Origin of the sequence: Winogradskyella psychrotolerans (genome assembly GCF_018860545.1) — a bacterium.
Taxonomy (GTDB): domain Bacteria; phylum Bacteroidota; class Bacteroidia; order Flavobacteriales; family Flavobacteriaceae; genus Winogradskyella; species Winogradskyella psychrotolerans_A.
The window spans coordinates 1-57,671 of record NZ_JAHKPN010000014.1 but is presented as its reverse complement, the minus strand read 5'-3'; the positions used below and the strand labels follow the sequence as shown (position 1 = coordinate 57,671).

Below are 57,671 nucleotides of genomic sequence, written 5' to 3'. Positions count from 1 at the left end.
TTTTTTTTAGTTATTGTTGGCATTTCTCCAAAATAGTCTTTTTGAGAAATAAGCGTACCTTTAGGTTTTTCAATATCAATGTCAAAATCTGGTTTTAAATTTACATTTTTCACATAGTATGTTAATAATCCTTCATTTAATTCCATAATTAAACCAGGGAGACCTCCATAATTATTAGGGCCTAAACTTATCGGTATTTCAGGACAAAACCAAGCTACAACATCTTTCTCTATTATCCCTTTAGTATAGTGTTTATCTTTAATTTTTGTTGTAGCTTTAAGACATAAAAAAACGTCTATTTTTTTAGTTTCTTTGGTGATTTCCCATACGACATCTGAAGTATTTGAATAAACTAAATATGTTTTATCAGAACTCTCTACTTTAATTTTTTTTTCCGTTTTATCATTTCTGTAATGGATTTTAAAAGAACTCATTACTGCATCATAGCCTCTCTCATTAGATAAGCCGAGGTTAGTTTCTTTATCAACATAAAAAAGAGATTTTTCTCCATTAAAATCAAGATTTATATTAACACTATCACGAACTTTATTAAGTCGTGTCATAATATCAACCATTTTTTTATCTTGTCGAAATTTTTCACTCTTCAAATCAGAAAGATCTGTTTTTAATCTATAGATTATTCGACCTTTAGTTTGAGATACTAATATTAATGATTGACTAACAAAAAATAATAGTATAAAATATTTTTTTACCATTTTCTAAAAGCAATCATTATAACTAGCACTCCAACCAGTGCAAAGTGCATAAGCTGTATTACCGAGACATCCTGCGACTTCAACACTTAATCCAATATCAAGAGCATAATCCATCCAGTTAAAAGAGATATCTGTACAAGAAGCATAAATTTCCTCTTCTAATTCTAAGATCTTTGTAATTTTAATAGTAGTATCACTATTCTCTATAATTTTTTCAATTTTCTCTGGTTTAATTTTAGTTTCTACTTCTGTATTAGCAAAAGTAAAAGTTCCCATTAGCATTAAAGCTAGTATAAAACAAACATTCTTCATAATTTAAGATTTTAAATCCATCACATTTTTTAAGATAGGTTGGTTAATAAATAATGTCTCCCTAATTATTAGGGAATAGAAGTCTTTGAAATTTAGAAGTCATTTGTTTTCTCATTAAGGGAATGAGAAGTAGAAGTCATTTTTGTTAGAAGTCATTTTTTTTGCTATTAATTTTAATTCTCAGGGATAAAAAATAAAAAAGCTTGCACAAGCTATAATGTTAACATTTTTGTTGTCCACATTCTTAAGAGCGACTTCTTACATTACTCTATAAAAATGCTTTCAACATTGTAAATCTAAAAAAAAAAAAATTGAAACCACCTAATTAAAAACGCTTTAAATGTTAAAGATATGTTAACTGCGGAAAAACCGTAATTGCAATTACAAGATAGTTAAGATTTTAACAGTTTTGTGTTTGGGATTTAACACTAAGTTTTTGTATATGAATGGGTTATTGTTGTGTGTAAAATGACATCAGTCCTTAAAAATTAGGGATTCAAATACGTGTTTTTTGCTAAAATTAGGTTCTAATTTCCGTTGTTTTCTGAAATAGCTAACGTTAAATCTTGCTGCTCTTTTTTTGGGATGGTTAGGATGTTGGTATAAGGTAATGGGTTTTGTATAGTGTCTGTAACTTTGCCAGACACTAATAGTTGTTGAGCATATGACATAGAAGAAAATCCCACTATACTTAGCAGGATTTTTAATATAAATATTTTTTCTTTCATTAATTTTTAAAATAACCTTCAGCTTTCTTATTCATTATAACTAATATACTATCTGCATCCTTCTCAGAGATTATTTTCTCTTTTTTAGGGGATTTTATACTAATATTCTTTTCCTGAAATTCAATTTTATCTGCATAAAGGATACTATTTGTTTCCTTAACTTCAAGTATAAGACCAGGTAATCCACGATACATTTTGGGACCATAAGGTAAAGGAATTGATATTGCATACCAAGCTTCAACTTTATCTCCTTTGTATTTACCATATTCTACTGTCCCTATAGCTTTTAGACAGACATAATTACCGATTTTTTTTTCTCGTTAATTAATATCCAATCAATATTTTTAGCAATTTCTACTTTTAAGTTTTTGTCTAAAACATTATAGTCATGAATCAGTTTTCCATTGGAAAAAAAATATTTCCCTTCTCCATCAATAATTAGATTTATAAGGTTTAAATCTAATTTATTTATAGAAGTATCTAGTAATTCATTTCTTTCATAAACAGAGAGACTATCTTTGCTATTTATTGCTAAATTAAAACTAAGTAATTCAGATTTATCAATCGAGTTTCTAAAAGACTTTTTAAAGTTTGAAGGCCCTTGTACAGTGTCGAGATTAATTGAAATAACTGGTTTGTAATTAACCTTTATGTTTATATTGGCTTGACTAATTGACAAATATGGTATCAATATAATTAATAAAAAGTATAGTCTCATTTTATGTTTTTAATTAAATTAGATGTAATTACGGCTGTTGATCTTCACATTGTCTTGTGTAGTCAAGTATTAAACCCATTTTTTCAATTGATGTCATTTCAAACATACTGCCTATCCATTGAGTATAATAGTGGGCTTGTTCAAAACAAGAAGAGGCTTAAAGTTCATAATTTTTATTATCCATTTTGGAAGCATTCATACTTCCCATGAACAAAACCACAGCCATAAGGCTAAGTACTTTTTTCTTCATAATTTAAGATTTTAAACCCATCACATTTTTTAAGATAGTTTACCTTTAAAACTTAAGGAAGAGAAGCTTTCATGAATTTAAAGCATTTGTTTTAATCCTCATTGAATATACCCATAAAGCGTTTTTTATATTCTTTATATGTTATTTTTATTCCCTCAGTTGATTTTTTTATCCTTTTCAGATAATTTTATGTTAGTTGCTTTAAAGCTACTTCGTTTAGTATTTAATTATCAAAAAAACCAGATGCCTTTTCCTTAGCAATTTCCAAAAATTCTTCGTGTGTTAAAACTGGTGATTCTTTATGTTTTTCAATAATGACGTTTTCTTTATTTAAATTTATTTTCTCTGCAATTAATGTCATTTTTGAGAAGTGTAACTCAATAATCAATCCAGGTAAACCATAATACTGCATCGGTCCATAACTAATAGGAATATTAGGGCAAAACCATGCAGTCGCAATAATTTTTTCCTTTTTGTCAATAGTGGTTGTAGCATTTGCCTTAATACAAAGCAAATCATCTATTTGCTTTGTTTCTTTCGTAATTACCCAATTTGGTGCATCATATTTAATTAGATACTTTTTCCCTAATGAAGAGTTGGATATTATAATACCTAACGAATCCTTATTATGATAAAATAAATTTTCTCCACCAGCAAAGAAATATGTTATATTAATTGACGTCATTCCATCGACTCTTAGTTTTTCATTTACACTATAAGAAGATTCTTTATTATTAAAATTTAGGGTAGTATATACGTCGGAAGCATTATTCAATAGGTCGTTTGCTCCTTTTACTCCTTCTGATTCTTTGTCTGTGCTTTTTTTACTGTTTTCAATCAAAGTTTTATCATGAGAAGCTTTATAAATAACAGTTCCAGACAAGTTACTTTGACCTTGGGCAATAATACCCAAGGCTAAAGTTATAATTAATGTTAGTTTATATTTAATCATTTAAACATTCTGTATATGCAATCATATATAAATCTAAATAACTCATATTAGGACCTACCATATCTGTGTTTGCATTAGCTCCATTATTAGCAGCTAATGTTAATACAGCTGTTCTCCAATAACTAGCACAATCGGATGCTCTTCCAAATTCTTCAAACTCTACCTTTGGTGTAGCACTAACGATAGTGCTCATAAACATTACAACAGCCATTAGGCTAAAAATTCTTTTCTTCATAATTTTTGATTTTAAACCCATCACATTGTTTAAGATAGGTTGGTTAATAACTATTGTCTCCCTAAAATTTAGGGAATAGAAGTCTTTAAAATTTAGAAGTCATTTGTTTTCTCATTAAGGGAATGAGAAGTAGAAGTCATTTTTGTTAGAAGTCTTTTTTTGTACTATTAATTTTAATTCTCAGGGATAAAAAATAAAAAAGCTTGCACAAGCTATAATGTTAACAATTTTGTTGTCCACATTCTTAAGAGCGACTTCTTACATTATTCTATAAAAATGCTTTCAACTCTGTAAATCTAAAAAAAAAAAAATGAAACCACCTAATTAAAAACGCTTTAAATGTTAAAGATATGTTAACTGCGGAAAAACCGTAATTGCAATTACAAGATAGTTAAGATTTTAACAGTTTTGTGTTTGGGTATTAACACTAAGTTGTTGTATGTGAAAGAGTTAATGTTGTGTATAAAATGACATCAGTCCTTAAAAATTAGGGATTTCAAATGCTCATTCACAACATAATCTATAAATCTTGAAATCATAACATCACTACTTTTAATTGTGTGGGTCAAACCATCTAAAGGACTACAACCTCTAGAATAATTGAAATCATTTTGGTAATTATTTTCAAAAAGTTTCAAATTCGAGTATAAACTTGTGTTTACCACTTCAGAATTGATTTCAAAATCATCGTTAACCTCTAGCATGGTAAAGTTAGAATCGTCTCGTTGAAAATCAAAGGCAAATGGCTTTTCAATTTTTGTGAATTTAAATTCAGTTAAAGTCTCATTTAAAAATACAGAAGAATTATATTTTTTACTACTAGAGTCGGATGTTTGAGCAAGACAAAATGAACCCAATGCAAGCACAAAAACTAAAGTAATACGCAGTTTCATTTTAAATGATTTTTCTATTCCTTTAAAAATAACAAAAATTTATTGATATTTGTAGCACATGATATGAGCGCAAGATAAAATTTTGTAGCTCAGCGTATGATTTTAGCGCGAACAGCATGTGACCATAAAAAGCAATAGTTTTAAATACATGACACCATTCTGGGCCAACATAAAACTGCATCTTCATTTCCTTATTAAAAGGAATCCAGAATAAATATGCCTTATTCCTGCGAAGGCAGGAGTCTCTACAAATTTTGTATCTTTAAAGTTGTAAATAAAGTGTCACCTTGAGCGCAGTCGAAAGGTCTTTGTAATATTTAAAACCATTCAAAAACATGCCATTCTATCATAAATTAGGGAAAATTCCACCGAAACGCCACACGCAGTTTAAAAAATCAAATGGCGATTTTTATTACGAGCAATTGTTCGGCACAATTGGTTTCGATGGTATGTCTACTAATAGTTACCATGAGCAACGGCCAACGCAAGTCAAGGAGATTAAAAGACAATACAGTGTTGCGCCAAAAGTGGCAAAGGAAAACAATATGCAATCCTATCGGTTTAGGGGCTTTCAAGTGCCACCAGAAAACGATTATTTAGAGAGTCGTAAAATCGTACTCACTAATAGCGATTGTAACATTATATTAGCAGCCCCAAAACAGTCTACGGAGGATTATTTTTATAAAAATACCGATGCAGATGAGTTGATTTTCATCCACAAAGGCACCGGAAAACTAAGAACACATCTCGGAAATTTAGATTTCAAATACGGCGATTATTTGTTAGTGCCAAGAGGTGTGATTTATAAACTCGATTTTGATACTGAGGACAATAGATTATTCATTGTAGAATCTAGACGACCAATTTACACGCCTAAGCGTTACCGTAATTATTTTGGACAATTATTAGAACATTCACCATTCTGTGAGCGCGATTTAAGACAGCCACAAGAATTGGAAACTTATAATGAGTCGGGTGATTTTCTAATTAAAATAAAAAAGAACGACGACATTTTTGATATGGTTTACGCCTCACACCCTTTTGATGTGGTAGGTTATGATGGCTATAATTATCCATATGCCTTTTCAATTCACGATTTTGAACCGATTACGGGGCGTGTACATCAACCACCTCCAGTACATCAAACCTTTGAAACCGATGCATTTGTAGTGTGTAGTTTTGTTCCACGTTTGTACGATTATCATCCAATCGCTGTTCCTGCGCCATATAATCACAGTAACATTGATAGTGATGAGGTGTTGTATTATGTGGATGGCGATTTTATGAGTCGGAATGATATTGCAGCGGGTCATATCTCGTTGCATCCAGCAGGTATTCCGCATGGTCCACATCCTGGAACCATGGAAAAAAGTATAGGTAAAGTGAAGACAGAAGAATTAGCGGTGATGGTAGATACCTTTAAACCTTTAAAAGTAACTGAAGACGCTTTAAAAATTGCTGACGAAGATTATTTTAAATCTTGGTTATAAAAGCCCATCCTAGCCTTCCCATAGGGAAGGAATAGATAACGTAAAAAAAATTGTAAAAATTAAATATAAACTCATTCGCCCAACAGTAAGAGTTCTTTCCCTTTGGGAAAGTTAGAAGTGGCTTTTAATTATGAATAAATTACCTGCAGATCCATTATCATTAATTTTAGGAATATTAGCACTAGTTATTGGTGTCGCTGGCTGTTGCTGCTATGGGGTTACAGCAATTGTGCCTTTAATCTTGGCAATTATAGGGCTGATTTCGGCGAATAAAAGTTTGCGTGAGTATGGAGAAAATCCAGAAGCGTATAATCCACAAACCAGAAGCAATGTGAATACGGCTAAGGTTATAAATATTATAGCTATTGTGATTAATGGTCTTGTGTTTTTAGTAGCGCTTGGAGCATTGGCCTTTTACGGCACATTAATGTCATCAGCTATTTTAGAGGGTTTAGAGAATGGAAATTTTGAAAATGATGATTATTACTACGAATCTGAGTATGAATATGAAACAACCATAGAGCCAGAAAGTTCAGAGACTTGGGAAGATGATACCTATATAATCGAAGAAGAAGTTGATTCTATAAATTTAGATTCAATACAATAGAGACACAATTAATTATATAATACAATTACAACTAACACAAATCGAATCAAAATTAGAAGAATTTCAAAAGATGGCTATCGGTTTTCAAAATAAACTAAGCATCTATTTTCTTTTTTCTAAGGTCTCGATTCTAAATAATTATTATGGCAAAAGAAGTAGAAAATGTAAACTACGGTTTAGAAAAAATATTTGAAGGAGCGCAAGATTTTTTGCCGCTTTTAGGTACAGATTATGTGGAGTTTTATGTTGGGAATGCCAAACAAGCGGCGCACTTTTATAAAACAGCATTTGGTTTTCAATCGTACGCCTATAAAGGCTTAGAAACAGGTTCTAAAGACTCTGTAAGTTATGTCTTGAAACAAGATAAAATACGTTTAGTGCTTACCACGCCTTTAAACAGTAAATCTGAAATCAATAAACACATTGTAAAGCATGGCGATGGTGTAAAAGTCGTAGCGTTATGGGTAGACGATGCACGTAAATCTTACGAAGAAACTACTAAGCGTGGTGCCAAATCTTATATGGATCCTGTTGTTCAAACAGATGAATTTGGAGAAGTGGTAAGCGCAGGAATTTATACCTATGGTGAAACTGTACACATGTTTGTGGAGCGTAAAAACTACTCAGGAACCTTTATGCCTGGTTTTGTGGAGTGGAAAAGTGATTACAATCCAGAGCCGACAGGATTAAAATATATAGACCACATGGTTGGTAATGTAGGTTGGGGAGAAATGAATACATGGGTAAAATGGTACGAAGATGTGATGGGTTTTGTGAATTTCTTATCCTTTGATGATAAGCAAATCCACACCGAATATTCAGCTTTAATGAGTAAAGTAATGAGTAATGGAAATGGACGAATCAAATTTCCAATTAACGAACCTGCTGAAGCCGCTAAAAGATCGCAAATTGAAGAATATTTAGATTTTTACGAAGGAGCAGGTGTGCAGCATATTGCTGTGGCAACAGACGATATTATAAAAACCGTATCACAATTAAAATCGAGAGGAGTGGAGTTCTTATCAACGCCTCCAGAAGAATATTACAGAGCAGTGCCCGGAAGATTAGAAGAACATAGTCACGCGCTTAGAGAAGATATTGAAACCTTAAAAGGTTTAGGTATTATGATCGATGCTGATGAAGAAGGCTATTTACTTCAAATTTTCACAAAACCAGTAGAAGACCGACCAACCTTGTTTTTTGAAATTATTCAACGTATGGGAGCACGAGGTTTTGGAGCTGGGAACTTTAAAGCTTTGTTTGAATCTATTGAACGCGAACAAGAGAAGCGAGGAACCTTGTAAAAATTAATAGCGCGTTTAGATCCTTAATTCTAAACGTGCTAATTACTCTTCTGCGACATAAATAATCGATCTCTTGAGGTGCATAATGCACTTGAATCGCTTGTATTTAAAATGTGAGCATAACTAAATTATGTTGTTTTTAGATTGTAAATAAAAGATTTTATAGATTTGGAATAGTAATTGTATTTAAGATAATGATAACGTAAAAGATGCGTTACATTATTTATATTTACAAACTATAGATTAGAGCTGATTAAGGCAAAAAATAAATTGCTCAATGCTCTAGTTTATAATGAACACATGTGATAGTAAATATCAATACATCAAAACACATGAAATATTTATTTACAATTATAGTATTCTTCGCAGGATTTCAAACCATTAATGTTGAAAAGGAATCCGCTTTTCAAGAAGGAGAGTGGTTTAAATTTGAGATGAGTTATAGTGGCTTTTTAAAAGCAGGAAATGCAACACTTTCTGTTGATGAAAAAAAACTTGATGGCAAACCAGTGTACCATGTGGTTGGAAAAGGTTGGACAACTGGAGCTATAAAGTGGTTTTTTAAAGTTAAAGACCGTTACGAAAGCTATTTCGATAAAGAAACAGGAGCGCCTTATAAATTTATTAGAAAAATTGATGAAGGTGGTCACACAAAAGACATAGAAATTAACTTTGATCATAGTAATAAGGTTGCTGAGGTTAATAATAAAAAACATAAAGAAACCAAAAACATAACCACAGAACAAGATGTTCAAGATATGGTTTCGATGTATTATTATTTAAGAAATAGCATCGATGCCGCATCTTTAAAAGAAGGTGATGAGATAAAAACCAATATGTTTTTTGATGAAGAAAACTATGGTTTTAAACTCAAGTATTTAGGGAAAGAAACCATAGAAGTAGATGTTAATGGTTCTGATGTAAAAGTAAAAACACTTAAGTTTAGACCTTACGTTATGGCTGGTCGTGTGTTTAAAGAAGAAGAAAGTCTAACACTTTGGGTGAGTGCCGATAAAAATAAAATTCCTTTAAAAATTAAAGCAGATTTAGCTGTAGGCTCTCTACGTGCAGATCTTATTGAGTTTAAAGGTTTAAAACACTCTTTTAAAATAGAATTTGATTAATATAATAGATGCACGATTTACATAAATTCGATGATGTTGTAAAAGAACTTCAAAAGAAGTATACAGCAATAGATCAAGACACAGATGATCACTTATATGGTTTACTTTATAGTAAACCAATTACCTATTGGGATTATATACAAACAGACGCTTTGTTGAATTTGCAAATTCAGCGTACTACACTTCCAGATGAAATGGTGTTTATTGCTTATCATCAAATTAATGAACTACTTTTTAAAATGATTCTTTGGGAAATTTCTCAAGTCGCAGAAAAAGAGGATTTAGACGCTACATTTTTTGAAAGTAAACTGATGCGAATAAGTCGTTATTTTGATATGCTATCCACTTCTTTTAATATTATGAGAGAAGGTATGGATGTAGAACAGTATATGAAATTCAGATATACCTTGACACCAGCAAGTGGTTTTCAAAGTGCGCAATATCGATTAATTGAATTTGCTTCTACCGAGTTAATTAATTTAATAGATTATAGATTCAGAAAAGATATTGACAGAAACACTCCGTTTACACATGCTTTTGAACATTTATATTGGCAGGCGGCAGGAAAAGACCATAAAACAGGAAAAAAATCCACGCTTTTAGTTAATTTTGAAAAACGTTATAAAGACGAGTTTTTAAGATTTATGGAAACGTATAACACCAAAAATCTTTGGACGCGTTTTAAAGAACTTCCAGAAAAAGATCAAAAAAACGAAGAGCTTGTTGCAGCCATGCGTCATTACGATTATACCGTTAACGTGAGTTGGGTAATGGCACATTACAATGCTGCTAAACACTATATTGATAGCGGCATTGGAGATGGTGAAGCCACAGGAGGAAGTGACTGGAAAAAATATATGCATCCAAAATATCAAAAACGGATTTTCTTTCCAGAATTATGGAGTGCAGAAGAATTAGAGAATTGGGGAAATAATTTATAATTAGCTTAAAATTAATGCGGTTAAAACAATTAATAACATTTGCTGTTATTGCAGTAAGTATATATTCTTGTAAAGAGGATAAAACAACAGAAATTGACTTTGAAAACGAAGAAGTTAATAATGTTGTAGAAGAAAAAAAATTAGAATTTGGTTTTGACATCAATGATTATATTGTGCAACGCGATACTATTAAATCTGGAGATAGTTTTGGTGAGATCATGCAACGGAATAATATAGGATATCCAAATATTTTTAAAATTGCTGAAGTCACTAAAGATACATTTGATATTAGAAAATTGCACCCAGGCAGACCTTATACATTATTATACTCAAAAGCATCAGCACAAGATAGTTTGCCAAGTCCAGAGACCTTTATTTATCAGCCAAACCAAGAAGAATATGTGGTCATTGGTTTAAAAGATTCTATCCATGCTTATACAAGTCGGAAGCCTATAACTTACGTAGAAAAAACAGCTACAGGAGTAATAGAAAGTAGCATTTCAAAAACGCTTGAAGAGAAAGGTTTAAGCCAACGCTTAGCTTATAAAATGGCCGATGAAATTTATGCATGGACTATTGATTTTAGACGTCTACAAAAAGGAGACCGATTCAAAGTTATTTACACAGATAAATACATAGACGATACCATTTATGCGGGAATTCAAGATGTAAAGGCGGCTTATTTTGAGCATAATGGAGATTCGTTATATGCGTTTCAGTATGAGACGGATTCTATTAAAGGGATCGTGGATTATTTTAATGAAGACGCTAAAAATTTGCGACGTGCTTTTTTAAAAGCTCCGGTTCAGTTTAGTCGAATATCGTCCCGTTATAATCTTAAACGTCGTATTGCTGTTTATGGTTATAAAGTACGTGCGCACAGAGGGACTGATTTTGCAGCTCCTATTGGGACACCTATTATGGCCACTGCAAGTGGAACGGTGATAGAATCTACTAGACGAGGAGGAAATGGTAAATATGTGAAAATAAGGCATAATGATACCTATACGACACAATATCTTCATATGAGTAAACGCTTAGTTCAAAAAGGCGACTTTGTAAAACAAGGAGATATTATTGGTAAAGTCGGAATGACAGGGAACACAGGAGGTCCACATGTGTGTTATCGTTTTTGGAAAAACGGAGTGCAAGTTGATCCTTTTAAACAGAAATTACCTGAAGCTAAACCAATTTCAGACAGTTTAAAAGTAGAATTCTTAGATCATATTAAACCTATTAAGCAACGCTTGGATAATATCTTTTTCTTAGAAGCAGATCCAATTCATGAAGAAAATACAATAACTGAAGATTTAAATACAGATATACAGTAATGGCATTAAAAGCAACCAACCCAACGACAACTAACGCTTGGAAAAAATTACAAGCACATTTTGAGACAATTAAAGCTCAACATTTAAAAACGTTATTTAAGTCTGACACCGAAAGAGCAAATGACCTCACTGTGAAGTGGGATGATTTCTATGTCGATTTTTCGAAAAATAGAATCACAACAGAAACAGTTAATTTATTAGTTGAATTAGCCAATGAGCTCGATTTAAAAGATGCTATTTCAAAATATTTTAAAGGTGATATTATTAATGCTACTGAAGGAAGAGCGGTTTTACATACAGCGTTAAGAGCACCTAAAGACGCCACGGTTTATGTTGATGGGGAAAATGTGATTCCTGAAATCCACGAGGTTAAGAAAAAAATTGAAAATTTTACAAACGCAGTTGTGAATGGAGATCACAAAGGGTTTTCCGGTAAAGCGATTACAGATATCGTAAATATTGGAATTGGAGGTTCCGATCTTGGACCTGCAATGGTGGTAGATTCACTTCAGTATTATAAAAACCAATTAGCAACACATTTTGTAAGTAATGTAGATGGTGATCACTATCAAGAAATCATTAAAAACTTAAATCCAGAAACAACGTTATTCGTAATCGTTTCTAAAACATTTACAACGCAGGAAACATTGTCTAATGCCAATTCAATAAGAGCATGGTTCTTAGAGTCACAACCAACAGAAGCGGTTTCTAAGCACTTTGTCGCAGTTTCTACTAATATTGAAAGTGTCAAAGCTTTCGGTATTGATGAAGAGAATATCTTCCCCATGAAGGATTGGGTAGGTGGGCGTTTCTCGCTGTGGAGTGCTGTGGGCTTATCCATAAGTTTGGCTTTAGGTTACAAGCATTTTGAAAGCCTGTTAGAAGGTGCTCACAAAATGGATGAACACTTCAAGACCGCTGATTTTAATGAAAATATACCCGTAATTTCAGCATTGTTAACTGTTTGGTACAATAATTTCTTTGAATCAGAGAGTGAAGCTATCATTCCATATACACAATATTTAAACCAATTTGCAACCTATCTTCAGCAAGGTATCATGGAAAGTAATGGTAAAAGTGTAGATAGAAATGGTAACAAGGTGAATTATCAAACTGGAACATTGATTTGGGGAGAACCAGGTACTAATTCGCAACATGCCTTTTTTCAATTAATTCATCAAGGTACAAAGCTTATTCCTACAGATTTTATTGGTTATGTAAATTCATTATATGGTAATAAGGACCATCATGATAAATTGATGTCTAATTACTTCGCGCAAACAGAAGCGCTTATGAATGGTAAAACTGAAGAAGAGGTTTTAGCTGAATTTGAAGGTAAAACGATGTCTAAAGAAGCGATTTCTGCATTAGCACCTTTCAAGATATTTGAAGGTAATAAACCAACGACTTCTTTATTAATTACAAAGCTAACTCCAGAGAGTTTAGGAAAATTAATAGCCATGTATGAGCACAAAATCTTTGTTCAAGGCATTATTTGGAACATTTACAGCTACGATCAGTTTGGTGTTGAGTTGGGAAAACAACTCGCAAAATCTATATTAGATGAGCTCAATAATACTAGTAAAGACGGTAAACATGATGCTTCTACGCAAAATTTGCTAGCTTTCTATATGAATAATTGTTAATAATTGTTAAAAAGTTTTCATAAAATTGATTATTATTCTATGAAATTTGTTGATTCTATAATTTATCTTCACAATGCTCAATTGTTAACGTTAAGTTAATGTTTTAGCTGTCGTATTGCGTAATTTTGCGCTGATAAAAAACCAATTAACTGAAATTTTATATGAAAAAATTTAGTCTTTTTTTATGTTTTGTTGTTTTAACTAGTTTTACAACAATTGCATATGCCCAAAGCACTATTACGGGTAAAATTATTGATAGTGACATGAACTCTGCGCTTCCTGGTGCTAATATTATAGAGAAGGGAACGACCAATGGAACAACTACAGATTTCGAAGGTACTTTTTCTTTAACTTCTAAGTCTAGCTCTGGTGAAGTTGTTATTTCTTATGTAGGGTATGTTTCTCAAACTATTGCATTTAATGGTGATACTGATTTAGGTACAATCACATTAATGTCTAGTAATGTTGGCTTAGATGAAATTTTACTTGTGGCATCTGTTGCTGTAGATAGAAAGACACCAGTAGCGGTGTCTACAATTAAGGCAGAAGAGATTGCGATAAAGTTAGGAACTCAAGAATTTCCTGAAATTTTAAAAACAACACCAGGAGTCTATGTAACAAGACAAGGTGGTGGTTACGGTGATAGTAGAATTAACCTTAGAGGGTTTAGTTCTGAAAATGTCGCGGTAATGATTAACGGTGTTCCGGTAAACGATATGGAAAACGGAGCTGTGTATTGGAGTAACTGGGCAGGTTTAGGTGATGTAACATCAACCATGCAAGTTCAAAGAGGTTTAGGTGCTTCTAAAGTAGCGGTTAATTCAGTAGGTGGTACAATTAATATCATTACAAAAACTACTGATGCAGAAGAAGGTGGTCAATTTGGTGCTACTTTAGGTAATGATGGTTATTTAAAATATGGAATGACTTACTCAACAGGATTGAATGATAAAGGTTTTGCAGCAACAGTTAGTGCATCAAAACTTTCAGGTGATGGTTATGTTGATGGTACAGAGTTTTCTGGATATAACTACTTCTTAAGTTTATCTCAACAAATAAATGACGCACACAGATTGTCATTTACAGCTTTTGGAGCACAACAACAACACGGACAACGTTATAATCGCTCTACAATAGCAGAGTTAAAAGATACCGATTCTGGACCTCAAAAAGCAAATAAAGATTGGGGTTATAAAAATGGTGAAGTTTACCACCAGTCTTATAACTTTTATCACAAACCACAAATATCTATAAACCACCTTTGGAATATTAATGATAATTCTTCTTTATCAACAGCTGCTTATGCATCATTTGGTACTGGTGGTGGACGTAGAGATGAAGGTTCTAAAATTGGTTCTGATGATTATAGATTAGGGTCTACAGGCTTAACACCAATTGATTTTGATAAAGTGGTAGAAGAGAATCGTGCTAATGGAGTGAATGGTTCTACTGATATTCTTTCAGCATCTATTAATAATCATGAATGGTACGGAATATTATCTAGTTATAAAAACAGAATTAATGATAAACTAACCATATCTGCTGGTTTTGATGGTCGTTATTATATTGGATCACATTGGTATGAAGTAACAGATTTATTAGGAGGTCAATTCTTCTTAGATAATGAAACGGATACTTACGCCTTTGGTAAACCATTACAAGTGGGTGATAAGTACAATAAAGATTACGATGGTGTAGTTACAAGATATGGACTTTTTGGACAAGCAGAATATCAAATCAATGAATCTGTAAACGTATTTGTTGCGGCAGACGTTTCAAATAGTAATTACAAGCAGAAAGAATACATGAATAATACCATTGTAGGTAGCAGAGAGTCTGAAGCTGTAAACTTTACAGGATACGGTGTTAAAGGTGGTGGTAACTATAACTTAGATATGAACAATAATGTGTTCGTAAATGTTGGTTATTTTTCTAAAGCACCATTTTTAGATGATGTATTTTTAGATGAAGATGGTATCATTCCTAATGAAGACGCTGTTAATGAAAAAGTATTTAGTGCAGAACTTGGATATGGTTTCCGTGGTGAAAAATTAAGTGCTAATGTTAACTTATATTACACGCAATGGTTAGATAAGTCATTAGGTGGTTCTATAGGAACTGGTGAAGATTTATTTTTCTATAACTTACAAGGAATTGATGCATTACACCAAGGTGTTGAAATTGACTTTAGATATAAAGCAACTGAAAAAGTAACTTTAACAGGTATGGTATCTATAGGAGATTGGCAGTGGAAAAGTAATGTGTCTGCAGATATTAGAGATCAGGCAGGTGATGTTGTAGATGTGGTTGAGGTTTATGCAGAAGATTTAAAAGTAGGTGATGTGGCTCAAACAACATTTGCTCTTGGAGTTGATTATAAATTGGCTTCTAAATCTAATATCTATATCGATTATAACTTTGCAGGTGATAACTACTCATCTTATGATGTTACAAATAGAGGTAGTTTAGATTTACCAGATGTATGGAAACTTCCTGATTTTGGTTTATTTGACGTTGGTGTAAGACATTCTTTTGAAATGGGATCTTTTAATGCCACATTAATAGGTAAAGTGAATAATGCATTTAATACAGAGTACGTTTCAGATGCTAACGATTTAGATGGTACAGCAGAAACAGCTCAAGTTTATTTTGGTCCTGGAAGAACATACAGTGTAGGATTAAATGTTAATTTTTAAAAAAAATTGAATATGAAAAGAATATTTTATTGTTTAGCAATTTTGGGTATCACCTTTGTAGGTTGTAACCCAATGGATGATATTTATGACGGATTAGATTCGTCAGCAGATCCAATTGTAGGTTCTGAAACTTACACATTAGTTAGTGATGATTATGATGCGTTAGAATTAGCTTATGGTAATTTTAATTCAGAAGATGAGGCTAAAACGTTGTTGCCAGGATTTTTAGCAGATAAATATCCGTTTTGGGGAGAAGGTTCTGCTGTATTAGTAGGTTATGACCTATATGTAGGTTCTGCTGAAGGTGTAAGTGATTACACAGGTGCTGATGTTTATTCATTAGAAATTTTAGATTATCCTCAAGGTGCTCTAAATGCAATTGGTTTTTATCCAAATGAAGACCCTGAAGATTTTATACCGAGTATACTTGAAGCAGAATACACTGAGCCAACTGAAGGTCAAGTGGTATTAGCATCTTATAAGAGATATACAGAAGAACCAGTAGAAGGTATTTCTAATATTTATGAAGCAGATTTTGTTTCTGCAGCAACTCTTTTAGATTATACAGCTGTTAGCGTAACTGGTGACCAAGTTTGGGAAGCGTCTAGCTATGGTGCTAAAATGAATGGTTCTGACTATCCTGATTATTATGAAAATGAGGATTGGTTAATCTCTTCAGAAATTGATTTATCAGCTTATGAAAATCCATTATTTCAAGTAACTCAAATTTTAAACTATGCTAATGAATCTGATTATTATAACATCTTAGTATCTACAGATTACACTGGTGATGTTACTACAGCAACTTGGGATACTATTGAAGTGAGTCCTGTGCCTGCTGGTGATAGCTGGTCTTCTGTGACTTCTGATGATTATAATTTTTCTGCTTATGAAGGTGAAACAATTCATATTGCTTTTAAATACGAATCAGATACAACGATTGGAGCGACTTGGGAAATAGAGTTAGCTGTAATTAAAGTTGCAGGTGTTGAAGGAGATACTGTAAATGAAGAAGTTTATTACACGTATACAGATGGAGAATGGGAATTATCTGAAGGTGTATATATCTTAAGTGAAGAGGATTTTGAATCTATGGGCTTAAGCAACTTTGGAAGTTCTATTCCTGCAGATAATTATTTACCTGCATTTTTAAATATTAAATACCCATATGCTCAAGAAGATGATGCGTTAACAGTTATCTATAAATATGTGTCTAGTTCTTCTGGAGCACAATTAAGAGGTGATTTATATACATTTGAAGCTGGTGAATGGACTGCTCATGAATCTACTATCTCTACAACTTTACAGTTTGGATTTGTTGATGGCATTTGGGTTCCAGATAATACTATTAGATATACTTTAGCTGCTGCTGATTATACAGCAATAGTAACTGCTTTAGAAGGTACATATCCTAATGCAACGGCTAGTATGGCTAACTATGGTAACATGGATAGAAGAGCTGGTAATGCTGCAGAATGGACAGATGCAATGGTTCTAGAAGCAATCAATGTGGTCTTAGATATTAATGATCCTTCTGCTGCTGAAGAGCAAAAATATGTAATTACATTAGAGGTTTATAATGGTAGTAATACTACAGAAGATTTCGCAGTAATTAAAACAGGAGGAGTTTGGGTTTACCAAGAATAAGGGTAAAGTAAAACTTTCAATTCATAAAAATGCCTATCGATCTGTATCGATAGGCATTTTTTTATTCTCAAACATAAAGTATATTACTCTTTCCAACGAACGGTTTCCATAATATGCTTAATATCCTTTTTTAAGTATTCTGAAGCAGGATAAATAGAATCGTAATTAGGTTTGGCGTAGAAATATAATGAACCACTTAAAAAGTGATTTGTATTATCTGTAACGTAAAATTGGGATTGTGATGCCGCATTACCTCCTATTTCATACAACATACCGTAAACGTTATGCTCTTTAATTTCAAAAGGTCTTTGTGAAATTTCATCGGCTTTAATGGTGTGCTTTTGAGCTAGGTTTTGAGCATCTCTAAGTAAGCTATCAATATTACCATTTTTAACCTCTTTATAGGTTAAGTAAATCGTCGCTTTCAAAGCTCCGTATTTAATGTCTACACCATTAAGACTCCCAGAATTTTTTACGGTTTTAATGGGATCTGCCAATTTGTTTTTTTCAAAAGAAAAGGGCAAGGGAAGAACCGCTTTTTCATAAACAGCATTTGGATATTCAAGTCTTAAATAACCCTTTGGTTTAGGTAAAGAGTCATCTCCGCATCCTAACATTAGTACACTTAATAGGGGTAAAACGAGTCGTTTCATGGGTTTTTTGTTCTATATTTTGGCATACTCTTACTTGTTATAAGTAAGGCAGTCACATTTTATATTTGGCTGTCTAATACCGTAAGCTTTATCTGCTTAATTCGTTTGCGCTCTAAAGCTTCTACAGTAAAAACGTAATTTTCAAAATTTATTTTACTTCCTATTCTCGGAAATCCACCAGAAATCTCTAAAACAAATCCAGCAAGTGTTTCGGCATCTCCTTTCTGTGCTTCAAAAAGTTCAGCATCTGCTTCGATACCAACTATTTTGTAAACATCTTTTAATGGAGTTTTACCTTCAAAACTATAATTATTATTGTTTAGTTTTGTGTAAATTAAATCATCGTCATCATATTCATCACTGATGTCTCCAACAATTTCCTCAATGATGTCCTCAAGAGATACCAATCCAGAGGTGCCTCCGTATTCATCAACAACAACAGCAAGATGTACTTTTTTGGTTTGAAATTCTACCATTAAATCATCTAGTTTCTTGTTTTCTGGCACAAAGAAAGGCTCACGTAAAATAGTGGTCCAGTCGAATGTTTTCTTATTTAAATGTGGTAATAAGTCTTTTACATAAAGGACTCCTATTATAGTATCGATACTTTCTTCGTAAACTGGAATTCTAGAATAACCGTTATCTATTATTTCAGCAATTATGGTTTCGTAAGGAGTTTTTATATTTAGAGTAAATATGTCCATACGTGGACGCATAACTTGTTTGGTGTCTGTGTTTCCAAAAGACACGATGCCTTTTAATAATTTTTGCTCTTCTTGTGTGGTATCCTCATCATTAGTAAGTTCTAAGGCTTGCGATAACTGATCTACACTTAGATTAGAGCGTTGTTTCCCAAATTTATTATGAATTTTTATAGTTACAGAACGCATTGGTAAACTTAAAGGAGAGAAAATGACATCCAATACTTTTAGTGGTTTAGCCATAAATGAAGAAAACTTCACACTATTTCTACTCGCATATATCTTTGGAATAATCTCACCAAAAAGTAAAATTAAAAATGTTGCAACAATGACCTTAACAAAGAAAGCGAGTTCGATTTCAAAAAAATAAAAGTTGATGGAATAATTAATATCATCAAATACCGTATCGCTTATTGATGCAAACAACAAAACAATAGCAATATTTATAAAATTGTTCGCTACTAATATGGTTGCTAACAACTTTTTGGGCCGTTCTAAAAGTGAAGCAATAATCTCCATTGCTGGTGATTTGTTCTCTAAGCCTTCATTTAAATTAGATTTGGTAAGAGAAAACAATGCGACTTCGGCTCCAGAAATTAACGCAGAACATAACAGTAAAACGACAAGTAAGATAATACTTGTTATAAAGGACGTATCTATAATTAGTAAAGAGGAAATTAAAACCGTGGGTTCTGGGTCCAAGATAAAGTTAAATTAAAAGGTTAAAATGGTAAGTCATCATCACCTTCAGGTTCTACTGTACTAGGAGCAGAGGGTTTTGATTGAGGTTTTCCAGCGGCTACGCTAGCTTGTCTTGGCTGTTGTTGGTCTGTTTTGGGCGTTAAAAACGTAAATTCATCACATTGAATTTCTGTAGAATAACGTTCCATACCTTTATCATCTGTCCATTTTCTAGTTTTTATACGTCCTTCAATATATACCTTATCGCCTTTAGTGAGGTATTTTTCACAAATCTCGGCAGCTTTATTTCTAACAACGATGTTGTGCCATTCGGTATTGGATACACGTTCATTAGTTTGCTTACTGATGTAAGTTTCACTAGTTGCTATAGGAAAACGACCAACACAATTTTTATCATCAAAATAGTGCATTTTTACTTCGTCTCCTAAGTTTCCAATGAGCATTACTTTATTTAAGGTTCCAGACATAATAATTAAGTTTTAATAAGTTGCAAAGTTACTCAATTGCATAATCACTACTTTAAAAGTAGTAAAAAAATGTGATTTCTTTAAGGTTCTAAAAACTGAAATTGTCTATAAACTCACTTATTAGCACAGGAGATGGATATTTTGTGAGTGATTTTATTGAAATTGCTTCTTCTGGAAGGGCTTCCACATCAATAATCCAGAATTTTGTGTGCAGATGTTGATGGGATAATTTGTGTACAATATCTGCTTCATTATACAAGGAGTAATCGAGGTGTTCAAATTTTAGTGAGAAATCTTCAAAATTTAAAAGATGAAACTCTTCAGACGTCAAACTTTTTTTAGACTCTAATAATGGGAATTGATAAAGGTGCTGCCATATTCCTTTTTTGGTGCGTTTTTCAAAAAGTGTTTTTTTATGTTGATCCATAAAGACCAAAAAGTTGAAGTATTTAACCGTCACCTTCGTTTTTTTTAATTTTACAGGAAGCACCTCCACTGTTTGATCTTTGAGAGCGACGCAACTTGTTTGTAACGGACATACAGAACAATCAGGATTTTTGGGTTTGCATTGTATCGCGCCAAACTCCATTATAGCTTGATTATACGTCGCGGGTTGATTGCGGTCTATTAAGGTTGAGGCTAATAATTTGAATTCTTTTATACCTAAAGTTGAGTTTATAGGAGTGTCAATTCCAAAATAGCGCGATAGTACACGGTACACATTACCATCTACCACCGCAGCAACTTCGTTAAACGCAATAGAAGCGATGGCACTAGCTGTATAATCACCAACACCTTTTAGTTTTAATAAGTCCTTATAATTATCAGGAAATACACCATTAAACTCCTTAACAATATGTTTAGCTGTTGCATGAAGATTTCGTGCTCTAGAATAATAACCTAAGCCTTGCCATAATTTTAAAATTGACGTTTCAGAAGCCTCAGCGAGGTCAAAAATTGTTGGGTATTGAGTAACAAATGCGTCATAATAAGGTAAACCTTGCTTAACTTGGGTTTGTTGTAAAATAATTTCTGATAGCCAAATGTAATACGGATTACGTGTTTTTCGCCATGGTAATACCCTCTTGTTGATTGAGTACCAGTTAATTAGTTTGGTGTTGAAATTCATTCATATTTTTTAATGAAAAGCAAAATTAAATGTTTATTGTGTTAAATTTTAATTAATTACGTTTGAACTATTGAAATTAAATTACCTATATTTGCATCCCTTAGAATTTATAGTAACCCTAAAACTAGTAACAAAATGACAAAAGCTGATTTAGTAGCGAAAATATCTGATAAATTAGGTATAGAAAAAGGAGATGTACAAGCAACAGTTGAAACCTTTATGGAAGAAGTGAAAACATCTTTAGAGAGCGGAGATAACGTGTATTTAAGAGGTTTCGGAAGTTTCATTATTAAAACAAGAGCTGAAAAAACAGGTCGTAATATTTCAAAGAATACTACAATAAAAATTCCTGCACACAACATTCCAGCATTTAAACCTGCTAAAGTATTTTTAGAAGGAGTTAAATCTAATGTTGAGGTAAACTAAGAAAGCATTTAAACAAAATATTAATTTAAAAAGCATTATTTATTATGCCAAGTGGTAAAAAAAGAAAAAGACACAAGGTAGCGACGCACAAGCGTAAAAAACGTAGACGCGCTAATCGTCACAAGAAAAAATAAATTGAAAAAAGTAGTTATAAAACTACTTTTTTCAGTTTTAACGAAACGTTCTTTGATATAGAATTTATAGCATTTAATAGAGTGCTGATAGATTTGTTGGATTCCCGATTTTAATCGGGAGACCTGTGTCAAATAATTTAGTAAAATCCATCTATCTCAATGAAGAGTTAGATATAAATTAACATTATGAACAAGGAATTAATCGTAAGATCGAGTTCAGATATTGTTGATTTTGCCTTATTAAAAGATGGAAAACTTATTGAATTACATAAAGACGAAGAGGATAATAACTTTGCGGTAGGCGATATTTTTATTGCCAAAATCCGTAAAGTCATGCCTGGTTTAAACGCTGCGTTTGTTAACGTTGGCTATGAGAAAGATGGTTTTTTACACTATCATGATCTAGGACCGCAATTGCCTTCGCTTTTAAAATTCATTAAACGTGTAAGCACAGGGAAATTAAGGGATTACACCCTTAAAGACTTTCCTATGGAAAAAGATTTAGATAAAAATGGTAGCATTGCCAATGCTATTAAATCTAATCAATCCATATTAGTACAAGTTGTAAAAGAACCAATCTCTACAAAGGGACCACGCATTAGTTCAGAATTGTCTATTGCAGGTAGATACATTGTCTTGGTACCATTTTCTAATCGTATATCAATTTCTCAAAAAATTGAATCACAAGAAGAGAAAGACCGACTAAAAAGACTCGTAAAAAGTATCACACCTAAAGGGTTTGGGGTTATTATTCGTACGGTCGCAGAAGGCAAAAAAGTTGCTGAGCTCGACACAGATTTACAAAATTTGCTGGATAGATGGACAGCAATGTGTAAAAAAATGTACAAAGCACATCACCCAACTAAAGTATTGGGAGAAATGAACAAGGCATCCTCAATTTTGAGAGATATTTTTAATGATTCATTCTCTGGTATCGTGGTAGATGATGAAGAAATGTATGTACAAGTAAAAGATTACGTGCAGCAAATTGCACCGAAAAAAGAATCTATAGTAAAGTACTACAAAAATGGTGTTCCAATTTTTGAAAAATTTGGCATCGAACGTCAAATAAAGACATCATTTGGTAGAACTGTTTCTATGGCGAAAGGAGCTTACTTGGTAATAGAACATACTGAAGCACTACATGTAGTAGATGTGAACAGTGGTAATCGATCTAATAAAGAAAAAAACCAAGAAGACACAGCCTTAGAAGTTAACATGATCTCTGCCCAAGAGATTGCTAGACAATTGCGTTTACGTGATATGGGAGGCATTATCGTTATCGATTTTATTGATATGGGTAAAGCAGAGAATAGAAAAAAGCTTTATAATTATCTTAGAGATGAGATGAAAGATGATAAAGCAAAGCACAAAATATTGCCGCCGAGTAAGTTTGGATTAGTGCAAATAACCAGACAGCGCGTTAGGCCAGAACGCAATATTAAAACGAAAGAAGAAAATCCTAACTTAATAGGAGGAGATGAAATTGAAGCGCCAATTAAAGTGGTAGAACGTATTAATCAAGATCTTCAACGTATTTTCAAAAAAGACCATAAAAAGGTGATTCTTAATACACACCCTTTTATTGCAGCCTTTTTAACCAAAGGGTTTCCATCAGTACGTTCAAAGTGGTTTATTGAACACAAAAAATGGGTAAAAGTTTTACCTAGAGATGCTTACACATATCTTGAATACCATTTTTACGATAAAAATGGCGACAAAATTAAATAATATCTATTAAAAAAGCCCAATTGAAATTTTCAATTGGGCTTTTTGTTTTAAATAGATTTATAATTAGTTGTATCGTCTTTTAAGGTTCCAAACTATTGAACTCGCATGGCTAAATTGTTTTGTTTTTGTTCCAACTTTGCTTTCTGCCGTTAGTTGATTTTTTAATTTCATAAATTATTAATTTTCTCATTTTTTTCGAGGTGCAAATTTACGACGCTTATACGGTTCAGAATACAATAGATTTGATGATATTGTATGTTATATTAACCTTGTTTTGGTTTTTTTAACAAAATGAAGATTAAAATAAAATAGTTATAAAAAAGCCCAACTAAAAATTTTAGTTGGGCTTTCCATTTTTCTTATTTGAGATTAATCTCTAGACATAAAAATTCTTAGGATGTACCAGAACAATAACATTAAGGACGCAAACAATCCTAAAGCGGCCGGAATATAATCTTCAACTCCATAAGTCTTTACTAAATTAGAGGTTTGGTATAGAATAGCCCCTCCTGCTAATAAACACATACCTACTGAGAACCATAGACCTAAATTGAAACCAAAAATTGCTCCTGCTATAATTAGACCTATCGCTATAAAGAATCCTATAGTTAATCCTGTTTTTAAGAATGAAAAATCCGTTTTTGTCATTAATACAGTGGCAGATAAGCCCGTGAATAAGGCTAAAGTAACAATGGATGCCTGATAAAGGACCTCAGAACCTGAAGGTCCCATAATTTCCGTTACGATGTAAAGCATCGGTACAAAAATTAAGGCTTCAAAAAATATGTAAATACCATAGGCTAAATACTGCTTGTTTTTATCGGTCGTTTTTAGGGCCATGCCTTCTGCATAATTTGTAGCTAACATAAATCCTCCTAATAGCAATAACCATTTATAACCTTGCGTCATAGAAAGCATAAAGTTGACTACGGTTTCACTTTGTAATAGAAGATATTCAAATAAAATAAAGACTAACACACCTCCGGCAACGTGTGAGTATGTTTTTTTGTAAAAAGCAGTGCGTTCAACCTCCGACATATGGCCTATTAATAGCTTTTCTGAGGAGTGATTTGTGAATTGATTATCCATAGTGAGATTTAGTTTATGAAGTGTTAAAATAACTATTTTAGAGATGCAGAACAAAAAAAGCCCTGAATTTCAGAGCTTTTAATGTTGTATTTTAATTATTAATCTCTACCGCCAAACACTTGTAGTGCCCAATATAACAGAGACGCTAATGCTCCAATAGCCGCAACTAAATAAGTTCTGGCAGCCCATTTCAATGCATCTTCAGAACCTTTATATTCATCAGGTGTGAGCATGTTTTTATTCTTTAACCAAGCTAAAGCTCTGTTACTCGCATCATACTCTACAGGTAGAGTAATAAAGCTAAATAAGGTAGCAAAGCCCATAAAGACTAAACCAGCAACAGCAACCCAGTAGCCTAAACCAACTCCTGCGGCAGCTCCTAATATAAGACCACCAATGACTAGCCATTGCGACATGCCAGAGGTCATACTTACAATTGGTACTAATGCAGATCGCATCCCTAAAGCACTATAGGCTTGTGCATGTTGTACGGCATGTCCACATTCGTGAGCAGCAACTGCAGCTGAAGCTGCGTTACGCTGATTGTAAACGGATTCACTTAAGTTTACCGTTTTATTTTTTGGGTTGTAATGATCTGTTAATTGACCTGGTGTAGAAATTACCTCTACATCATATATGCCATTATCAGCTAACATTTTTTCTGCAATTTCTCTTCCAGATAAACCATTGCGCAATTGTACTTTAGAGTACTTAGCAAACTTGCGTTTAAGTTGATTACTCACTAACCAGCTTACTAAAGCAATAGCACCAATTAGTACGTAATATCCCATCATTCCACTCATAATTTGAAATTTTTAATTCATGTAAATTTAATCAATGAATAGCAAATAGTAAGCCAAATTTGAGTTAAGAAATTTTGTCATGATTTTAAGTGAGAACAGATTAATTACATCGCATCAACAGACCAATTAAAGGCTTCTGCGATTTCTTCATACACAATTTTACCCTTAACAATGTTTAATCCTTTTGCTAGAGTTTTATCTTTTTCACATGCTTTTTCCCATCCTTGATTGGCTAAACGAAGTACATAAGGCAAGGTCACATTAGTTAAGGCGAGCGTTGATGTGTATGGCACAGCTCCTGGCATATTAGCCACACAATAATGCACAACATCATCTATAATAAAGGTTGGATCTTCATGTGTTGTGGCTTTTGTGGTTTCCATACAACCTCCTTGGTCTACGGCCACATCTACCAATACGGTTCCCGGACGCATATCTTTTAGCATGTCTTTGGTAATTAGTTTTGGTGCTTTTGCGCCTTTTAATAAAACACCACCCACAATTAGGTCATGGTCTTTTATTCGTTTTCTAATATTGTACTCGCTAGAAAATTCGGTAACTACATGGCTAGGCATCACATCGTTTACATAACGCAATTGCTTCATGTTAATATCCATAACAGTAACGTGAGCACCTAAACCAGCCGCCATTTTTGCCGCTTGGATGCCAACAACTCCCGCACCCAAAACCAAAACGCGCCCTGGAGGTACACCAGGAACTCCTCCCAATAATACTCCACGACCTTTAATAGGTTTTTCTAAATATTTTGCACCTTGCTGAATTGCCATTCTTCCAGCAACTTCAGACATGGGGGTTAATAATGGTAATGACCCATCTTTATCTTCAACGGTTTCATAGGCAATACAAACCGCTTGACTATTTAACATGGCCTTTGTTAATGGTTCACTAGATGCAAAGTGAAAATAGGTAAACACTACATGATGCGATTGTATTAATGGATATTCTTCGGCAATAGGTTCCTTTACTTTTACAATCATATCACTTGAGGTATAAACATCTGTGATTGTTTCTAAAACAATGGCTCCAGCATTTATATAATCTAAATCTGTAAAACCACTACCGAAACCAGCATCTTTCTGGACATATACGGTATGTTTGTTTTTTGTCAGTTCAAAAACACCTGCGGGTGTCATACCAACTCGGTTTTCATTGTTTTTGATTTCTTTTGGGACTCCAATTTTCATTTTTTATGGATTTAAGGTTGAAAAGCTTTTCGAAAATTACTATTAATAAATCTGATGTTCCAAATTTGAATGTGTATTTGAAACTATTTTTACGGAATTAATATATTTATGTTAATTTTTTAAAATTTCCTAAAATAAGTGCTGATTTTCAGATCAATATGATATTCGATGAATGTTTAATAGCTACGGTAACTTGAATCAGCTTACAAAATAATGTGTCGATTACGAATACAATTGAAGTTGCTATTGATTTTTTGAAGTGAATAGTTAATGAACCTCTTCCGTAACTTTAGTAACTTTTCCGTTTTTAAAATGAAGTATTAAATAAGCATCTTCACCTCCAGAAAAAGTAGGTCTGTTGCCTAAATAATAACTAAAAAAAACGTTTTGTTCTGGATCGTAATCTGCTGGTTGTCCTAGTAATAATTTAATGTCTTCACCTGTTTTACCAATACAAATCTCGCTGTCAATAAGGATTTCGGATAATTTATAACGTTTACCAGGTGCTATTTTCCATAAATCCGCATCAAAACTAAAATTATATTGATGCGTAATAATAGTGGCTAAAACAAACGCTGAAAAAAATATTAAACCAACTTGATTAATCACATTATTGCGAAAATCAAAAAAATCCTTAAGACCCTTTCGCTTTTTTTTGTGTTTTGATTCTTCCGTTGATGGTTTATCTAAATACATAGTATTACTCTTTTGTGAGTTCGGAGTAATTTAAAAAATAGGAGTCTTCACAAGGTGACATAGCATGCGGATACTTAGGAATAAGTACCACTCCTTCCGATGTTAAATTCCATGTTTTATTTTGCCAATAGCCATTATCAACAAAAGTTTCACACTCTTCGTCTTGGACATCGTTTTCTAAATGTTGGTATTTATCCTTCAATTTCTGAAAAAAATCAACCTTTGGGTATAAGCTTTCAATATCCTTAACAACGTCTAATGTTTCAAGATTAAAATTATAAGCAACATTACCATGCGAAGGATGTGCACCACCACAATAAACGCTGTAATTTTTTAAGTAGCTAATAAATTTATCATTGACGAGATTGATGTCGTATGAAATTTCAAACCAAGTATTACAATCTAAATTGTCTATGGCATCTTCAAGGTGAATGGCGTCTAAAATAGGATTGAATTTAGCACGTTGAGCTTTAGTAAAACCATTCCCTAATCTAAATAAGGGCAATTTTGAATATTTTTCATGAAACCATACTAACTGCTTGTCTTTATATTGAGCGATGCTATCTTTAATAAAGGTCAGTTTAGGATTTCTAAAGTCTTCTAAAGGCTCTTGTTGTGTTTCGGTTAAAACTACTTTGTATGTTTTGTCTTTTAATTTGAAATTACCTGAGAGTTGATTGCCTTTTTTTGTTAATTGAAAAACTTCGTCGGCATCAATAACCTTTTCAGGTCTAAAAAAATAGCCATTAATTAACGTGATTTTATCTTTTTTAAAATCACCAGATATTGGAATACTAATGAGTTTAGAATCATAAAAATAATAGCCATCTAATTCGCCGGAAGTTGAATCTTTTTCATGTGGATAACTAGTGACTTCTAAATGAATAGGATAATTACCAATAGTACCAACATAACTTTGAGACCAACCTATAATTGGTAACAAAGTTATGATGATATATCTTAGAAGTTTACCCAACAATATTTACAATCTTACCAGGCACCACAATGATTTTCTTAGGTGTTCTGCCATCTAATTGCGCAATAGTTTTTTCATGAGCCATAACGGTTTTTTCAATATCGTCTTTGCACATGTTCATTGGCAATTCTAAAGTAAAACGCATTTTACCATTAAAAGAAATGGGATAGTTTTTACTACTTTCTACTAAGTGACTTTCGTCAAAAACAGGGAAAGGTGCCGCAGAAATAGAATCGTTATTTCCTAATTGACTCCATAATTCTTCAGCAATATGTGGCGCATAAGGCGAAATTAAAACCAATAACGGTTCTAAAACAGCTTTACTTGTACACTTCTGAGCGGTTAACTGATTCACTGCAATCATAAAGGTAGAAACCGACGTATTAAACGAGAAGTTTTCAATGTCTTCTTGTACTTTCTTTATGGTTTTGTGTAAGGTTTTTAAGTTGTCTTTGGTCGCTTCAGCAGCATTGACTTTTAAACCATGTTCACCAACATATAATTTCCATAGTTTTTTAAGGAAATTATGTACTCCCGTAATTCCAGCCGTATTCCAAGGTTTGTATTGTTCTAATGGTCCTAAGAACATTTCGTACAATCTTAGACTGTCTGCTCCGTAATCTTCTACAATGTCATCTGGATTGACCACATTGTATTTGGATTTGGACATTTTTTCAACGTCTCTTCCTACTTTGTAAATACCATCTTCAAGAATAAATTCCGCGTCTTTAAAATCTTCACCAAATTCTCCATCCGTTTTTAAACCTTCAATATCTAATTCGTCAGTTGCATTTATATATTGGACTTTAACGTGAATTGGAAGTACATTTTTACCTTCAATAAGACCATGTGAATAATATTTATTTGAGTTGTTTTCATCTCTATAAACAAAAGCACTCGTCCCCAAAATCATTCCTTGGTTAATCAGCTTTTTAAAAGGCTCTTCAACATTTACAAAACCGCGATCTTTTAATAATTTCACCCAGAAACGCGAGTAGAGTAGGTGACCTGTAGCATGTTCACTTCCACCAATGTATAAATCTACATTTTCCCAATACTTCAAGGCCTCTTCACTTGCAAAAACACCATCTCTATTGGTTGCATCTTCCATATAACGGAAGAAATACCAAGAACTTCCTGCCCAACCAGGCATGGTATTCAGTTCTAAAGGAAACACAGTTTTATGGTCTATCAACTGATTACTGACCACTGAACACTGGTTCACATCCCAAGCCCAAACATCGGCACGTCCTAAAGGCGGTTCACCTTCTTCGGTTGGTAAATATTTTTCAACTTCCGGTAATCTAATAGGTAAATGAGCTTTGTCTATCATTTGCGGCATTCCATTCACATAATAAACTGGGAATGGTTCGCCCCAATACCGTTGTCTTGAGAATACAGCATCACGTAATCTGTAATTGGTTTTTCCTTCACCTTGTCCTAATTGCTCTAATTGATAGATCGCTAATTTAGAGGCTTTTTTGTAAGCTAATCCATTAAGAAAATCACTATTGGCAATTTTTACATTGTCTTTAGAGGCATATGCTTCTTCAGAAATGTCAACACCTTCAAATATATTTGGAATTGCAATATCAAAATGTTTTGCAAAATCGTAATCACGTTGGTCACCACAAGGCACTGCCATAACTGCACCTGTTCCGTAGCTTGCTAAAACGTAATCGCCAATCCAGATTGGAATCGGTTCTTTAGAAAAGGGATGCTCTGCATAAGCACCTGTAAACACACCAGAAATGGTTTTTACATCTGCCATTCTATCGCGTTCGCTTCGTTTTGCTGATTTTTCAATGTAAGCTTCAACTTCAGCTTTTTGTGCTTCGGTTGTAATTTGTGATACTAATTCGTGTTCTGGTGCAAGGGTCATAAATGATACACCAAAAATAGTATCTGGTCTTGTAGTGAAAACGTCGATGACGTCATCGTGTCCATTCACATTAAAAGATACCGAAGCTCCAACGGATTTACCAATCCAATTTTTCTGAATGTCTTTTAAAGCGTCAGTCCAATCAACCGTATCTAAACCTTGTAATAAACGCTCAGCATACGCAGAAATACGCATAGACCATTGAGTCATTTTTTTACGTACTACTGGATGACCACCTCGTTCCGAAACACCATTAACTATTTCGTCATTGGCTAAAACGGTTCCTAATTCCGGACACCAATTAACCTCAGTTTCTGCTAAATAGGTTAATCTGTATTTTAATAAAATTTCTTGTTGTTGTTCTGAAGTGAAATTATGCCACTCTTCAGCTGTGAAAGGTTCAATGTTTTCATCACAAGCGGCATTAACGGTAGCGTTTCCTTCTGAAACAAATTTTTCAACCAACGTGTCAATATGTTCGGCTTTGTTAGAATCGTTATTGTACCATGATTCAAATAATTGTATGAAAATCCATTGCGTCCATTTGTAATACTCAGGATTTGAGGTACGTACTTCACGACTCCAATCGAAAGAAAAACCAATTTGATCTAATTGACGACGATACGTTGTAATATTGGTTTCAGTCGTAACTGCAGGATGCTGACCTGTTTGTATGGCATACTGTTCTGCAGGCAATCCAAAACTATCATAACCTTGAGGGTGTAACACGTTAAACCCTTTGTGACGTTTATAACGCGCATAGATATCACTTGCAATATAACCTAAAGGATGGCCAACATGTAAACCTGCTCCAGAAGGATAAGGGAACATATCTAATACGTAGTATTTTGGTTTATCGCTTTGGTTTGAGGCTTTAAATGTTTGGTTTTTTGCCCAGTAGTCTTGCCACTTTTTTTCTATGCTGTTAAAATCGTATGTCATTGTCTTGTTTACCTTGTAATAATGGCGCAAATTTAATAATAACCATCTAAACTGCCTATTTTAAAATGAATAGGAATTATAAAAGAAAAAGCACCTTGTTTTAGACAAGATGCTTTCAATAGGTTAAGTTGTGAGAGATTAAAACTTATAGCCCAAAGAGACTTGAAAAACACTGTTTTTTATATCTGGATTTTCTGCAACCGTTGAGATTCCAAAATTATAACGTGCTTGCACAAATAGGTTTGAACCCAAATTATAACCTAGCCCAACATTCGCACCAATATCAACACTAGAGGCATCTGTGTCTTCATCTGGTAAATCACTATCTATATACTCGCCTTTATCATTAACCAGAAACGAAAATTGTGGACCTACTTCTAAGCTAAATTTATCAGCCACATAGTATTTTGCCATAATTGGAATGGTCAAGTAATCGACTTTTATCTTAACCACATCTTGAGCTTCTGAGCCTTGTGTTGAGTATAAAAGCTCGGGTTGAAGTGAGAAGCTTTCACTTAATGGAATTTCGGAAATGAATCCCACATGAAAACCGATAATGCTGTTTCGATCAGCATCTCCTCCTGTGAAATTAGAGATATTGAGTCCGGCTTTGGCTCCAAATTCAATATCTTGAGCATAATTTTTTTGTGTTAACCCGAATGTAGCTAGTAAGGCTAGAATGCATAGTTTTTTCATAATAATTGATTTTAAGGTTTAATTGATTGTTCAAGCGTTGACAAGAACTATGCCAATACAAAATTGAAAAGCTATCAAATCTAGTAAATAAGTATTTGAAGTTGTTGCTGAAACAGCCTAGAATTTACATGCATTTACTTACTTCAAGTCATCATTTACAACACTATTAAAAGTTCGTCGTTGTAATAGTTAACATAAGCAAATTCTTTATTATTTTTACAGCATAAATCCACATTCATTTATGGCATCATCTTTTGACAAATATCAAAAACGCAAATTGATATCCTCTTACGTTTCTGTAGTGATAAGTATCGCTTTGGTTTTATTTCTTTTAGGTTGTTTGGGACTTTTAGTCATTAATTCAAAAAAGGTTGCTGATCACTTTAAAGAACAAGTGGTAATGACCATTTATTTGAATGATACGGCAAAAGAAGTCGAAGTCAATCAGCTAAAAAAGAGTTTAGCCATGGCAGAATATACCAAAGAAGCCCTCTATGTTTCTAAAGAAGAAGCTGCCGCATTTATGAAAGCTGAAACAGGCGAAGATTTTATGGATTTTGTGGGTTATAATCCTTTAAAAAATTCGATTGACGTACACTTAAAAGCAGATTTTGTAACCACAGAACAACTAACTGAAATTACAGATGCGCTTTCTAATAAAGCATTTATTGAAGAAATAAGATACGATAATGATTTGGTAGAACTCATGAATGACAACGTTAAAAAAATCACGTTTTGGGTACTAATTATTAGTGGGTTGTTTACGTTAATTGCTGTTTTATTAATTAATAGTTCTATACGATTAGCCGTGTATTCTAAGCGTTTTATTATAAAAACCATGCAAATGGTTGGTGCTACCAAAACCTTTATTCGCAGGCCATTTGTTTGGAAAAGTGTGCAGCTTGGTATTATAGGTGCGCTTGTTGCCTTAGGCGGCATGGCAATTGTTTTATACTATTTAGACCTCACGTTTCCGGAATTAGAATTACTAAGAAACACCGTTTTAATTGCAGGCTTATTTGTTGGCATTTTCCTATTGGGGATTGTAATTACTTGGATTAGTACGTTCATCGCTACACAACGTTTCTTAAACTTGAAGACGGATCAGCTCTATTATTAACGTATGAAAGTTTCGGTTTACATTCTAGCGTTATGTCTAATTGGCCTTTTTTGTTCATGTGATACTCTTAAAACGACAGATCCCAATAGTATTTCAGTTGAAATTTTAGGTGAAGCACAGCCAGATAGTATTAAAGTTGTAAGCTATAATAATTCTGAAGGCATTAGTTCAAAACATGGAAATCCTTATACTTTTAACTTTAGCAAGGCTATTAATGATGCCTTTATAATTAATGTTTTTAAAGACGAAAAAACATATTCAAAAAAGGTATTTCTTAATGGTGGACGTTTAAAGATTCAAGCAGAATTGTTGTCTGAATCATTAAAGATTGATACCGTAATAGGATCTGAAATCTATACTAAGTCCATTCGTTTTTTTTCTGATTTAGATAGTTTAAATAGCCATGAGATTAATGATTTTGATGTCAATGCATTTTTATTGAATGGTGTAGAGGAGAATCTTAATCATCCGTTTTCTTTTGAAATAAGCAATCACTATATAGATAAAAACAAAAACTATAAATCTAGATTGATTGATTTAAAATCTATTTTAGATAAACAATCAGATACTTTAAAAGCACACACGCTAAGTGTTCATAGAGTTTTAAAAGACTTAGTTAAAACCGAGAGTTTGGATCTTTCAGCTTTTGAGTTTTATAATAGAGAAGGAGCACTTGCAAAAATAGATAGATCTCATAGAGGAGATTATCTTTTAGATTTTTGGTTTGTGCAATGTCCACCTTGCGTTCGCGATCATAAAAAGATGGTTAACTATTTAGAAGAGTTTAAAAAAAACAATGTTGAGTTAATCGGGATTTCGATTGATACACAGGCTGATAAATGGTTAAGCTATTTACAGAAGCATAATTATGATTGGCAAAACTATAGAGAATTAGGCACGGATAACGACCTTGTTGAAGTTATGAATGTATGGGAATTTCCAACTTATATACTGCTTAATAACAAAGGGGAAATTATTACTAAGTTTTATTCTTTTGAAGACATACAAAACTACTATAGTAAGCTTTAAAATTCTCAATACTATTTTTATAGCGTTTGACGTTATATTTTAAACCTTCAGTCATGAGAATATCTATCAAAAAGTTTGTCATACCCATAATAGTCTTAACACCTTTATTTTTCTACAAATCTTTTGTGATTCATAATCCCAAACCCTCAGAATGTAAAATAATAAGCTCCAGGATTATAGAACTTAGAGAAGGGCTAACTTTTGATATTCAGTTTAAAGGAGACGATGGAAAGTCCTTTTATATCAACAGAGGAATAGAGTCTGGTTTAAATTTAGATACTCTTAACGCAAAAGTTTTAAATAAAACCGTTACTTTGCATTTACCAAAAATGATTTACGGGCCATCAAAACATATAGCTCAACTAGCTGTTGAAGACCAAATAATCTATTCAGAATTTAACGACTAATGGGAGAACAAAAACGAAAAGAAGACTCAAAATCCGAATTTATCTTCGGAAAGAAAAACTATAAATTCTTGTTTATAGGTTTAGCATTCATTGTTGTTGGATTTATCTTAATGTCTGGAGGTGGTAGTGACGACCCTAATGTTTTTGACGAATCTATCTACAGTTGGAGACGTATTCGTTTAGCACCAACACTAGTCTTAATTGGTTTTGGTATTCAGGTTTACGCTATTCTTTTAAATCCTAATAAAGACTCTAAAAAATAATTCATATTTTATTTACATTTACAGCGTATCATTTCTCTTAATTGATACTTTTGTCTCATGGAAATTATAGATGCAATTATTTTAGGAATTATTCAAGGTCTTACCGAGTTTTTACCTGTATCCTCTAGTGGTCACTTAGAAATCGGAAAAGCCATTCTTGGAGATAATTCTGTACCTAAAGAAAGTTTGTTATTTACCGTCGTGCTTCACTTTGCTACAGCATTAAGTACCATGGTAATTTTTAGAAAAGATATTTTTAATATCATAAAAGGTATTTTAAAACTTGAATGGAATGAAGATCTTCAGTTCATTTCAAAAATTGCTTTATCCATGATACCTGCTGTTATTGTAGGTGTATTTTTTGAAGAAGAATTAGAACAACTTTTTAATGGAAATATTCTTCTAGTCGGTTGTATGCTTATTGTTACGGCCGTATTACTCTTCTTAGCAGATAAAGCGAAAGACACACAGAAAAAAGTATCGTTTTCTAATGCCTTTGTCATTGGTATTTCTCAGGCTATTGCGATGTTGCCTGGTATTTCACGTTCTGGAGCAACAATTTCTACGTCTGTATTATTAGGTAACGACAAAACAAAAGCGGCACGTTTTTCATTTTTAATGGTAGTGCCTTTAATTTTTGGTAAAATAGCTAAAGACCTTTTAGGTGGTGAACTTACTTACGATAGCTCTAATATAACAGCCTTAAGCGTCGGTTTTATAGCGGCATTTGTTGCTGGGTTATTTGCATGTACTTGGATGATTGCTTTAGTGAAAAAGAGTAAATTATCATATTTCGCAATCTATTGTGTGGTTGTTGGTGTTATTGCTATAATTTGGTCCCTAGTATAAATGAAAACTAAAGAAGATTATTTAAACGGACAAGTCTTACTCATAGATAAACCGCTTACGTGGACGTCATTTCAGGCGGTTAATAAACTACGTTGGGAAATTCGAAATGCTTTTGGTATTAAAAAGATAAAAGTGGGGCATGCTGGGACTTTAGATCCATTAGCAACAGGACTATTGGTGATTTGTACTGGTAAAATGACCAAACAGATCAACATCTTTCAAGGTCAGGAAAAGGAATACACTGGGACGTTTGTTATAGGAGGAACAACCCCTTCTTTTGATTTAGAAACGGAAGTCAATGAAACCTTTCCAATAGCTCATATTACAGAAGACTTAATTCAGAATACAATACCTCAATTTATTGGTCAAATAGAGCAATTTCCACCGGTGTTTTCCGCGATTAAAAAGGATGGAAAACGCTTATACGAATTTGCGAGAGCAGGTGAGGAGGTTGAAATAAAATCGAGACAGGTAGAAATTACAGAATTTGAGATTACTGAAATCATGAGTTCACCTGCGCTTAACTCAAGTTTTTTAGAGTTAAAATTTAGAGTGGTGTGTAGCAAAGGAACTTACATTAGGTCTTTGGCAAACGATTTCGGGAAAGCCTTAAAATCAGGTGGGCATTTGTCAGAATTACGCCGTACGGGTATTGGCGATTTTAGAGTAGATGATGCCTTAACTCCTGAAGAGTTTATAGCCAATTTACCTTCCAAAGCGTGATTTAACACCGGTTTAAGATAAGTTCTTAAACTATTTCTTCATTATATTCGTATCTATTAATAGACTAAAACTATTTTATACTGAATTTTGTTGATCAACATAAAGCCGCAATAATTACATTTCTTTTAGCAGGAATTGTAGTGTTTGCTATGTTTAGTTTAGAGCTAAAACTTCAAGATGACTTGGTGACTGAAAGTTATTATCTCATGGAACCAGAACCTGAAATCACAAAAGAAGACCTTCAGGACATAGAAGATATCAACGGAAAATCTACCAACAAAGCATTTAACGAAGACCAAGAATACAAAGAAATGATGCGCAACTTTAAAACTGTTGACGCTAATGATTTTGAACGTACTACAAAAGCCATGGCAGAAGCTAAAGCTAGTGAAGTACAAGAGGAAACAAGTATTACCAAAACCTATGCAGGTAGTAATGCGTACGCTTTAAATTCCGATGAAACAGAATCTTATAAAAAACTTCAGGGGGAGTTAAAACAGCGTCTTAACAATAAAAAACAAGCAGACGAACATGCCAAAGCAAAAAGTACGTTAACCTACTCTTTAAAAGGGAGAACCTTAACGCATTATAAAACACCACGGTATTTATGCGAAAGTGGGGGAAAAATAGTCGTGAGTATTAGAGTGAATGACGCAGGTGATGTTATTGATGCTTATATTAATCGTTCTTCTAACTCAGATAATCAGTGCTTAATAAACCATGCCATTTCTTATGCTGAAACCGTTCAGTTTGATACCTCAGATAAGAAAGAGCAATTAGGTACGATTACGTTTTTGTTCAAAGGAAAATAAAAGAGGGGCTGCTACTATGCTCAGCCACCGAAATTCATGATTTATTTTAATAAGTTAACTAAATCTTCAATGGTAGATTGGCCTTTATCTTTATTATACCAACGTTGTAAATCCTCTTTAAATTCGGGGGTTAACATACCATGTTCAGCTTTGTAATCTTGCACCATTTTTGTTGCCACTGTTGGTCGTGGTCCAAAGGTGTCTAAAACAGTATTAGTCTCAGAATTTAGCATGATTAACTTTGGAATTGATTTTCCTCCATTAGTTAAAAATTGATCCATTAATGCTTCATTTTCATCTCTGAGGACGATTTTATAATCAATAGCATCATTAAGCTCAGCTACTTTATTAATAATAGGCATAATATGAGCAGCATCTCCACACCAACTTTCAGAAATTACCAACCATGTAACTTTTTTATCACTATTTTCAATCTTGGTTTTCATAGCATCAGAAACTTTAGCCGTTTTATCCCAACGTCTCATACGTCTGTCGTTTAGTAGTGTGTACTCAACTAAAGCATCTGTTTTATCGTTTCCGGTAGTTGATTTCTCTTCAACTAATTTTATAACTAATTCTCTATATTCAGCATAAGTCATACTGTTTTTTAGACTTTCTGAAATTATATCTTGTAAGGTAAGTGTGTCTGTATTCATGATAACAAAAATAATATTCCGTTGCCATTTATTATGCAACAGTTGTTACATTAGTAGTATTAAATAAAAATCCTTACAAATGACTAAAAACAGATGCGGTTGGTGCGTTGGTGATCCCTTATATGAAGAGTATCACGATGAAGAATGGGGAGTTCCTGTGTATGATGATGATACGCTTTTTGAGTTTTTAATTCTTGAAACATTTCAAGCCGGATTAAGTTGGATTACCGTTTTAAAAAAGCGAGAAAATTTTAGAAAAGCTTTTGATAATTTCGATTATAAGAAAATAGCATCTTACAATACTTCTAAAGTTGAAGCCTTATTACAAGACACAGGGATTATAAGAAATAAGTTGAAGGTAAAGGCAACGATTACGAATGCACAGGCTTTTATGAAAATTCAGGACGACTTTGGGTCGTTTTCTAAGTATATATGGGGTTTTGTAGATGGAAAACCGATAAGAAACGAGGTTGCATATTATAAAGAAGCTCCTGCAAATACGCCTTTAAGTGACGCAATAATCAAAGATTTAAAAACGCGAGGTTTTAAATTTGTAGGTTCAACTGTAATTTACGCGCACATGCAAGCTACTGGAATGGTGAATGATCATGAAGTATCATGCTTTAGATACCATGAGGTTTAAGGTACTTTATAAATTCAGCTCTTGGAATATCTTTAGCGCCTAAACTTTCGAGGTGATTGGTGTAAATCTGGCAGTCAATGAGTTTATAATTCGAGTTTTGAACAAAGGTTATAAACCCAACTTTGCTAGCATTACTGACTTTCGCAAACATACTTTCGCCGCAGAATACTTTGTGGTTTATAGCAATACCATATAGACCACCAACTAAAATATCGTCTTGCCATACTTCAACAGACTTTGCGTATCCTAATTGGTGGAGTTTTGTGTAAGCCTTTATCATATCTTCTGTGATCCATGTACCATCTTGACCAATGCGTTTTGTCGCAGCACAATTTTCTAATACCTCTTTAAAAGCTTTATTTTCGGTAACCTCAAAGCGGCCTTTTTTTAAGACTTGTTTCATGCTTTTAGAAACTTTTAAGTCTTCTGGTAATAAAACAAATCGTGGGTCTGGTGACCACCAAAGTATAGGTTCTCCATCTTGAAACCAAGGGAATATACCTTCAGAATAAGCATGTAGTAAACGTTCTGGTGATAAGTCGCCACCAAAAGCTAGAAGTCCATCTGCGGACGCTTCAGACACATCTGGAAATTCAATCTTCTGAGTTAAAAAGTGCATTGTTTTAAAAAATATTCAAACTAAAATAGCATAATTTACGCTGATTATAGTTCGCAATATATTGACTTTTATAAATAAGTTGTTAAAAAAAATACGTTGTTCAGTGTTGGTTTAACGTGTCTTTTTAACTATTAACTAAAAAAAAGACCTGCTTTAAACATAAAACAAGTCTTTTTAGTATAAATTTAAAACTTACGATTTAGAAAGGTAAATCGTCGTTATCATCTTCTTTTAAATCACTTACTGGTTCAAAAGCTTCAGTTGGTGGTACAGGTGGCATATCTCCACTTGCAGATTGTGCTTGTACACCTTCAATTCTCCAGCCTTGAATAGAGTTAAAATATTTAGTTTCACCTTGTGGATTAACCCATTCTCTTCCTCTTAAGTTGATATTAATCTTTACTTGCTGACCTTCTTTGTAGCTGTTTAATAAATCACATTTATCTTGAACAAATTCCACCATAATATGTTGTGGATACTGCTCTTCTGTCGTCACTACAACTTCTCTTTTTCTAAACCCGTTACTACCAAAAGTTTGAGTCTCACCTACCATTTTAATACGTCCTTGTACTTCCATTTTTGCTTAATCTATAATTTTTATAATACTAAATTTTATTCTGACTACGAAAGTAATAACTTCCAAGCACTTTCTACGTCTCCATAGCTCAAATAATTTTGAGCTAACTTGTGTTTTTCTCTGTGAGATGCCGTTTTTATGTCCGGATACCGCTCACTGATGTCTTCAATAAACTTATTAACATCGTTTGTATTTGGCAATGCTTCTACATTCGCTAACATGCCAATATTGTTTCCTGTTAAAATCATACTGTTTTTTACATGATCTGGTAAGTTATCTACACCAATTCCCATAGAGGCTAATGGTTTAGGAATTTCAAAAAATCCTTTTTTTGCTCTACTGTAATAACTGCCACCAGCTCTAGCAACTAAATCTAAGGCTTCTTGATTTATAGTTTGGTCTGCGTTTAACACTTCTTCTGAAATATGAAGTTTCACAACTTCACAAATCACTAAATTACCGGCTCCACCTTCAGAGCCTAAAGCTACAATATCGTTTACCTTACATTCGAGTTGAATTGGAGATTCAGCGACTCTAAAGGGCTTCACTTTATCTGATGTTAACATTGATAATCCTGCTTTTTCAAACTCGTTAGTACCTTCGGGGTATTCTGTACTCGATAGAGACATTTGCTGTACTATATCGTAATTCACCACATTAATAACCACTTCTTTTGTGGCTTCTACATTGTGCAATGTATGTTTTGTGGTGTTATCTCGCACACGTCTTGCCGGAGAAAAAATTAAAATCGGAGGATTAGCGCTAAACACATTGAAAAAGCTAAACGGAGATAAATTTGGCTTCCCATCTACATCAATGGTACTAGCAAAAGCAATCGGTCTTGGTGCAACAGCACTTAATAGATAGCCGTGTAAAACACTAGTTTTTAGATCTTGAGGGGAGAATGATGCCATGTGGTTCAATGATTTTTACCAAATATAATTATATTGAGTTGGTGTTGAAAGCATTTTGAAGATAACTAAGAACAATAATATTAACAATTTTGCATTATATTTAAAAATGATTTAAATCTAACTAATGACTTTTAGCTTAAATAGAAATGTAATCCGATGGATTATTATTGCGTCATCTTTTATAATTATATCTCTCATCCTTTGGAATACCTATACTTTTTTTCAAGATTTTAAAGCCGAAGAGCGTTCTAAAATGAAAACGTGGTCTGTTGCGTTGACTGACATTGGAACTATAAAGAGCAATGACGAGGTGAATGAAGTGACGAGTCACGTCATTACTGAAACCATAATTAGTACACCTGTTTTGGTAATTGATAATAATGGGGAGCTTAATACCTCTCGAAATATTGACGAATCCTTATTACTCGATTCTCTTGTAGTAAAAAACCTAGTTTCTAAATTTAAAAGTGAAAATTCCCCAATAGAGGTAAATATGGGGACTCGGTCAAAACAATTTATTTATTATGGAAATTCACCATTGTTAAATAGAATGAAGTACTATCCTTTGGCCTTGTTACTTATTATTTTACTATTTGCAGCTGTGGTTTATTTCTTTTATAGAAGTTCAAAAATTGCTGAACAGAATAAGCTTTGGACAGGTATGGCGAAGGAAACCGCACATCAAATTGGGACTCCGTTATCATCACTTGTAGGTTGGACCGAAATTTTAAAAACTGAAAATGTAAATCCAGATTACATTTTAGAGATTGAAAAAGATGTAGACAGACTTCAAACGATTACGGAACGTTTTAGTAAAATAGGATCGGCACCTACGCTTAAAAAAATGGATATTGTTGCCGTTACTAAATCATCTTATGAGTATTTAAAATCAAGATCTTCTAAATTAATAAATTTTGAAATTGTACTTCCGGAACAAGCAATTCTTGTTAATTTGAATGAACAACTTTTTAGTTGGACTATTGAAAACTTAGTAAAAAATGCCATTGATGCTATGAAAGGTAAAGGGGATTTAAAACTAGAATTAACACAACTTGAAAGTAAAGTATTCATTAATATCTCTGATACTGGAAAAGGGATTCCGAAGTCTTTATTTACAAAAATTTTTGAACCTGGTTATACGACTAAAAAACGAGGTTGGGGACTTGGGCTGTCTTTAGCGAAACGAATTGTAGAAGATTATCACAATGGTAAAATTAAAGTCTTAACGTCTGAAATTGATAGTGGTACAACGCTACAGATTATGTTGAAACAAGTATAATTTGTTCAAATAGAGGTTTGTAAGTTCTGAAAAACTAAAAAAATTAGTTTAAATTTGGCGGATGAATTCGTCGCGATTTTTTACTTTAAAGGAAGCCAGGATAGGTAATAACTGTCCAGAATGCTATTCTAACGATAGTTTAGAACTTACATTTAAGCAAAAGCTAATTGAAACTAAGCTTTACAAGGCTATAACTGACGAAACCTTATGCGAACTGCTATGTTTAAACTGTGAAGAACAAATTTTTCCAATCCGTTGGACTGATGATATTGAGCGTGTCGTAGATTATCACAAAAGAGGCCTTAAAACTAAACCGAAGTCAACTAAATTAAAGCCTATAGCTTTTGGTTTAGTCATTTTTGGTGTTATGATATTGATTGCAATCGTCTTGTTTGCATTAGGAATACTATAAATACGACCCAATTTTTTCGGCTAAAGCTTTAAACTCTTCAGGAGTTACCTTTTGTTTGTTTGTAAAGCGAGCATCCTCCATAGTATGCAACGGAATTAAATGCACATGGACATGTGGCACTTCTAATCCAATTACAGACATTCCAATACGTTCACAGGGTACCGCTTTTTCTAATGCAATGGCAACACGACGTGAAAATTTCATTAAGCCTAAATACGTAGCTTCGTCGAGGTCAAAAATTTTATTCACCTCTTTCTTGGGAATACAAAGTGTATGGCCTTTAGAGTTTGGGTTAATGTCTAAAAACGCAAAGAAATCTTCAGTTTCTGCGACCTTATACGATGGTATTTCACCCGAAACTATTTTTGTGAAAAGTGTAGCCATAATTTAGTAAATATTGAGTTCTATAAATATAAAAAGATTCCCACGAAATAGGAATCTTTTTATTAATAATCTATGGAAATCCTGCTTAGATGAAATAAGGTTAGTAGAAGTAGCAGGACCGTATTATCTCGAAATTTCTAAAATATCAAATTTCATAACACCACTTGGCACTTGGATTTCGGCAACATCTCCAACAGACTTACCTAATAAACCTTTGCCAATTGGCGAATTTACAGAGATTTTACCATTAGTAATATCGGCTTCACTTTCTGCAACCAAAGTATAGGTCATTTCCATACCATTTATTTGGTTCTTAATTTTAACTTTTGATAAGGCTAAAGCTTTAGTTAAATCTAATTGCGACTCATCAATAACACGTGCACCAGATAAAATTTCTTCCATTTTAGAAATTTTCATTTCTAACATGCCTTGTGCTTCTTTCGCGGCATCGTACTCTGCATTTTCACTTAAATCCCCTTTGTCTCTGGCATCTGCAATTGCCTGTGATGCCTTAGGACGCTCTACATCTTTTAGATGGTTTAACTCTTCTCTTAACTTGTTTAAACCTTCAGCTGTGTAATAAGATACTTTACTCATAATTTCATCGTTTTACATATAACGCGTTCTAATAAGTAGATTCTTTATCATTTTTGAGCCTGTCTGAAAACAGACAGGCTCAAAAATAACTTTAGATAATATGTGCTTCTTAGAAGTTTGTTATTTTATAATTATAATGTTAGCATAAAAAAAACCTCGCGCTGACGAGATTACTATGCAAATATATAAAATATTTACCGTATTGTTGAATTAATAGTAAATTGCGCATCAAAATTAGAACTTAAAGTTGAGTAAAAATGTTAATCATTTGAAATTAGATAAAGAAAGCGAGTGTTCTCGAGGGCTTAGCTGATTTTGTATTTTAATTTCCTAAATCTCAAACTATTAAAAAAATAATAGACCTGTGAAAAAAATAATATTAATACTAAGTTGTGTTCTTGTTTTTGGCTGTAGTAAAAGTGACACCACCTATAATTGTAACTATCTGCTAGATGTTGGAGTGAATCTGACGGTGAATCTTAACCTCCCCCAATTTAATCAACTTTTATTTCCTATAAATGCTGTGAGAGTATCAAATTATGGTAATGACGGAATTATTCTTGTTAGAACTAGTTCAAATTCACTTCTAGCTTGGGATGGTGCAGATCCGAACCATACGCTCTCTTCTTGTTCGACTTTAACTATAGACGGATTAAATGCAGTTTGTAGTTGTGGAGATGGCAATGAATACAGTTTACTCACTGGTACTGCTATTAACGATAACGCTCAACCCTGTACTTTAAAGCCATACAGAGTTGAAGCTACCGGAAATAACACTTATTATGTTAGTGATTAAAACTTCATAGTTACACCAACTAAAAAGTTTGTTGTGGCTTGTGGATAAAAACCAGCTCCTTCAATGGTTGTTACCGTAGTTGAACTTGACCAAGTATCATCATAAGTGTAATAATAACCATTAGAAACATATTTTACATTAAATATATTATTAACTAAACCTGAGAAAATAATTTCGTCAAAGACAGATTGCATTTTTAATGTGTAATTGATGTTGAAATCATTGGTAAAGAAGCTATCTAATTTAGATAAGTCTGCTTCAGTGTTGCTCATATACTGTTCTCCAACAAATTTGCTTAACAATGACATTTGAAGGTTTTCAATAGGTTGAAAAACAATCGCATTAGCCGCCACTAAACTTGGTGAAAATGAAATGTCTGTATTGCTTAAGTTTTGAGATTCTCCATCGAAAGAAAGGCTTAACTCATCTACTTTATTTGCGCTGATTGTCATATTTGGTTGTAACGTTAATTTAGACGTTATAGGAACAATGGCTTCTAGTTCTAAACCAATACGGTAACTCTTTTCTACATTCTGTCTAATAGGATTTCCTACATCGTCAGATTCTCCAGTCAGTACTAACTGATCCTTGTAAAACATAAAGTAAGTGTTTGCGCTAAAGCTAAAATTGTTTTTTTTATGTCTCCAGCCTAATTCAAAATCATTAAGCTGTTCTGGTTTTATACTTTGATCAACTTCAAAATCAGTTCGGTTAGGTTCTCTGTTGGCTCTAGCGTAAGAGAAGTAGAGGTCATTACCTGTACTTATTGAATAGGTGATTCCAGCTTTGGGGTTGAAAAAGGTGAAATCTTTATCTATTGCAAATTCTACAATATCAGACGTTGTTCCCGTTGTTTCATAAGTAACATTTCTTATTTGTAAATCTCCAAACAAACTGATTTTTTCGTTGAGTCTGTAATTGGCTTTGGTAAAAATAGATAGGTCATTTTTTGTGCTATTACCATCATAATAACGGTCCCTAATTTCAGTTTGACTTGCAAATTCAGCCCAAATGATTTCACCAAAATGATCACCATTATAGTGACTAAAAGAACCACCGAAAATTAAATTTAGATTATCATTTTTATAATTTGCGTTTGCGTTAAACACATAAAAATCGTTATCTAACCAACGTCTTCTAATTAAATCAGTTTCATCAATTGTTTCACCATTAAAGTTTAAAGGCTCCAAACCGTAATCACCAAAATCTTCATCGTCTTTGTATTGTTCAAAATAACCACGACCATAAGTGTAGTTTACACCCACTGTAGTAGACCATTGATTGTTGTAGCGTTGATTCCAATGTAATTGGTAATGATCTTGACTGTAATTGTCAACTTCGTTATCATAAAATTGAGTGTCTCCGTTGTTATCGGTGTACTCTCCAGCTGTATTATAGGTACGGTCGTTTTCTAATTTGTCTAAATCTTCTAGGCCATTCCAAGCTTGATATGTGACTTCTTTGCCTCCAAAAGTGATCGCTTTAATTAACGTGTTATCATCCACATAAGACCCTTGTAAAAAGTAAGATTTTAAATCTGCTGAAGCACGATCAATATAACCATCTGAAGCAATATTAGAGAGACGACCAGCAATTTCTATATGGTCATTAATTAAACCCGTGCTAAATTTTACCGTATGTTTTCTCGTATTATAACTTCCAAATGAATTAGCAATTTCTCCAGAAGCTTCTTTAGAAACGGCATCTGTTAATACATTAATACTCGCACCAAAAGCACCAGATCCATTGGTTGAAGTCCCAACACCACGTTGTAATTGTAAACTTTCTGTTGAGGACGCAAAATCGCCTAAATTAACCCAGAACGTCCCTAAAGATTCCGCATCATTATAAGGGATTCCGTTGATGGTAATATTAGTAGATTGTGAGCTAACTCCTCTCACTCTAATGCCGGTGTAACCGACTCCTGCACCAGCATCGGTTGTCGTTACAACTGACGGTAGAAAGTTAAGTAACATCGGAATGTCTTGTCCTAAATTACGCTTTGCCAATGCTTCTTTGGTAACGTTAGAGTGTGTAATTGGTGACTTTGCATCGACTCTAACGGCTTTAACTAGAACTTCGTCTAGCTTTTCAACTTTTGTGGAGTCTTGTTGTTTTTCTTGTCCAAATGCTGAACAGAGACTTAATAAAAAAATGGATAATGTTAATCTCTGCCTACGTTTTTTTGAGAGATTGTTGAATAAAATTTTCATACGACTATAGTCTTATAATCGAATAAAAAGAGGTCATTATTCTTGGTTAATAATTAAATTTTTGAGCTACCAGCAACTGCAAAATTTAAAAATGTCGATTTCCTGTTTGAATTTATAGGTTGTATATTAATACAAGATATAACTCAGAAGTAGAAAAACAAACATTGATAATTATTGCGTTCGCCAAAAATATCTATAAGACATTTTCTTTACGCTCTATTCCTAAACAGCATTACCTGTTCTAGGTTCAATGGGTATGATCTCAGCCGATAATAGGCACCCCTTTATTGAGAACGCGGCAAAGATATAAAGGATTTTAGAATTACGAATTATGAATTTGGATTTTTTTTAAATTGAAGTAATGACGTCAGTTTGAGTGAAATTCTTTTTTTAGAATTTTGTATTGAGAACTTGTTGAAATTATATTTAGGCTTCTCGATACAATTCTTCATGCTTTAGAATCACTCGAAGTGACGGAAATGGCTAATCAAGTGTTGGTGGTTTCCGATTTGCTTTTTTATCAGCATTCATGCGTTTCGTTTTTAAACGTTTTCGCTTTACTGCTCTTGGAATTCTAGTTGCAATACGTTTTTTATCTTCCTTTAAACCTTCTTGAATTAATTCTAAAAACCGTTGAGTTACCAAAGCTTTATTTCTAAATTGGCTTCGACTTTCGTCACTGGCTAAAATTAAAATGCCATCTTTTGTTAAGCGATTGTTGAAAAACTCGGTAAGCTTTTGTTTTTCGTCGTCATTAAAAACAGATGAGTTTTGAAGATCAAAATATAATTCGGCTTTTGAAGATACCTTATTGACATGTTGTCCTCCACTTCCCGAACTTCGGACGTATTTATAGGTTAATTCAGATTTAAGTAAAGTTGCATCCACTATCCTTTAATTTGATGTGGTGATTTTAATAAATCGTTTACGGTTTTTACAGGGTTGAACGTAATGATTGGAACTTCAACAAAAATGGTGTTCCAATTTGCCATACTTCCGTTCCAAAGGCCTGGCAATTCTAAGGCTTTTAAATCTTTACCGTTTTTAGTTTTCTCGGTTATAAAAGCAGCATTGTGATCTACGTAGTTTTCCAAATCGAATTTTTCACCTTTATAATTTTTAACACCACAAACTAAATCAACAGGATTAAAGTGCGTTGCATTTTTAAGAATGTCGGCTTGTTGAGGATCTTCTAAATTGATTTGTGCCGACTCAACAATTTGAAGTGATTGGTTTGATTTATGATCTTTGACCCAAAATGGTCCTCCGCCAGGTTCACCTTCATTTTTCACCATGCCACAAACGCGAATAGGTCGGTTTAGTTTTTCTTGTAAATAGTCAATCTTATAATGATCTGTATATTTCTTATACTCATCAGATATTTTGATGCTTAAATGGTTCGTCAAAAATTGCTCAACAGCGATTAAAGTGCCTTCAATATCTTGTTTTGAATCTAATTGGTATAAATACTCGAAAGCTTTAGTTTGTAATTCTATTAAGATTCCAGCTAATACCTTTTTATATTTTGCTACGTCCTCTTTGTATTTATACACAACGACATTATCAATGTTTTTAACAAATATAATATCAGCTTCTAGGGCGTTTAAGTTTTTTAATAAAGCACCATGACCAGAGGGTCTGAACAGTAACGAACCATTAGATTCTCTAAAGGGTTTATTTTCTAATGTGACTGCGATAGTATCTGTGGATTGTTGCTGATATGAAAACGATATATCGAATGCTACTCCAGTATGTTCTTCAACCTGATTTTGAATGTTTTTAAACTCTTTAGTAAACTTATTTTCATAAATTTCTGAAATCGTAAAGTGAAGTTTAGCGATTCCGTTGCTAGATGCATACAATGCAGACTCATATAAATGTTCTTCAAATGCTGTAGCTATATGGTTGTTCTTGTAATTATGAAATGGAAGTAATCCTTTAGGCTGGTTCCCGAAATTAAGTTGATTTTCATCTAGCATAGCCTTAGCAAAATGCCAAACCTTTTCTGGATTTGATAAATTTTCATAATCAATCCCATTAGATTCTAATAACTCTAAGATCTGGTTGTAAAATGGTAACTTTTCTAAGCCCACCATAAACAACGATAATTCCTTTAAGTTACTTTTATTAATATATGAGTTGAGTGATTGTTCATCTGGGTTATATTCACTGACAAATTTAAAGAGAAATTTAAACATTCGTGTTGCCGCTCCTGAAGCTGGAACAAATTTTAATAAGGATTTATCATCTTTTTTAGTTTCAAAAATAGAGACATATTCTTCAATACTAGAATCATTTAAAGGCATTATGCCATTATTTAAAGTGGCGGCATCAGAAATATTTGTAAACGGAATTCCGGTTTCAAAAATTTCAATTTGACTTTTAACTTTAGCTAAGGTTAAGTCGTTAGATTCTATTTGTATGATGTCGTTTTCAGTAAAACTCATGTCTTATTTATTAATAATTTATCAATGTGCTTAATAGCTATGTTTAGCCGCTCTTCTTTAGTGCCTTTTAAAAGTATGTACGGTTTATTATAGGTTACTAAAGCGGATTCGAAAGCCTTAAACATGCATTCGCGTTCATTGGGTTTGTCTCTTAGGTCGTCAGCTTCCCAAGGGGTGTCAATATAGGTTAAAAAGTAGAGATTATAAGAATTTTTTAGAGCATATGTATTTAAAATAGGGTCACATGTGCCTTGGTAATAGGCTTCACTATAGACTTTAGTTTCCAGTAAATCAGTATCACATATGAGAACGGAGTCTGTTTTTTGTGCTAATTCGTTTTCAAGTTTCATTTGGCCAATGGCTATGGGAAGTATGTCTTTTGGTTCACAAATTTTGCGTTCAGCATTCCACTTATCTTGAAGATATGTGCGTGAATACTCCGGCACCCAAACAGAATCGTAATGTTCCGCCAATTGGCGAGATAATGTGGTTTTACCTGTAGATTCAGGGCCAAATAATACTACTTTTATGCAGTTACTAGGTTGTTGTTTAAGTGCTTCTTCCATGCTAAATATCCAAAAATGGCTATTATTGTAAATCCTAAATATTGGAAACTTGTGAATGTAAATCCTTTATAAAAATATAGAGGAATTGAAATAATATCACCAATAATCCAATAAATCCAATTTTCTATTTTTCGTTTTGCCATTAACCACATACCCACAAAAAAGGTAGCGGTTGTAACAGTATCTACATAAGCGACCCAACTCGTCCATTTGTCAAAGGTTTTGTAAACGATAAATACAAAAACAAGGGTTGCTACAAAAATAACAAAGCTTATAATTTTTTCTTTTTTTGTGGTTTTAGAGATTGGTGTTTCGTGTTTAGCATCTACTTTTCGAGTCCAAATGTACCAACCAACAACACTCATAATAAAGTAATAAGCATTAATCATCATATCTCCTAAAAGTTGCCATTTTAGTAATAGATATACGAAAATACAAGTGCTTATCATACCTGTTGGAAATACTAATATATTGTTCTTCTTAGAGAACCAAACGGATAGAAAGCCGAAAATTACTGCCACAATTTCTAAGACAATATCCAAAGTTTGATAGTCTGAATATTGACTAAAAAAGAAATTAAAAATTTGGTTCATAGTCACTGCGATTAGTTTTAACCACTTTCATGGTGAGTACGGAAATATCAACATCTTCAAAAGAACGCTTTATTTCCTTTGTTAAAAAGGGCATAAGCTCATCATAATTTCCAAATATTTGTGTGCTTAAAGGATTTTCTAACACTTTAAATTTTGAATGGCGTAAAGCTTTTATAAAATTGATGACGTGTTTTTCGTAGTCATTTTGTAAAGGGGATAATGTGAGATCTACTGATATTTCCATATTATGTTACGTTTTTTAATTCATTAAAGAAGGATTCATCTTTTTCAAAAGCAGTTCCGATTACGACCAAATCTGCTCCTGCTTTGTAAGCCGATTCCATTTCTGCTTTAGTTCTAATGCCTCCACCAACAATTAATGGAATATTTAGCTGTTGCTTTACTTCGGTTATGATGTAAGGTTCAATAGGATGTGTTGCGCCACTTCCTGCTTCGAGATAAATGAGTTTCATCCCTAATAATTCTCCTGCTTTTGTGGTGTCTTTTATAAGTTGTAATTCGGATCGTTTAATCGGTTTTGTTTCACTTACACGCTGCACTGCTGTTTCTTTTCCGTTCTCAATAAGTACATAGCCTGTCGGGATGATTTCAAGATCAGTTTTAGTTAATTTTGAAACTGCTTTAACTTGTTTGCCTATTAAGTAATCTGGATTTCGTCCAGAAATTAAAGATAAAAATAAAATGCCATCGGCCTTATCGGTAATTTGAATGACATCTCCAGGAAATAAAATTACAGGTAACTTAGTGTGCTTTTTTATTTCTAGAACTAAGGAATCCGTTAAGCCGTCGTCAACGTTGCTTCCTCCAACAAAAATATGAGTGGCAATAGATTGATGAACCTTGTTTAGAAAGTTTGAAACCTGATTGGGTTTCATTTTATCAGGATCGATTAAAACGGCTAGCAACTTTATGTCTTTAGCTTTTGAAGTGATTATATTTTGATAAATATTATGCATCACGGAATCACATAAGCACAGGTAAATCCTTCAAATTCTAAAAATGCTGTGTTGTATCTGTATTTTTTGTTTTTATAATCAATCCATGCGACGGTTTCTCCATCTTCAAACATAAACGGAATGACTAAAAAATGCTGTTTAAATAGCATACCTGGAGTGGCGAAAAGTTTGTAAAGCGATTCTTTTATTCCCCAAATCACAGTGAGTCTTCTAACGGAATCTTCATCTATGGTGTTTAAATAGCTGAACTCATAATCTACAAATTTGTGTGCTATGATTTTTATTTTTTCACGTTGCTTTTCAATATCAATACCGACGGCTTTATTACTGATAATAACTCCCGAAAATGTAAACGAATGGGTAATTGAAATGTGTTTACCGTCTTTAAGATGTGGTTTTCCGTTATCGTCATAAAACAAATCTTGATCGGTATAACCAAACTCACGTAATAAATGTCTAACACTCAAAAAACCACGTTGATGCAGTTCACTTTTCATGCCTAAAACACGTTGTAAACTTTGAGGTTTTAAATCTAAAGCCTCAAATAGGTCGTCGTAAGATTCTTCAATCTTCCAGATTTTAACAGTAGTTTGTGAATTTACACTAATGGTTTTATATAGTGGCATTTAGAATTCTGAATGATATTGATTACATTTGCACTGCCTAAGGCAGATTTGGTTTTTTAGATAGGCGAATTTAACTATTTAAGTGCTAAACCCAAAGGTGTTTAAAATATAAAAACAAAGAAAAAAATATGAGTAATAAAACAGTTGCCTACGTACCAAATAAGGTAAAAGATATGTCGCTTGCGGCTTGGGGAAGGAAGGAAATTAATTTAGCCGAAGCAGAAATGCCAGGTTTAATGAGTTTACGCGAAGAGTATAAGAACGAGCAGCCATTAAAAGGGGCACGTATTGCAGGATGTTTACATATGACCATTCAGACTGCAGTATTAATCGAAACATTACAGGCTTTAGGTGCTGAAGTAACTTGGAGTTCTTGTAATATATTTTCTACACAAGATCAGGCTGCTGCTGCAATTGCTGCAGAAGGTACTGCCGTGTACGCATGGAAAGGATTAACAGATGAGGAGTTTGATTGGTGTATAGAGCAAACGTTATTTTTTGGTGAAGATCGTAAGCCATTAAACATGATTTTAGATGATGGTGGTGATTTAACCAATATGGTTTTAGATAAATACCCAGAATTATCTGCTGGAATTAAAGGATTATCTGAAGAAACAACTACAGGAGTTCACAGACTATATGAGCGTGTTAAAAATGGTACTTTAACAATGCCAGCAATTAACGTGAATGATTCGGTTACTAAATCGAAATTCGATAATAAATATGGTTGTAAAGAATCTGCAGTAGATGCCATTCGTAGAGCAACAGATATTATGTTAGCTGGTAAACGTGTAACGGTTTGTGGTTATGGTGATGTTGGTAAAGGTACAGCGGCTTCTTTTAAAGGTGCAGGTTCTATTGTTACTGTTACTGAAATTGACCCGATTTGTGCATTACAAGCTGCAATGGACGGTTTTGAAGTAAAGAAGCTAGAAACAGTTGTTGGTAATTCTGATATTGTAATTACTACAACAGGAAATAAAGACATTGTAAGAGCTGAGCATTTTGAAGCAATGAAGGATAAAACAATTGTTTGTAACATCGGTCACTTTGATAATGAAATTCAAATGGCATGGTTAAACGAGAACTACGGAAATACTAAAGATACTATTAAGCCTCAGGTTGATAAATATAACATCAACGGAAAGGACATTATCGTTCTTGCTGAAGGGCGTTTAGTCAACTTAGGTTGTGCAACGGGTCACCCTAGTTTTGTAATGAGTAATTCATTCACTAACCAAACTTTAGCACAAATTGAACTTTGGAAAAATAGTGACAAGTACGAAAATGACGTTTATATGCTACCAAAGCATTTAGATGAAAAAGTAGCTAAATTACACTTAGAAAAAATTGGTGTTGAGTTAACTGAGTTAGCAGAATACCAAGCAGAATATATTGGTGTCACGGTTGAAGGACCATATAAGCCAGAGCATTACCGTTACTAGATTATTCGATTATTAGAGCGATTTGCTTTTAGATATTTAGATTCAACCCTTACAGAGATGTAAGGGTTTAATTTTTAATTACCTTTCAATAAAATTAAGCAAAATGGAGACATTAGATATTAAAGTTTTACAAAAGGCTTTAAATGTTATTGAAAGTTACATACCTCAAGGAGAACGTATAAAACCTAATGTGTCAAAAGCTGATGTGTCTTGGCATTTAGATCATAGCTTAAAAGTAATTAATGCAGTTGTAACAACGATGCAGAATTCTGACCCAGCGTTGTATGAGGATAATTTCAGCTTTATAGGTAAGTTGTTATTAAAATTTAGATTCTTTCCAAGAGGAAAAGCTAAAGCACCAAAATACGTTACACCACCGGAAGTCATTTTAGAAGCTAATATCAAATTGCAATTAACAGAAGTGAGAGCGCTGATAAAAACGCTATCGCGTTTAGATGATAACGCTTATTTTAAGCATCCCTTATTTGGAAATATAAATACATCTAGAGTAGTGCCATTTTTAGAAGCACATACCAATCATCATTTAAAAATTGTGAAGTGTATATTGAAGTAATTAACATTCAACGCTTACAGGTTCTCAATACAAAATTGCAGAAAAGCAATTCCACTCAAACAGACGGCTTTAGATCAATTCCAATGATTCACTAAAATTAAACCGCTTCGTCACTTCAAGTGATTTGTGAGGTACGAGCAACTTGTATTGAGAAGCTTTCAAGTCAGAAACAAAAAAGACCTCAAAGGTTTTTGAAATCTTCGAGGTCTAATATTTTCTTGTCAGCAACCATCAACTGCCAACTAAACACTAATTATCTCTTCTTACGTTTCTTCTTCTTTTTCTTAGAATTAGAATCATCTTTTTTAGGATGCACTAAAGTCATCTCGTCAATCAAATGGGTTGCTCCTGCATATTTGTCAATTATAAAAAGGACGTAGCGTAAATCGACCATAATGTTTCGGCAGATTTCAGGATCGTAATTCATGTCGCTCATGGTGCCTTCCCAAACACGGTCAAAATTTAGGCCTACTAAATTTCCATGTGCATCAATTGCCGGGCTTCCGGAGTTTCCACCAGTGGTATGGTTGGTTCCTAAAAAACAAACCGGTACCTTGCCGTTGCTATCAGCATATTGCCCATAATCTTTAGCGTCGTATAAATCAATTAGTTTTTGAGGGACATCAAACTCATAATCTCCTGGAATGTATTTTTCAATCACACCATCTAAATAACTCACAGGATTATAATACACAGCATCTCTTGGCGAATACCCTCTCACTTGACCGTACGTTACACGAAGCGTACCATTAGCATCTGGAAAATAACGCGCATTTGGTAATGCTTCCATTAAGGCCGTCATGTATTTAGTTTGTAATGCTGTAATGGGCTCGTTTTTTTGTTGGTATTCAGGGTTAAGTGTGTTAAAAAACTCATCAATAATGGGTTTAGCATAAGCAAAAGCGACATCGTTGTTAAGGTTTTTAATAACTGTTTCAGCATCTCCTTCAAGTAATTCTAAAGCAGAATCGATATTAATAAAAGCCGTATGGTCGTAAATTGTAGCATCAACGGGTTTACCGTATAAAGGCATAACATTTAAGTACACTCCCTTATCTAAATCAACATCGTAGTTTTTATGAATACCTTCTAATTGACCTGTTAAAATCTCTTTACCTCTTTCAAGGTTTTCAGGGTTAGCGATTAAAGCTTGCTCCACTTGGTAAGCTCTAAACGTCATTTGCATAAGTTCGTTTGTGATTAAAAAGACTTCAATAAAATTTCGTCTTTTAATATTTATAGGAGCGAAATCTTTATAAAGTTTATCAAATTCAGGAAGGATGTTTCCATATTTATCTTCAAGCCCTTTTTCTTTTAATGCTTTAGTAAACGTAGCTTCAAAGGCTTTACGGTTTGCTACGGCATTACTTTTTTCAATACCTAAATTTTCGCCAATCCATTTTTTCCAAGCGTTTGCAATTCGTGCTTGTTTCGATGCGTATTTAATTCTTACTTCATCGCTCTCCTTCATTTTCTGATCAATGACTTTTAAAGCCGCTTCTCTAATGGCGATATTGGTTGGGTTGTATTCTTTTGTAATATGTTCTATAGCAACTGCTGGTAAATATTCGCTAGTCGTTCCTGGAAAACCAAATACCATAGTGAAATCACCTTCTTCAACACCATCTAACGAGACAGGAAGGTAATGTTTAGGGGTATAAGGCTTATTCTCTTTACTGTATTTTGCCGGACGGTTATCGGCATCTGCATAAATTCTGAATAACGAAAAATCACCAGTATGTCTAGGGAAAACCCAGTTATCTGTGTCGCTTCCAAACTTACCAATACTATTTGGTGGTGTACCCACCAAACGAATATCTTCAAAACGTTCGGTTACAAAAAGAAAGTATTGATTCCCTTCATAAAACGCCTTTGTCTTTACATCTTGCCACGCTTCTTTTGGCCAGGTTTTTAAAGCGGCATTGGTGTTTTTAGAGATTTGTGATTGCTTTTCAGTTTCGGTCATTGCATCTGTGACACCTTCTAAAGCTTTATCCGTCACATCATGAATACTCACTATGAACTCAATAAATAAACCTTCGTTTGGTAATTCGTCTTCCAATTTCATAGCCCAAAAACCATCTTTTAAATAATCGTTTTCTAAAGATGAATGGGATTGAATCTGACTATAACCACAGTGGTGATTCGTAAGAATTAATCCTTGGTCTGATATGACTTCACTTGTACAGCCACCATTAAAATGTCCAATGGCATCTTTTAAACTCGAATTGTTGACATCATAAATATCTTGAGCGGTTAATTTACTACCCAAACTTTGCATTTCATCTTCGTTCATCCCCTCTAAAAGTGAAGGAATCCACATACCTCCTTGTTGGGCTGAAACTTGAAAAGCAGCTAAAAGAAAAAGAATTTTTAAAAAGCGCATATGTAATAATTTATTAGTTTTTGTAAAGATAGAAAAGCTTGTTTTATATCTTTAATGTTTTCGTATTTAAAGCGTATTTATGAACTATAAATCAAAATTACCAAACGTTGGCACTACAATATTTACAGTAATGAGTGCTTTGGCTAACGAGTATAATGCCATTAACTTATCTCAAGGTTTTCCTAATTATACGGGTTCTCAAAAATTGAATGATTTAGTCACCAAAGCCATGAATAACGGTTATAACCAATACGCTCCAATGGCAGGTAATTTAGATTTACGTTTAGCAATTGGTCATAAATATGAATTGCTTTATAAAAGTAGTTATCATCCCGAAAAAGAAATTACTGTTACGGCAGGTGCCACCCAAGCTATCTATACTATTATTTCAGCATTTATAAGACTGAATGATGAGGTTATAATATTTAAACCCGCTTATGATTGTTACGCGCCAGCTGTTGAAATTAATGGAGGTAAAACCATTTCGGTGCAATTATCTGCACCACATTACAGTGTTAATTGGGATGAAGTAGCTTCAAAACTATCATCGAAGACCAAAATGATAATTATTAATACTCCGCACAACCCAAGTGGTACTATTTGGTCTGAAGACGATATGCTTCAGTTGCAAAAGTTGACTCAAAACACGGATATTATAGTGTTGAGTGATGAGGTTTACGAGCATATTGTTTTTGATGATACACAACACCTAAGTGCTTGCTTATTTAACGATTCAAAACAACGTAGTTTTATAACAGCGTCATTCGGAAAGACATTTCATAACACAGGTTGGAAAATTGGGTATTGTTGTGCGCCAGAAAATTTAATGTCAGAGTTTAGAAAAGTACACCAATTTAATGTGTTTTCTGTACATCATCCATCACAAAAAGGGATTGCAGATTATATGCAAGATTCGGAAACTTACTTAGGTTTAAATGCTTTTTTTCAACGTAAACGCGATTTGTTTTTAAGTTTGATTTCGGAATCGAGATTTAAGGTTCAACCTTCAAAAGGTACTTATTTTCAGGTGTTGGATTATTCTGAAATCACAGATGCGTATGATGTAGATTTCGCAAAACGATTAACGAAGGAATTTAAAATTGCTGCCATTCCACTGTCGGTTTTTAACGATAACCATAAGGATGATAAAGTGTTACGCTTTTGTTTTGCTAAGACAGATGAGACTTTAGTTAAAGCTTCAGAAATTTTAACTAAAATTTAAGTTACTTCTTATACATTTCTGTGTCTTAAAAATGAACATAAAATTTATATCATGAAATATTATATTATCGCATTATTCTTAGGTTTGTCGCTTACTAGCTTCGCACAGCAAGTAACCAATGAAGGTAAAATCTATGAGGTTAAAAGTGAGAAAATCTTTTTAGAAGGAAAAGATGTGACGTCCACTTTAAGTCTAGAAGAAAAAGCAGTTATTTTTAAAGAGGCAGCTTTAATTACAGAAAAAATGAAAGCGGAAGCAGCAGTAAAATTAGAGGCGGCAAAAGCTAAAGAAGATGAAGCCAAAGCAAAATTAGAAGCAGAACAAGCAAAGGCAGAAGCCGAAAAGTCTGAAAAAGCAGCTGCAAAACTTAAGAAAGAAGAAGAAAAGGCTGTAAAGGAAAAGGCGAAAGCTGCAAAAAAGTTAGAAGACGAGAAAGAAGATGCTGAAAAAGCGCAGAAGAAAGCGGAGAAAGCACAGAAAAAAGCAGAAAAAGCATTAGAAAAACAAGAAAAGTTAAAATCTAACCTAGTAAAGGCTAAAGAGAAATTGGATAAGGCGCAAAAGAAATATGAAAAGTTAAAAAGAAAAGGCAAATTATCTCCTGTTGATGAAAATAAGTGGATGGATAAGCTAGAGAAGCTTACTGAAAAAGTATCGAAAGCTAAAAGTAAATTATAAATAGAATTTAGTAATAAGCGATTAAAGCAATCTAAAAGGAAA

Annotated in this window: 60 protein-coding genes (1 of these 60 running past the window's edge); 26 read left to right on the top strand and 34 right to left on the bottom strand. The window is 33.3% G+C overall.

Going from position 1 to position 57,671, the window contains the following annotated elements; all coding sequences use genetic code 11:
• The 8 genes from KO515_RS07595 to KO515_RS07560 all read right to left on the bottom strand — a co-directional run.
• Positions 1-716: the 5' portion of a GLPGLI family protein gene (locus KO515_RS07595; protein ID WP_215935782.1), read on the bottom strand. It extends 25 nt beyond the left edge of the window; the window shows 716 of its 741 coding nt (coding positions 1-716); it begins with the start codon at positions 714-716; the stop codon falls past the left edge of the window.
• Positions 717-719: 3 nt separating this feature from the next.
• Positions 720-1,028 (bottom strand): hypothetical protein, encoded by a 309-nt coding sequence (locus KO515_RS07590; RefSeq protein WP_215935781.1) that lies wholly within the window; start codon positions 1,026-1,028, stop codon positions 720-722.
• 527 nt (positions 1,029-1,555) lie between these two features.
• A complete protein-coding gene (locus tag KO515_RS07585; RefSeq protein WP_215935780.1) occupies positions 1,556-1,699 on the bottom strand; it encodes a hypothetical protein in 144 nt (47 codons plus the stop codon).
• 56 nt (positions 1,700-1,755) lie between these two features.
• Positions 1,756-2,037, bottom strand: a complete 282-nt coding sequence (locus KO515_RS18925; protein ID WP_354668274.1) for a GLPGLI family protein — start codon at positions 2,035-2,037, stop codon at positions 1,756-1,758.
• A gap of 5 nt (positions 2,038-2,042) precedes the next feature.
• Positions 2,043-2,474, bottom strand: a complete 432-nt coding sequence (locus KO515_RS07575; RefSeq protein WP_215935779.1) for a hypothetical protein — start codon at positions 2,472-2,474, stop codon at positions 2,043-2,045.
• Positions 2,475-2,947: 473 nt separating this feature from the next.
• The gene (locus tag KO515_RS07570) at positions 2,948-3,676 is read right to left on the bottom strand and encodes a GLPGLI family protein (protein ID WP_215935778.1); all 729 of its coding nucleotides are present in this window, start codon (positions 3,674-3,676) and stop codon (positions 2,948-2,950) included.
• Positions 3,669-3,911, bottom strand: coding sequence for a hypothetical protein (locus KO515_RS07565; protein ID WP_215935777.1), 243 nt, complete (start codon positions 3,909-3,911; stop codon positions 3,669-3,671). The genes KO515_RS07570 and KO515_RS07565 overlap by 8 nt, the downstream gene beginning before the upstream one ends.
• 473 nt (positions 3,912-4,384) lie before the next feature.
• A complete protein-coding gene (locus KO515_RS07560; protein WP_215935776.1) occupies positions 4,385-4,804 on the bottom strand; it encodes a hypothetical protein in 420 nt (139 codons plus the stop codon).
• 335 nt (positions 4,805-5,139) lie between these two features.
• Between KO515_RS07560 and KO515_RS07555 the strand changes: the two genes are divergently transcribed.
• From KO515_RS07555 to KO515_RS07515, 9 genes are all read left to right on the top strand, one after another.
• Positions 5,140-6,294 carry a homogentisate 1,2-dioxygenase gene (locus KO515_RS07555; RefSeq protein ID WP_215935775.1) on the top strand — a complete coding sequence of 385 codons (1,155 nt, stop codon included), beginning with the start codon at positions 5,140-5,142 and terminating at the stop codon, positions 6,292-6,294.
• Between the two features lie 130 nt (positions 6,295-6,424).
• Positions 6,425-6,901, top strand: a complete 477-nt coding sequence (locus tag KO515_RS07550; protein ID WP_215935774.1) for a CCC motif membrane protein — start codon at positions 6,425-6,427, stop codon at positions 6,899-6,901.
• A gap of 143 nt (positions 6,902-7,044) precedes the next feature.
• Positions 7,045-8,205 carry a 4-hydroxyphenylpyruvate dioxygenase gene (hppD, locus tag KO515_RS07545; RefSeq protein ID WP_215935773.1) on the top strand — a complete coding sequence of 387 codons (1,161 nt, stop codon included), beginning with the start codon at positions 7,045-7,047 and terminating at the stop codon, positions 8,203-8,205.
• A 332-nt stretch (positions 8,206-8,537) separates the two neighbouring features.
• Positions 8,538-9,329, top strand: a complete 792-nt coding sequence (locus KO515_RS07540; protein WP_215935772.1) for a DUF3108 domain-containing protein — start codon at positions 8,538-8,540, stop codon at positions 9,327-9,329.
• Between the two features lie 8 nt (positions 9,330-9,337).
• Positions 9,338-10,270 (top strand): tryptophan 2,3-dioxygenase family protein, encoded by a 933-nt coding sequence (locus KO515_RS07535; protein ID WP_215935771.1) that lies wholly within the window; start codon positions 9,338-9,340, stop codon positions 10,268-10,270.
• A 14-nt stretch (positions 10,271-10,284) separates the two neighbouring features.
• A complete protein-coding gene (locus KO515_RS07530; protein ID WP_215935770.1) occupies positions 10,285-11,601 on the top strand; it encodes a M23 family metallopeptidase in 1,317 nt (438 codons plus the stop codon).
• Positions 11,601-13,247, top strand: coding sequence for a glucose-6-phosphate isomerase (gene pgi / locus KO515_RS07525; RefSeq protein WP_215935769.1), 1,647 nt, complete (start codon positions 11,601-11,603; stop codon positions 13,245-13,247). Before KO515_RS07530 ends, pgi begins: the two co-directional genes overlap by 1 nt.
• A gap of 161 nt (positions 13,248-13,408) precedes the next feature.
• The gene (locus KO515_RS07520; RefSeq protein WP_215935768.1) at positions 13,409-15,943 is read left to right on the top strand and encodes a TonB-dependent receptor; all 2,535 of its coding nucleotides are present in this window, start codon (positions 13,409-13,411) and stop codon (positions 15,941-15,943) included.
• Positions 15,944-15,955: 12 nt separating this feature from the next.
• The gene (locus KO515_RS07515) at positions 15,956-17,590 is read left to right on the top strand and encodes a choice-of-anchor J domain-containing protein (RefSeq protein WP_215935767.1); all 1,635 of its coding nucleotides are present in this window, start codon (positions 15,956-15,958) and stop codon (positions 17,588-17,590) included.
• An 83-nt stretch (positions 17,591-17,673) separates the two neighbouring features.
• On the opposite strand, the gene gldD is transcribed toward KO515_RS07515, so the two are convergent.
• The 4 genes from gldD to mutY form a co-directional block, all read right to left on the bottom strand.
• On the bottom strand, positions 17,674-18,243 hold the full coding sequence (gene gldD, locus KO515_RS07510; protein ID WP_215935766.1) for a gliding motility lipoprotein GldD: 570 nt from the start codon (positions 18,241-18,243) through the stop codon (positions 17,674-17,676).
• A 59-nt stretch (positions 18,244-18,302) separates the two neighbouring features.
• Positions 18,303-19,646 (bottom strand): gliding motility-associated protein GldE, encoded by a 1,344-nt coding sequence (locus tag KO515_RS07505; RefSeq protein ID WP_215935765.1) that lies wholly within the window; start codon positions 19,644-19,646, stop codon positions 18,303-18,305.
• A gap of 20 nt (positions 19,647-19,666) precedes the next feature.
• Entirely contained in the window at positions 19,667-20,113 is a 447-nt protein-coding gene (locus tag KO515_RS07500) for a single-stranded DNA-binding protein (RefSeq protein WP_215935764.1), read from the bottom strand.
• Between the two features lie 88 nt (positions 20,114-20,201).
• Positions 20,202-21,242, bottom strand: a complete 1,041-nt coding sequence (gene mutY, locus KO515_RS07495; RefSeq protein WP_215935763.1) for an A/G-specific adenine glycosylase — start codon at positions 21,240-21,242, stop codon at positions 20,202-20,204.
• Positions 21,243-21,347: 105 nt separating this feature from the next.
• On the opposite strand from mutY, the gene KO515_RS07490 reads away from it, so the two are divergent.
• Complete coding sequence (locus tag KO515_RS07490) at positions 21,348-21,668, top strand: HU family DNA-binding protein (protein WP_262890396.1); 321 nt, start codon at positions 21,348-21,350, stop codon at positions 21,666-21,668.
• A gap of 320 nt (positions 21,669-21,988) precedes the next feature.
• A complete protein-coding gene (locus tag KO515_RS07485; RefSeq protein ID WP_215935762.1) occupies positions 21,989-23,533 on the top strand; it encodes an Rne/Rng family ribonuclease in 1,545 nt (514 codons plus the stop codon).
• A 369-nt stretch (positions 23,534-23,902) separates the two neighbouring features.
• On the opposite strand, the gene KO515_RS07480 is transcribed toward KO515_RS07485, so the two are convergent.
• The 7 genes from KO515_RS07480 to KO515_RS07450 form a co-directional block, all read right to left on the bottom strand.
• Positions 23,903-24,622 (bottom strand): Bax inhibitor-1/YccA family protein, encoded by a 720-nt coding sequence (locus KO515_RS07480; RefSeq protein WP_215935761.1) that lies wholly within the window; start codon positions 24,620-24,622, stop codon positions 23,903-23,905.
• 98 nt (positions 24,623-24,720) lie between these two features.
• Entirely contained in the window at positions 24,721-25,416 is a 696-nt protein-coding gene (locus tag KO515_RS07475; RefSeq protein WP_215935876.1) for a zinc metallopeptidase, read from the bottom strand.
• A gap of 113 nt (positions 25,417-25,529) precedes the next feature.
• Positions 25,530-26,630: an alanine dehydrogenase gene (gene ald / locus KO515_RS07470; RefSeq protein ID WP_215935760.1), complete on the bottom strand. Its 1,101-nt coding sequence runs from the start codon at positions 26,628-26,630 to the stop codon at positions 25,530-25,532.
• Between the two features lie 267 nt (positions 26,631-26,897).
• Positions 26,898-27,326, bottom strand: a complete 429-nt coding sequence (locus KO515_RS07465) for a hypothetical protein (RefSeq protein ID WP_215935759.1) — start codon at positions 27,324-27,326, stop codon at positions 26,898-26,900.
• Positions 27,327-27,330: 4 nt separating this feature from the next.
• Positions 27,331-28,269: a DUF4163 domain-containing protein gene (locus KO515_RS07460; RefSeq protein WP_215935758.1), complete on the bottom strand. Its 939-nt coding sequence runs from the start codon at positions 28,267-28,269 to the stop codon at positions 27,331-27,333.
• 25 nt (positions 28,270-28,294) lie between these two features.
• The gene (gene leuS / locus KO515_RS07455) at positions 28,295-31,126 is read right to left on the bottom strand and encodes a leucine--tRNA ligase (protein WP_215935757.1); all 2,832 of its coding nucleotides are present in this window, start codon (positions 31,124-31,126) and stop codon (positions 28,295-28,297) included.
• Between the two features lie 138 nt (positions 31,127-31,264).
• Positions 31,265-31,822: a porin family protein gene (locus tag KO515_RS07450; protein ID WP_215935756.1), complete on the bottom strand. Its 558-nt coding sequence runs from the start codon at positions 31,820-31,822 to the stop codon at positions 31,265-31,267.
• A 241-nt stretch (positions 31,823-32,063) separates the two neighbouring features.
• Here KO515_RS07450 and KO515_RS07445 point away from each other — a divergent pair, with 241 nt between their 5' ends.
• The 7 genes from KO515_RS07445 (at position 32,064) to KO515_RS07415 (ending at position 37,025) form a co-directional block, all read left to right on the top strand.
• Positions 32,064-32,942 (top strand): cell division protein FtsX, encoded by an 879-nt coding sequence (locus tag KO515_RS07445; RefSeq protein WP_215935755.1) that lies wholly within the window; start codon positions 32,064-32,066, stop codon positions 32,940-32,942.
• A 3-nt stretch (positions 32,943-32,945) separates the two neighbouring features.
• The gene (locus KO515_RS07440) at positions 32,946-33,971 is read left to right on the top strand and encodes a TlpA family protein disulfide reductase (RefSeq protein ID WP_215935754.1); all 1,026 of its coding nucleotides are present in this window, start codon (positions 32,946-32,948) and stop codon (positions 33,969-33,971) included.
• Positions 33,972-34,024: 53 nt separating this feature from the next.
• On the top strand, positions 34,025-34,378 hold the full coding sequence (locus tag KO515_RS07435) for a hypothetical protein (protein WP_215935753.1): 354 nt from the start codon (positions 34,025-34,027) through the stop codon (positions 34,376-34,378).
• On the top strand, positions 34,378-34,641 hold the full coding sequence (locus KO515_RS07430) for a DUF3098 domain-containing protein (RefSeq protein WP_215935752.1): 264 nt from the start codon (positions 34,378-34,380) through the stop codon (positions 34,639-34,641). Before KO515_RS07435 ends, KO515_RS07430 begins: the two co-directional genes overlap by 1 nt.
• 57 nt (positions 34,642-34,698) lie before the next feature.
• The gene (gene uppP / locus KO515_RS07425) at positions 34,699-35,490 is read left to right on the top strand and encodes an undecaprenyl-diphosphatase UppP (protein ID WP_215935751.1); all 792 of its coding nucleotides are present in this window, start codon (positions 34,699-34,701) and stop codon (positions 35,488-35,490) included.
• Positions 35,491-36,213, top strand: coding sequence for a tRNA pseudouridine(55) synthase TruB (gene truB, locus KO515_RS07420; protein WP_215935750.1), 723 nt, complete (start codon positions 35,491-35,493; stop codon positions 36,211-36,213).
• A gap of 149 nt (positions 36,214-36,362) precedes the next feature.
• A complete protein-coding gene (locus tag KO515_RS07415) occupies positions 36,363-37,025 on the top strand; it encodes a hypothetical protein (RefSeq protein WP_215935749.1) in 663 nt (220 codons plus the stop codon).
• Positions 37,026-37,066: 41 nt separating this feature from the next.
• On the opposite strand, the gene KO515_RS07410 is transcribed toward KO515_RS07415, so the two are convergent.
• Positions 37,067-37,681 (bottom strand): thioredoxin family protein, encoded by a 615-nt coding sequence (locus KO515_RS07410; protein ID WP_215935748.1) that lies wholly within the window; start codon positions 37,679-37,681, stop codon positions 37,067-37,069.
• Positions 37,682-37,760: 79 nt separating this feature from the next.
• Between KO515_RS07410 and KO515_RS07405 the strand changes: the two genes are divergently transcribed.
• Positions 37,761-38,324: a DNA-3-methyladenine glycosylase I gene (locus tag KO515_RS07405; RefSeq protein WP_215935747.1), complete on the top strand. Its 564-nt coding sequence runs from the start codon at positions 37,761-37,763 to the stop codon at positions 38,322-38,324.
• Here the strand turns inward: KO515_RS07405 and aat are convergent.
• The 3 genes from aat to KO515_RS07390 all read right to left on the bottom strand — a co-directional run bounded on the left by aat (position 38,305) and on the right by KO515_RS07390 (position 40,434).
• Positions 38,305-38,943: a leucyl/phenylalanyl-tRNA--protein transferase gene (gene aat, locus KO515_RS07400; protein WP_215935746.1), complete on the bottom strand. Its 639-nt coding sequence runs from the start codon at positions 38,941-38,943 to the stop codon at positions 38,305-38,307. The genes KO515_RS07405 and aat overlap by 20 nt on opposite strands.
• A gap of 199 nt (positions 38,944-39,142) precedes the next feature.
• Entirely contained in the window at positions 39,143-39,520 is a 378-nt protein-coding gene (locus KO515_RS07395) for a DUF3127 domain-containing protein (protein ID WP_178986669.1), read from the bottom strand.
• Positions 39,521-39,564: 44 nt separating this feature from the next.
• Positions 39,565-40,434: a flavin reductase family protein gene (locus KO515_RS07390; RefSeq protein ID WP_215935745.1), complete on the bottom strand. Its 870-nt coding sequence runs from the start codon at positions 40,432-40,434 to the stop codon at positions 39,565-39,567.
• A 124-nt stretch (positions 40,435-40,558) separates the two neighbouring features.
• Here KO515_RS07390 and KO515_RS07385 point away from each other — a divergent pair, with 124 nt between their 5' ends.
• Positions 40,559-41,713 carry a sensor histidine kinase gene (locus KO515_RS07385; RefSeq protein ID WP_215935744.1) on the top strand — a complete coding sequence of 385 codons (1,155 nt, stop codon included), beginning with the start codon at positions 40,559-40,561 and terminating at the stop codon, positions 41,711-41,713.
• A 61-nt stretch (positions 41,714-41,774) separates the two neighbouring features.
• The gene (locus KO515_RS07380; protein ID WP_215935743.1) at positions 41,775-42,125 is read left to right on the top strand and encodes a hypothetical protein; all 351 of its coding nucleotides are present in this window, start codon (positions 41,775-41,777) and stop codon (positions 42,123-42,125) included.
• Here KO515_RS07380 and KO515_RS07375 read toward each other — a convergent pair.
• Complete coding sequence (locus KO515_RS07375; protein ID WP_215935742.1) at positions 42,120-42,509, bottom strand: HIT family protein; 390 nt, start codon at positions 42,507-42,509, stop codon at positions 42,120-42,122. The two genes, KO515_RS07380 and KO515_RS07375, sit on opposite strands and share 6 nt — an antisense overlap.
• A gap of 123 nt (positions 42,510-42,632) precedes the next feature.
• Positions 42,633-43,106 (bottom strand): transcription elongation factor GreA, encoded by a 474-nt coding sequence (gene greA, locus KO515_RS07370; protein WP_215935741.1) that lies wholly within the window; start codon positions 43,104-43,106, stop codon positions 42,633-42,635.
• A gap of 364 nt (positions 43,107-43,470) precedes the next feature.
• Here greA and KO515_RS07365 point away from each other — a divergent pair, with 364 nt between their 5' ends.
• Complete coding sequence (locus tag KO515_RS07365; RefSeq protein WP_215935740.1) at positions 43,471-43,902, top strand: hypothetical protein; 432 nt, start codon at positions 43,471-43,473, stop codon at positions 43,900-43,902.
• Here KO515_RS07365 and KO515_RS07360 read toward each other — a convergent pair.
• From KO515_RS07360 to KO515_RS07325, 8 genes are all read right to left on the bottom strand, one after another.
• Positions 43,899-46,115, bottom strand: a complete 2,217-nt coding sequence (locus KO515_RS07360) for a TonB-dependent receptor (RefSeq protein ID WP_215935739.1) — start codon at positions 46,113-46,115, stop codon at positions 43,899-43,901. The two genes, KO515_RS07365 and KO515_RS07360, sit on opposite strands and share 4 nt — an antisense overlap.
• A gap of 483 nt (positions 46,116-46,598) precedes the next feature.
• Complete coding sequence (gene arfB, locus KO515_RS07355; protein ID WP_215935738.1) at positions 46,599-47,003, bottom strand: alternative ribosome rescue aminoacyl-tRNA hydrolase ArfB; 405 nt, start codon at positions 47,001-47,003, stop codon at positions 46,599-46,601.
• Positions 47,003-48,562 (bottom strand): DUF4301 family protein, encoded by a 1,560-nt coding sequence (locus KO515_RS07350; RefSeq protein WP_215935737.1) that lies wholly within the window; start codon positions 48,560-48,562, stop codon positions 47,003-47,005. The genes arfB and KO515_RS07350 overlap by 1 nt, the downstream gene beginning before the upstream one ends.
• Positions 48,559-49,128, bottom strand: a complete 570-nt coding sequence (locus KO515_RS07345) for an AAA family ATPase (protein ID WP_215935736.1) — start codon at positions 49,126-49,128, stop codon at positions 48,559-48,561. The genes KO515_RS07350 and KO515_RS07345 overlap by 4 nt, the downstream gene beginning before the upstream one ends.
• Positions 49,089-49,721, bottom strand: a complete 633-nt coding sequence (gene pnuC, locus KO515_RS07340) for a nicotinamide riboside transporter PnuC (RefSeq protein WP_215935735.1) — start codon at positions 49,719-49,721, stop codon at positions 49,089-49,091. Before pnuC ends, KO515_RS07345 begins: the two co-directional genes overlap by 40 nt.
• Positions 49,705-49,965, bottom strand: a complete 261-nt coding sequence (locus tag KO515_RS07335; protein ID WP_215935734.1) for a hypothetical protein — start codon at positions 49,963-49,965, stop codon at positions 49,705-49,707. Before KO515_RS07335 ends, pnuC begins: the two co-directional genes overlap by 17 nt.
• 1 nt (position 49,966) lies before the next feature.
• Positions 49,967-50,698 carry a geranylgeranylglyceryl/heptaprenylglyceryl phosphate synthase gene (locus KO515_RS07330; protein ID WP_215935733.1) on the bottom strand — a complete coding sequence of 244 codons (732 nt, stop codon included), beginning with the start codon at positions 50,696-50,698 and terminating at the stop codon, positions 49,967-49,969.
• Positions 50,698-51,324 (bottom strand): 4'-phosphopantetheinyl transferase family protein, encoded by a 627-nt coding sequence (locus KO515_RS07325; RefSeq protein ID WP_215935732.1) that lies wholly within the window; start codon positions 51,322-51,324, stop codon positions 50,698-50,700. The genes KO515_RS07330 and KO515_RS07325 overlap by 1 nt, the downstream gene beginning before the upstream one ends.
• A 128-nt stretch (positions 51,325-51,452) precedes the next feature.
• Between KO515_RS07325 and ahcY the strand changes: the two genes are divergently transcribed.
• Positions 51,453-52,769, top strand: a complete 1,317-nt coding sequence (gene ahcY, locus KO515_RS07320) for an adenosylhomocysteinase (RefSeq protein WP_215935731.1) — start codon at positions 51,453-51,455, stop codon at positions 52,767-52,769.
• Between the two features lie 103 nt (positions 52,770-52,872).
• A complete protein-coding gene (locus tag KO515_RS07315) occupies positions 52,873-53,343 on the top strand; it encodes a DUF1569 domain-containing protein (protein WP_215935730.1) in 471 nt (156 codons plus the stop codon).
• 253 nt (positions 53,344-53,596) lie between these two features.
• Here KO515_RS07315 and KO515_RS07310 read toward each other — a convergent pair whose 3' ends face one another.
• The gene (locus tag KO515_RS07310; RefSeq protein WP_215935729.1) at positions 53,597-55,729 is read right to left on the bottom strand and encodes a S46 family peptidase; all 2,133 of its coding nucleotides are present in this window, start codon (positions 55,727-55,729) and stop codon (positions 53,597-53,599) included.
• 79 nt (positions 55,730-55,808) lie between these two features.
• Between KO515_RS07310 and KO515_RS07305 the strand changes: the two genes are divergently transcribed.
• Both KO515_RS07305 and KO515_RS07300 read left to right on the top strand, forming a co-directional pair.
• A complete protein-coding gene (locus KO515_RS07305) occupies positions 55,809-56,951 on the top strand; it encodes a methionine aminotransferase (protein WP_215935728.1) in 1,143 nt (380 codons plus the stop codon).
• Between the two features lie 51 nt (positions 56,952-57,002).
• Complete coding sequence (locus KO515_RS07300) at positions 57,003-57,629, top strand: hypothetical protein (protein ID WP_215935727.1); 627 nt, start codon at positions 57,003-57,005, stop codon at positions 57,627-57,629.
• Positions 57,630-57,671: the final 42 nt, after the last annotated feature.

Coding starts and splice junctions, on each gene's coding strand:
- KO515_RS07475 (WP_215935876.1), bottom strand. CDS start 25,416: ATGATGGGATATTACGTACTAATTGGTGCTATTGCTTTAGTAAGCTGG.
- KO515_RS07395 (WP_178986669.1), bottom strand. CDS start 39,520: ATGGAAGTACAAGGACGTATTAAAATGGTAGGTGAGACTCAAACTTTT.
- pnuC (WP_215935735.1), bottom strand. CDS start 49,721: ATGAACCAAATTTTTAATTTCTTTTTTAGTCAATATTCAGACTATCAA.
- KO515_RS07330 (WP_215935733.1), bottom strand. CDS start 50,698: ATGCATAATATTTATCAAAATATAATCACTTCAAAAGCTAAAGACATA.
- hppD (WP_215935773.1), top strand. CDS start 7,045: ATGGCAAAAGAAGTAGAAAATGTAAACTACGGTTTAGAAAAAATATTT.
- KO515_RS07345 (WP_215935736.1), bottom strand. CDS start 49,128: ATGGAAGAAGCACTTAAACAACAACCTAGTAACTGCATAAAAGTAGTA.
- KO515_RS07590 (WP_215935781.1), bottom strand. CDS start 1,028: ATGAAGAATGTTTGTTTTATACTAGCTTTAATGCTAATGGGAACTTTT.
- KO515_RS07305 (WP_215935728.1), top strand. CDS start 55,809: ATGAACTATAAATCAAAATTACCAAACGTTGGCACTACAATATTTACA.
- KO515_RS07515 (WP_215935767.1), top strand. CDS start 15,956: ATGAAAAGAATATTTTATTGTTTAGCAATTTTGGGTATCACCTTTGTA.
- KO515_RS07570 (WP_215935778.1), bottom strand. CDS start 3,676: ATGATTAAATATAAACTAACATTAATTATAACTTTAGCCTTGGGTATT.
- KO515_RS07585 (WP_215935780.1), bottom strand. CDS start 1,699: ATGTCATATGCTCAACAACTATTAGTGTCTGGCAAAGTTACAGACACT.
- KO515_RS07350 (WP_215935737.1), bottom strand. CDS start 48,562: ATGAGTTTTACTGAAAACGACATCATACAAATAGAATCTAACGACTTA.
- KO515_RS07560 (WP_215935776.1), bottom strand. CDS start 4,804: ATGAAACTGCGTATTACTTTAGTTTTTGTGCTTGCATTGGGTTCATTT.
- KO515_RS07410 (WP_215935748.1), bottom strand. CDS start 37,681: ATGAATACAGACACACTTACCTTACAAGATATAATTTCAGAAAGTCTA.
- uppP (WP_215935751.1), top strand. CDS start 34,699: ATGGAAATTATAGATGCAATTATTTTAGGAATTATTCAAGGTCTTACC.
- KO515_RS07435 (WP_215935753.1), top strand. CDS start 34,025: ATGAGAATATCTATCAAAAAGTTTGTCATACCCATAATAGTCTTAACA.
- pgi (WP_215935769.1), top strand. CDS start 11,601: ATGGCATTAAAAGCAACCAACCCAACGACAACTAACGCTTGGAAAAAA.
- KO515_RS07300 (WP_215935727.1), top strand. CDS start 57,003: ATGAAATATTATATTATCGCATTATTCTTAGGTTTGTCGCTTACTAGC.
- KO515_RS07360 (WP_215935739.1), bottom strand. CDS start 46,115: ATGAAAATTTTATTCAACAATCTCTCAAAAAAACGTAGGCAGAGATTA.
- KO515_RS07335 (WP_215935734.1), bottom strand. CDS start 49,965: ATGGAAATATCAGTAGATCTCACATTATCCCCTTTACAAAATGACTAC.
- KO515_RS07530 (WP_215935770.1), top strand. CDS start 10,285: ATGCGGTTAAAACAATTAATAACATTTGCTGTTATTGCAGTAAGTATA.
- KO515_RS07485 (WP_215935762.1), top strand. CDS start 21,989: ATGAACAAGGAATTAATCGTAAGATCGAGTTCAGATATTGTTGATTTT.
- KO515_RS07480 (WP_215935761.1), bottom strand. CDS start 24,622: ATGGATAATCAATTCACAAATCACTCCTCAGAAAAGCTATTAATAGGC.
- KO515_RS07310 (WP_215935729.1), bottom strand. CDS start 55,729: ATGCGCTTTTTAAAAATTCTTTTTCTTTTAGCTGCTTTTCAAGTTTCA.
- KO515_RS07535 (WP_215935771.1), top strand. CDS start 9,338: ATGCACGATTTACATAAATTCGATGATGTTGTAAAAGAACTTCAAAAG.
- KO515_RS07430 (WP_215935752.1), top strand. CDS start 34,378: ATGGGAGAACAAAAACGAAAAGAAGACTCAAAATCCGAATTTATCTTC.
- KO515_RS07405 (WP_215935747.1), top strand. CDS start 37,761: ATGACTAAAAACAGATGCGGTTGGTGCGTTGGTGATCCCTTATATGAA.
- KO515_RS07440 (WP_215935754.1), top strand. CDS start 32,946: ATGAAAGTTTCGGTTTACATTCTAGCGTTATGTCTAATTGGCCTTTTT.
- KO515_RS07380 (WP_215935743.1), top strand. CDS start 41,775: ATGAATTCGTCGCGATTTTTTACTTTAAAGGAAGCCAGGATAGGTAAT.
- KO515_RS07445 (WP_215935755.1), top strand. CDS start 32,064: ATGGCATCATCTTTTGACAAATATCAAAAACGCAAATTGATATCCTCT.
- KO515_RS07375 (WP_215935742.1), bottom strand. CDS start 42,509: ATGGCTACACTTTTCACAAAAATAGTTTCGGGTGAAATACCATCGTAT.
- ald (WP_215935760.1), bottom strand. CDS start 26,630: ATGAAAATTGGAGTCCCAAAAGAAATCAAAAACAATGAAAACCGAGTT.
- KO515_RS07520 (WP_215935768.1), top strand. CDS start 13,409: ATGAAAAAATTTAGTCTTTTTTTATGTTTTGTTGTTTTAACTAGTTTT.
- KO515_RS07540 (WP_215935772.1), top strand. CDS start 8,538: ATGAAATATTTATTTACAATTATAGTATTCTTCGCAGGATTTCAAACC.
- KO515_RS07390 (WP_215935745.1), bottom strand. CDS start 40,434: ATGGCATCATTCTCCCCTCAAGATCTAAAAACTAGTGTTTTACACGGC.
- KO515_RS07575 (WP_215935779.1), bottom strand. CDS start 2,474: ATGAGACTATACTTTTTATTAATTATATTGATACCATATTTGTCAATT.
- KO515_RS07465 (WP_215935759.1), bottom strand. CDS start 27,326: ATGTATTTAGATAAACCATCAACGGAAGAATCAAAACACAAAAAAAAG.
- KO515_RS07550 (WP_215935774.1), top strand. CDS start 6,425: ATGAATAAATTACCTGCAGATCCATTATCATTAATTTTAGGAATATTA.
- KO515_RS07385 (WP_215935744.1), top strand. CDS start 40,559: ATGACTTTTAGCTTAAATAGAAATGTAATCCGATGGATTATTATTGCG.
- ahcY (WP_215935731.1), top strand. CDS start 51,453: ATGAGTAATAAAACAGTTGCCTACGTACCAAATAAGGTAAAAGATATG.
- aat (WP_215935746.1), bottom strand. CDS start 38,943: ATGCACTTTTTAACTCAGAAGATTGAATTTCCAGATGTGTCTGAAGCG.
- leuS (WP_215935757.1), bottom strand. CDS start 31,126: ATGACATACGATTTTAACAGCATAGAAAAAAAGTGGCAAGACTACTGG.
- KO515_RS07415 (WP_215935749.1), top strand. CDS start 36,363: ATGTTTAGTTTAGAGCTAAAACTTCAAGATGACTTGGTGACTGAAAGT.
- KO515_RS07315 (WP_215935730.1), top strand. CDS start 52,873: ATGGAGACATTAGATATTAAAGTTTTACAAAAGGCTTTAAATGTTATT.
- greA (WP_215935741.1), bottom strand. CDS start 43,106: ATGAGTAAAGTATCTTATTACACAGCTGAAGGTTTAAACAAGTTAAGA.
- gldD (WP_215935766.1), bottom strand. CDS start 18,243: ATGAAACGACTCGTTTTACCCCTATTAAGTGTACTAATGTTAGGATGC.
- KO515_RS07555 (WP_215935775.1), top strand. CDS start 5,140: ATGCCATTCTATCATAAATTAGGGAAAATTCCACCGAAACGCCACACG.
- truB (WP_215935750.1), top strand. CDS start 35,491: ATGAAAACTAAAGAAGATTATTTAAACGGACAAGTCTTACTCATAGAT.
- mutY (WP_215935763.1), bottom strand. CDS start 21,242: ATGAATTTCAACACCAAACTAATTAACTGGTACTCAATCAACAAGAGG.
- KO515_RS07450 (WP_215935756.1), bottom strand. CDS start 31,822: ATGAAAAAACTATGCATTCTAGCCTTACTAGCTACATTCGGGTTAACA.
- KO515_RS07500 (WP_215935764.1), bottom strand. CDS start 20,113: ATGTCTGGAACCTTAAATAAAGTAATGCTCATTGGAAACTTAGGAGAC.
- KO515_RS07565 (WP_215935777.1), bottom strand. CDS start 3,911: ATGAAGAAAAGAATTTTTAGCCTAATGGCTGTTGTAATGTTTATGAGC.
- KO515_RS07325 (WP_215935732.1), bottom strand. CDS start 51,324: ATGCCACTATATAAAACCATTAGTGTAAATTCACAAACTACTGTTAAA.